40 protein-coding genes and 1 pseudogene (2 of these 41 cut by a window edge) are annotated in these 57,671 nt (G+C 66.3%); 23 read left to right on the top strand and 18 right to left on the bottom strand.

The window, feature by feature from the left end; all coding sequences use genetic code 11:
• From EO141_RS08400 to EO141_RS08380, 4 genes are all read left to right on the top strand, one after another.
• On the top strand, positions 1-120 hold the 3' portion of the coding sequence (locus EO141_RS08400) for a hypothetical protein (RefSeq protein WP_164739122.1). 378 nt of this gene lie to the left of the window's left edge; only the last 120 of its 498 coding nucleotides appear in the window; its start codon lies off the left edge, out of view; it ends in the stop codon at positions 118-120.
• A gap of 231 nt (positions 121-351) precedes the next feature.
• Entirely contained in the window at positions 352-636 is a 285-nt protein-coding gene (locus EO141_RS08390) for a YfhL family 4Fe-4S dicluster ferredoxin (protein WP_029220241.1), read from the top strand.
• On the top strand, positions 633-2,411 hold the full coding sequence (gene ggt / locus EO141_RS08385) for a gamma-glutamyltransferase (protein WP_127168955.1): 1,779 nt from the start codon (positions 633-635) through the stop codon (positions 2,409-2,411). The genes EO141_RS08390 and ggt overlap by 4 nt, the downstream gene beginning before the upstream one ends.
• A gap of 287 nt (positions 2,412-2,698) precedes the next feature.
• On the top strand, positions 2,699-4,459 hold the full coding sequence (locus tag EO141_RS08380) for a glycoside hydrolase family 9 protein (RefSeq protein ID WP_127168954.1): 1,761 nt from the start codon (positions 2,699-2,701) through the stop codon (positions 4,457-4,459).
• 235 nt (positions 4,460-4,694) lie between these two features.
• Here EO141_RS08380 and upp read toward each other — a convergent pair whose 3' ends face one another.
• Positions 4,695-5,327, bottom strand: coding sequence for a uracil phosphoribosyltransferase (upp, locus tag EO141_RS08375; RefSeq protein WP_024940024.1), 633 nt, complete (start codon positions 5,325-5,327; stop codon positions 4,695-4,697).
• Between the two features lie 151 nt (positions 5,328-5,478).
• Here upp and EO141_RS08370 point away from each other — a divergent pair, with 151 nt between their 5' ends.
• From EO141_RS08370 to EO141_RS08355, 4 genes are all read left to right on the top strand, one after another.
• Positions 5,479-8,040, top strand: coding sequence for a TonB-dependent receptor (locus tag EO141_RS08370; protein ID WP_164739121.1), 2,562 nt, complete (start codon positions 5,479-5,481; stop codon positions 8,038-8,040).
• Between the two features lie 44 nt (positions 8,041-8,084).
• Positions 8,085-9,173 carry a phytase gene (locus EO141_RS08365; RefSeq protein ID WP_127169207.1) on the top strand — a complete coding sequence of 363 codons (1,089 nt, stop codon included), beginning with the start codon at positions 8,085-8,087 and terminating at the stop codon, positions 9,171-9,173.
• Positions 9,170-10,549, top strand: a complete 1,380-nt coding sequence (locus EO141_RS08360; RefSeq protein ID WP_127168953.1) for a metallophosphoesterase family protein — start codon at positions 9,170-9,172, stop codon at positions 10,547-10,549. The genes EO141_RS08365 and EO141_RS08360 overlap by 4 nt, the downstream gene beginning before the upstream one ends.
• 245 nt (positions 10,550-10,794) lie before the next feature.
• Entirely contained in the window at positions 10,795-11,502 is a 708-nt protein-coding gene (locus EO141_RS08355) for a glycosyltransferase (RefSeq protein WP_104582108.1), read from the top strand.
• 256 nt (positions 11,503-11,758) lie between these two features.
• On the opposite strand, the gene EO141_RS08350 is transcribed toward EO141_RS08355, so the two are convergent.
• A complete protein-coding gene (locus EO141_RS08350; RefSeq protein WP_127168952.1) occupies positions 11,759-13,255 on the bottom strand; it encodes an aminotransferase class III-fold pyridoxal phosphate-dependent enzyme in 1,497 nt (498 codons plus the stop codon).
• Between the two features lie 122 nt (positions 13,256-13,377).
• Here EO141_RS08350 and EO141_RS08345 point away from each other — a divergent pair, with 122 nt between their 5' ends.
• From EO141_RS08345 to secF, 6 genes are all read left to right on the top strand, one after another.
• Positions 13,378-13,809: an Lrp/AsnC family transcriptional regulator gene (locus tag EO141_RS08345; protein WP_104582110.1), complete on the top strand. Its 432-nt coding sequence runs from the start codon at positions 13,378-13,380 to the stop codon at positions 13,807-13,809.
• 164 nt (positions 13,810-13,973) lie between these two features.
• Positions 13,974-15,044 (top strand): tRNA preQ1(34) S-adenosylmethionine ribosyltransferase-isomerase QueA, encoded by a 1,071-nt coding sequence (gene queA, locus EO141_RS08340; RefSeq protein WP_127168951.1) that lies wholly within the window; start codon positions 13,974-13,976, stop codon positions 15,042-15,044.
• A gap of 69 nt (positions 15,045-15,113) precedes the next feature.
• Positions 15,114-16,259 carry a tRNA guanosine(34) transglycosylase Tgt gene (gene tgt, locus EO141_RS08335; RefSeq protein ID WP_104647936.1) on the top strand — a complete coding sequence of 382 codons (1,146 nt, stop codon included), beginning with the start codon at positions 15,114-15,116 and terminating at the stop codon, positions 16,257-16,259.
• 131 nt (positions 16,260-16,390) lie between these two features.
• Positions 16,391-16,744: a preprotein translocase subunit YajC gene (yajC, locus tag EO141_RS08330; protein WP_104533651.1), complete on the top strand. Its 354-nt coding sequence runs from the start codon at positions 16,391-16,393 to the stop codon at positions 16,742-16,744.
• Positions 16,745-16,929: 185 nt separating this feature from the next.
• The gene (gene secD / locus EO141_RS08325) at positions 16,930-18,774 is read left to right on the top strand and encodes a protein translocase subunit SecD (protein WP_164739120.1); all 1,845 of its coding nucleotides are present in this window, start codon (positions 16,930-16,932) and stop codon (positions 18,772-18,774) included.
• Positions 18,775-18,833: 59 nt separating this feature from the next.
• Entirely contained in the window at positions 18,834-19,802 is a 969-nt protein-coding gene (gene secF, locus EO141_RS08320) for a protein translocase subunit SecF (protein WP_127168949.1), read from the top strand.
• 246 nt (positions 19,803-20,048) lie between these two features.
• On the opposite strand, the pseudogene EO141_RS21690 reads toward secF, so the two are convergent.
• Positions 20,049-20,276: pseudogene (locus EO141_RS21690) on the bottom strand (phage integrase N-terminal SAM-like domain-containing protein); the annotation flags it as partial.
• Positions 20,277-20,425: 149 nt separating this feature from the next.
• On the opposite strand from EO141_RS21690, the gene EO141_RS08310 reads away from it, so the two are divergent.
• The 5 genes from EO141_RS08310 (at position 20,426) to EO141_RS08280 (ending at position 23,867) form a co-directional block, all read left to right on the top strand.
• Positions 20,426-20,686: a hypothetical protein gene (locus EO141_RS08310; RefSeq protein ID WP_104647933.1), complete on the top strand. Its 261-nt coding sequence runs from the start codon at positions 20,426-20,428 to the stop codon at positions 20,684-20,686.
• 403 nt (positions 20,687-21,089) lie between these two features.
• Complete coding sequence (locus tag EO141_RS08295; RefSeq protein WP_119131387.1) at positions 21,090-21,545, top strand: hypothetical protein; 456 nt, start codon at positions 21,090-21,092, stop codon at positions 21,543-21,545.
• Between the two features lie 208 nt (positions 21,546-21,753).
• Positions 21,754-22,395, top strand: a complete 642-nt coding sequence (locus EO141_RS08290) for a hypothetical protein (RefSeq protein ID WP_127168948.1) — start codon at positions 21,754-21,756, stop codon at positions 22,393-22,395.
• A 303-nt stretch (positions 22,396-22,698) separates the two neighbouring features.
• Positions 22,699-23,433 carry a hypothetical protein gene (locus EO141_RS08285; protein WP_127168947.1) on the top strand — a complete coding sequence of 245 codons (735 nt, stop codon included), beginning with the start codon at positions 22,699-22,701 and terminating at the stop codon, positions 23,431-23,433.
• A 68-nt stretch (positions 23,434-23,501) separates the two neighbouring features.
• Positions 23,502-23,867 carry a VOC family protein gene (locus EO141_RS08280; RefSeq protein WP_256359918.1) on the top strand — a complete coding sequence of 122 codons (366 nt, stop codon included), beginning with the start codon at positions 23,502-23,504 and terminating at the stop codon, positions 23,865-23,867.
• 324 nt (positions 23,868-24,191) lie between these two features.
• On the opposite strand, the gene EO141_RS08275 is transcribed toward EO141_RS08280, so the two are convergent.
• From EO141_RS08275 to ptsP, 4 genes are all read right to left on the bottom strand, one after another.
• The gene (locus tag EO141_RS08275; RefSeq protein ID WP_016904598.1) at positions 24,192-25,469 is read right to left on the bottom strand and encodes a carbohydrate porin; all 1,278 of its coding nucleotides are present in this window, start codon (positions 25,467-25,469) and stop codon (positions 24,192-24,194) included.
• Between the two features lie 186 nt (positions 25,470-25,655).
• Complete coding sequence (locus EO141_RS08270) at positions 25,656-27,392, bottom strand: fructose-specific PTS transporter subunit EIIC (protein WP_127168946.1); 1,737 nt, start codon at positions 27,390-27,392, stop codon at positions 25,656-25,658.
• 113 nt (positions 27,393-27,505) lie between these two features.
• Positions 27,506-28,462, bottom strand: coding sequence for a 1-phosphofructokinase (pfkB, locus tag EO141_RS08265; RefSeq protein ID WP_127168945.1), 957 nt, complete (start codon positions 28,460-28,462; stop codon positions 27,506-27,508).
• Complete coding sequence (ptsP, locus tag EO141_RS08260; RefSeq protein ID WP_127168944.1) at positions 28,459-30,978, bottom strand: phosphoenolpyruvate--protein phosphotransferase; 2,520 nt, start codon at positions 30,976-30,978, stop codon at positions 28,459-28,461. The genes pfkB and ptsP overlap by 4 nt, the downstream gene beginning before the upstream one ends.
• 161 nt (positions 30,979-31,139) lie before the next feature.
• On the opposite strand from ptsP, the gene EO141_RS08255 reads away from it, so the two are divergent.
• On the top strand, positions 31,140-32,129 hold the full coding sequence (locus EO141_RS08255) for a LacI family DNA-binding transcriptional regulator (protein WP_127168943.1): 990 nt from the start codon (positions 31,140-31,142) through the stop codon (positions 32,127-32,129).
• Between the two features lie 277 nt (positions 32,130-32,406).
• On the opposite strand, the gene EO141_RS08250 is transcribed toward EO141_RS08255, so the two are convergent.
• The 3 genes from EO141_RS08250 to EO141_RS08240 are packed head-to-tail and all read right to left on the bottom strand — an operon-like array spanning position 32,407 to position 37,571.
• Entirely contained in the window at positions 32,407-35,577 is a 3,171-nt protein-coding gene (locus tag EO141_RS08250; RefSeq protein WP_104582122.1) for a multidrug efflux RND transporter permease subunit, read from the bottom strand.
• Positions 35,578-35,589: 12 nt separating this feature from the next.
• Positions 35,590-36,897 carry an efflux RND transporter periplasmic adaptor subunit gene (locus EO141_RS08245; protein ID WP_127168942.1) on the bottom strand — a complete coding sequence of 436 codons (1,308 nt, stop codon included), beginning with the start codon at positions 36,895-36,897 and terminating at the stop codon, positions 35,590-35,592.
• Between the two features lie 14 nt (positions 36,898-36,911).
• Entirely contained in the window at positions 36,912-37,571 is a 660-nt protein-coding gene (locus EO141_RS08240) for a TetR/AcrR family transcriptional regulator (RefSeq protein ID WP_104582124.1), read from the bottom strand.
• Between the two features lie 290 nt (positions 37,572-37,861).
• On the opposite strand from EO141_RS08240, the gene EO141_RS08235 reads away from it, so the two are divergent.
• Together EO141_RS08235 and EO141_RS08230 are read left to right on the top strand one after the other, a co-directional pair.
• A complete protein-coding gene (locus EO141_RS08235; protein WP_127168941.1) occupies positions 37,862-42,871 on the top strand; it encodes an NAD-glutamate dehydrogenase domain-containing protein in 5,010 nt (1,669 codons plus the stop codon).
• A 517-nt stretch (positions 42,872-43,388) separates the two neighbouring features.
• Positions 43,389-43,685: a hypothetical protein gene (locus EO141_RS08230; protein ID WP_127169206.1), complete on the top strand. Its 297-nt coding sequence runs from the start codon at positions 43,389-43,391 to the stop codon at positions 43,683-43,685.
• Positions 43,686-43,954: 269 nt separating this feature from the next.
• On the opposite strand, the gene EO141_RS08225 is transcribed toward EO141_RS08230, so the two are convergent.
• From EO141_RS08225 to EO141_RS08215, 3 genes are read right to left on the bottom strand one after another with little or no spacing between them, the layout of a single operon-like run.
• A complete protein-coding gene (locus tag EO141_RS08225; RefSeq protein WP_241236636.1) occupies positions 43,955-45,271 on the bottom strand; it encodes an NADP-dependent oxidoreductase in 1,317 nt (438 codons plus the stop codon).
• On the bottom strand, positions 45,184-45,972 hold the full coding sequence (locus EO141_RS08220; protein WP_127168940.1) for an SDR family oxidoreductase: 789 nt from the start codon (positions 45,970-45,972) through the stop codon (positions 45,184-45,186). The genes EO141_RS08225 and EO141_RS08220 overlap by 88 nt, the downstream gene beginning before the upstream one ends.
• 48 nt (positions 45,973-46,020) lie before the next feature.
• The gene (locus EO141_RS08215; RefSeq protein ID WP_127168939.1) at positions 46,021-47,103 is read right to left on the bottom strand and encodes an alkene reductase; all 1,083 of its coding nucleotides are present in this window, start codon (positions 47,101-47,103) and stop codon (positions 46,021-46,023) included.
• 130 nt (positions 47,104-47,233) lie between these two features.
• On the opposite strand from EO141_RS08215, the gene EO141_RS08210 reads away from it, so the two are divergent.
• On the top strand, positions 47,234-47,809 hold the full coding sequence (locus EO141_RS08210; RefSeq protein WP_104647918.1) for a TetR family transcriptional regulator: 576 nt from the start codon (positions 47,234-47,236) through the stop codon (positions 47,807-47,809).
• A 91-nt stretch (positions 47,810-47,900) separates the two neighbouring features.
• Here the strand turns inward: EO141_RS08210 and EO141_RS08205 are convergent, their stop codons facing one another.
• The 5 genes from EO141_RS08205 to EO141_RS08185 form a co-directional block, all read right to left on the bottom strand.
• Positions 47,901-49,337 carry a DHA2 family efflux MFS transporter permease subunit gene (locus EO141_RS08205; protein ID WP_127168938.1) on the bottom strand — a complete coding sequence of 479 codons (1,437 nt, stop codon included), beginning with the start codon at positions 49,335-49,337 and terminating at the stop codon, positions 47,901-47,903.
• A 540-nt stretch (positions 49,338-49,877) separates the two neighbouring features.
• Positions 49,878-50,870: an HD domain-containing phosphohydrolase gene (locus EO141_RS08200; RefSeq protein ID WP_127168937.1), complete on the bottom strand. Its 993-nt coding sequence runs from the start codon at positions 50,868-50,870 to the stop codon at positions 49,878-49,880.
• Between the two features lie 31 nt (positions 50,871-50,901).
• Positions 50,902-54,996: a CHASE domain-containing protein gene (locus tag EO141_RS08195; RefSeq protein WP_127168936.1), complete on the bottom strand. Its 4,095-nt coding sequence runs from the start codon at positions 54,994-54,996 to the stop codon at positions 50,902-50,904.
• 152 nt (positions 54,997-55,148) lie between these two features.
• Positions 55,149-56,453 carry a DUF445 family protein gene (locus EO141_RS08190; protein ID WP_104647914.1) on the bottom strand — a complete coding sequence of 435 codons (1,305 nt, stop codon included), beginning with the start codon at positions 56,451-56,453 and terminating at the stop codon, positions 55,149-55,151.
• Between the two features lie 495 nt (positions 56,454-56,948).
• Positions 56,949-57,671 carry the 3' portion of a plasmid replication/partition related protein gene (locus EO141_RS08185; protein ID WP_127168935.1) on the bottom strand. It continues 135 nt past the right edge of the window, so only the last 723 of its 858 coding nucleotides appear in the window; its start codon lies off the right edge, out of view; its stop codon occupies positions 56,949-56,951.

Genomic DNA, 57,671 nt, shown 5'->3' with positions numbered 1-57,671 from the left:
CAACCGGATTCGATGAAGGGCGTGCGCGTACTGTTCATCGGCGATGCCGCCGATAATGCCCGCGTGCAGGCCATCGTCCAGCCCAAGGGCGTGGAATACACCTTCGTTGAAGCCAAGTAATGCCGTACCGGGCCGGATGCGCGGGAGGGCGCGTCCGGCCGCCGTGCGCAATCGCGGCATGCCGCTGATTCCGCACCCCATCGGGGCCGGTCCACACGGACCGGTTGCCGACCACGTGCGTGGCGGTGTCCATGCCTGGCCCCGGGCCGGGCGCGTTGGCGTCCGGCAGCACGTTGCGTTCCAGCGCCTGGCGTTGCATCGCGCCGCGTCGCATCGCATGGTGGTGCCGCCATGTCGCTGAAGATCAACGAGCTCTGCGTCAACTGCGATGTCTGCGAGCCGGCGTGCCCGAACCAGGCCATCTCGATGGGCGAAACCATCTACGTGATCGACCCGGCACGTTGCACCGAGTGCGTGGGCCATTTCGACGAGGCGCAATGCGTGGTGGTGTGCCCGGTCGAATGCATCGACCCGGATCCGGACATCCCGGAAACCCACGATCAATTGCTCGCCAAGCTCATGCAGCTGCAGCGCGATCACCCCGAACTGTACGAACAGGAGCCTCCCGCCCCGTGAGCATCTTTTCCCGACGTTTTCCTTCGCGCGGCCTGTTGCTGCTGGCCTTCGTACTGGCAACGCCGGCCTGGTCGGCCGATGGCGCTAGGCCGGCGACAGCCGCGTCCTCGCCGGTGGCGGGGCATCCGCCCGGTGCGGCGATCGCCAGCGGGCACGCACTGGCCACCGACGCCGGCCTGCAGATCCTGCGCGAAGGCGGCAATGCGTTCGATGCGGCGATCGCGGTGTCGTCAACCCTGGCGGTGGTCGAGCCGATCAGCTCGGGCCTGGGCGGCGGCGGCTTCTTCCTGTTGCACGATGCCAAGACCGGCAAGGACGTGATGCTGGATGCGCGCGAGACCGCGCCCGAGTCGGCCAGCGAGGCGCAGTTCCTCGACAAGCAGGGCGCGCTGGACCGCGACCGCTCGGTCAACGGCCCCTGGTCGGCCGGGATTCCCGGCTTGCCTGCAGCGCTGGTGGAGCTGGCCACCCGGCACGGCCGGCTGCCGCTGAAGCAGTCGCTGGCACCGGCCATCCGCATCGCCACCGAAGGTTTTCCGGTGTACGCGCGCATGGCCAAGGGCTATGCCTCGCGGCGCGAAGTGATGGAGCGTTATCCCGGCACGCGCGAGGTCTATCTGCGCGGCGGCAAGCCCATCGCCGAAGGCGACATCTTCAAGCAGCCCGAATTGGCGCACACCTTGAAGCTGCTCGGCGACAAGGGCTTTGACGGCTTCTACAAGGGCGAAACCGCCAGCAAGCTGCTGGCCGGCGTCAAGCAGGCCGGCGGGCAGTGGAAGGCCGCCGAGCTGGCCGGGTACCGGGTCAAGCAGCGCACGCCGATCCAGTTCGATTACCGCGGCTGGAAGATCACCACCGCGCCGCCGCCGTCTTCCGGCGGTATCGCACTCGCCGCCATGCTGCAGATCCTGGAAGGCTGGGAGCTGGACACGCTCGACGATGCGCACCGCACCCATCTGGTGGTGGAAGCGATGCGCCGCGCCTACCGCGACCGCACCTTCTTCCTCGGCGACCCGGACTTTGTCGCGGTGCCGCAGCGCGTGCTGACCAGCAAGGATTACGCGCAAGGCCTGCGCGCCACGATCAACCCGGACAAGGCCACCCCCAGCGACCTGCTGTCGGGCAATCCGACCCCGCTGGAAGACGACGAGACCACGCACTTTTCCATCATCGATGGCGAAGGCAACCGCGTCGGCGCCACCCAGACCGTCAACCTGCTGTACGGCTCGGGGCTGATCCCCAAGGGCACCGGCGTGCTGCTCAACGACGAGATGGACGACTTCGCGCTCAAGCCGGGCACGCCCAATGCCTTTGGCGTGATGGGCTACGCGGCCAACGCCCCCAAGCCGGGCAAGCGCATGCTCAGCTCGATGACGCCGACCTTCATGGAATCGGCCGACAAGGTCGCGGTGATCGGCACCCCGGGCGGCAGCCGCATCATCACCATGGTGCTGCTCGGCATCCTGGGCTACGACGCCGGCCTGGACGCACAGCAGGTCAGCGCCTTGCCGCGCTATCACCACCAGTGGCTGCCGGACGTGATCGAGGCCGAGAGCAACGCGTTCTCGCCGCAGACCGCCAAGGCGCTGCAGGCGATGGGGCATGCGCTCAAGCTGCCTGGCGACACCGCCGAGGGCGGCCGCGGTTCCAGCCACGTCTGGGGCAATCTGCAGACGGTGGAGTGGGACAAGCGCAGCAACGTGCTCACCGGCGGTAGCGACCCGCGCAACCCGGTGGGCAAGGCGCAGGTCCAGCTGGCGACACCTGCACGGTGAGTGCCACGGCCTGCTCCGTGGGCGGGGCAGGCATTACACGGCCAACGATGAGAACCGGCGTGCACTGAGGCGCGGGCCTGGCCTGTCGGTTCGGCGCAGGCGGCACAGGTGCCGAACACGCGGCGCGGCGAACCGTGTCCTTACCTCGACAACTACGTGCAGCATGTCTGCGCCGGCCTGAGTGGGGGCCGGAAGGTCACTGGCTGCCTGCAGCAATACGGTTTGCTGCTGTGTCCTATGTCGGGATTGGACTTGTCGCTGTGCATCGATTTGGCGACCATCGTGGCATGACCATTTTGCAGACCCTGCTCACCGCCATGGTGATCGCATCGCCCATCGCCGCCTGCGCGGCCGATACGACCGGCACTGCCGGCAGCACGGCCGCTGCCGGCGCCGCGATCCACGTCAACCAACTCGGTTATCTGCCGGGCTCGGCCAAGCTGGCGGTGGTCGGCTTGCCGCCGTCCGCTGCGGCAGCGGCAGACCGCTTCACGGTCGAGGATGCCGACGGCCGCCGCGTGCTGGAGGGCCGCTTGTCGCCGGCGGCCACCTGGGCACCAGCGGGGCAACAGGCACGCGTGGCCGACTTTTCCGCGCTGCGCGCCCCAGGGACGTATCGGGTGAAGATCGCCGGTTTGCCGGCGTCGGATCCATTCCCGATTGCGGCCGGTGCCTACCAGCCCGTCGTGGATGCCTCGCTCAAGGCGTTCTACTTCAATCGCGCCAGCACCGCGCTGCCGGCGCAGTTCGCCGGGCACTATGCACGTGCGGCCGGGCATCCGGACACCGATGTGCGCATCCATCCTTCTGCTGCGTCTGCCACGCGCCCGGCCGACAGCGTGATCCGTGCACCCAAGGGCTGGTACGACGCCGGTGACTACAACAAGTACATCGTCAATTCCGGCATCAGCACCTACACCTTGCTGGCCGCCTACGAGCAGTATCCGGCGCTGTTCAAGGCGCAGCCGCTGACCATTCCCGACGACGCCCCCGGCGTGCCCGGCATCCTGCAGGAGACCTGGTGGAACCTGGAATGGATGCTGGCCATGCAGGACCCGGCCGATGGCGGCGTGTACCACAAGCTCACCGACAAGCAGTTCGATGGGCTGGTGATGCCGGACCAGGCCAGGCAGCAGCGCTACGTGGTAATGAAAGCCACTGCCGCCACGCTGGATTTTGCCGCGGTGATGGCCGCCGCCAGCCGCGTGTATGCGCCGTTCGACGCGCAGTATCCGGGCGCGTCGGCACGCATGTTGAAGGCCGCGCGCCGTGCCTGGGCGTGGGCGCAGCAGCATCCGGATGTGATCTACCGCCAGCCCGACGATGTGCGCACCGGCGGCTACGACGACGCGCAGGTGGACGACGAATTCGCCTGGGCCGCGGCCGAGCTGTATGTGAGCACGCGCGAGGATGGCTTCTATGACGCAATGATGGCGCGCAACGTGCCGGCCAGCGTGCCGGGCTGGAGCAACGTCGGCGGCCTGGCCTGGATGTCGCTGGCCGAACATCGCGACCGGCTCACCCCGCATGCCGATCGCGCTCGTATCGCGCATGAGATCACCGGTCTGGCACAGCGGCTTGCCGAACAGTGGCAGGCCTCGCCCTGGCGTCTGGCGATGACCGACACCGATTTTGTGTGGGGCAGTAATGCAGTCGTGCTCAACCGCGCGATGATGTTGATGCAGGGCTATCGGTTGACCGGGCAGCGGCCGTATCTGGACGCCGCGCAGTCGCAGCTGGATTACATCCTGGGGCGCAATCCGTTGGGGCTGTCGTTCGTCACCGGGGTCGGGCTGCGCAGCCCGCTGCATATCCACCATCGCCCTTCCGAAGCCGACGGCATCGACGCGCCGGTGCCGGGCTGGCTGGCTGGCGGCCCGCAACCGGGCCAGCAGGACGCCAAGGACTGCAAGGTGGCCTATCCCTCCAGGCTGCCGGCGCTGTCGTACCTGGACGACACCTGCAGTTATGCCAGCAACGAGGTGGCAATCAACTGGAACGCGCCGCTGGTGTATGTGAGCGCGGCGATCGAAGCGTCCACGCGCTGAGGCGGCGGGCTCCAGGCGGCAGCGCGATTTTCCCTTCTCCCATCGGGAGAAGGTGGCGCGCAGCGCCGGATGAGGGTGCGGCAGCGGCAGCAACACCGACACACCGTACCCTCACCCCAACCCTTCTCCCGTGGGGAGAGGGGCTTCAATCCGCCGATTACCTCACCCGCGCTGCTCCAGCGTGATCGGCAATCGTCCAGCGCGCATCAGCTTTTGATTTGGTCGCTTCAGACACTCACTCCACCCGCGTGCCGAAGATCCGGTCGCCGGCATCGCCCAGGCCGGGCAGGATGTAGCCCTTGTCGTTGAGGTGGTCGTCGATCGCGGCGGTGTAGACCTCCACATCCGGATGCACGGCTTCCAAGGCTTTCAAGCCTTCCGGTGCGGCCACTAAAAAGATGCCCTTGATCCGCCGCGCGCCGGCGCGCTTGAGCATGTCGATGGTGGCGATCAGCGTGCCGCCGGTGGCCAGCATCGGGTCCAGGATCAGCGCGTCGCGTTCTTCCAGGCGGCCGGTGAGGCGTTCGAAGTAGGGCACCGGCTGCAGGGTTTCTTCGTCGCGTTGCAGGCCGACCACGCTCACGCGCGCGGCCGGGATCAGCGCCAGCACGCCGGGCAGCATGCCCAGACCTGCACGCAGGATCGGTACCAGGGTGATTTTCGCGCCGGCAATCCGCTGCACGGTCACCGGGCCGGCCCAGCCGGGCTGCACGTGCGACTCGGTGTCCAGATTGGCGGTGGCCTCGTAGGCCAGCAGTGTGCCCAGCTCGGTGACCAGTTCGCGGAAGCCCTTGGTGCTCAAGGCGGCATCGCGCAGCAGGCCGATCTTGTGCTGGACGAGGGGGTGACGGACTTCGACGATTTTCATGGGCAGCGACAGGCGGGAGAGACCCACAGTGTGCCGCAGCCAGCGGCAGCGTCGCCACACATTGGGCGTGATCGTGCTTGCAGATGTCATGTCAGTGAAACGTCGTAGACATAGTGTGCCCACCCATTCTTAACCGATTGGGGAAGCACCCGTGTTGAACAAGACTCCGCTGTGCCTGGCGATCACGCTGACGTTGGCGGCGGCCACGTGGAGCCCGCTTGCGCAGGCGGCCGAGGGTGCGGCAGCGGCAACCGGCGCCTCCGGTGCGGCAGCCGTCGACCTGGAGCGGCTGGAAGTGCGCCCGCAGGTGGAATCGCAGGTGCGCGCGGTCGATCTCAAGCGGGGTTCCGATGCGATCCAGGATGCGGTCGCCTCCGATGCGCTGGGCCGGTATCCCGACAAGAATGTTGCAGAATCCTTGCAGCGCCTGCCCGGCGTCAGCGTCACCCGCGACCAGGGCGAAGGGCGCTTCGTGGTGATCCGTGGCCTGGATTCGGCGCTCAACAGCGTCACCATCGACGGCATGACCATGGGCACGCCGGAAGACGGCACGCGCTCGGCGCCGCTGGACGTGATTCCGTCCGACTCGACCGAGCGCCTGAAAGTGGTCAAGTCGCCGACCCCGGACATGCCGGGCGATTCCATCGGCGGTGCGATCCAGGTCGAGTCCACCTCTGCCTTCGATCGCGATGGCCGCACGCTGCGCGGCTCGGTGGAAGGCAGCCACCAGTCGCTGTCGGGCAAGACCAGCCCCAAGGGCGCGTTCAACTACAGCGACATCTTCGACGGCACCTTCGGTGTGGCGGTCGGCGTGAACTACCAGGATCGCGAATTCGAATCGGACAATACCGAAGTGGCCTACGACAGCTTCGACGGCGGTGCGGCCGACGATCTGTTCGCCGGTGAAGTGCAGCGCCGCAAGTACTTCATCGAGCGTACCCGCATGGGCGCCAACCTCAACCTGGACTGGCGCCCGGACGCCGACAACCGCTACTACCTGCGTACGCTCTACAGCCGCTTCGACGATGCCGAAACGCGCCAGCGCACCATCTTCGGCCTGGCCGATGGGCAGGTCAGCGCCAATGGCGATGGCACCTACGACGTGGCCGACCTGCCGGCCGATTCCATTTCCAAGCGCGTGCGCTACCGCACCAAGAAGGAAGACACCATGGCCTTGAGCGTGGGCGGTGAAAACCGTCTGAGCGCGGCCACGGTGGATTACAAGCTGGGCTACACCAAGACCACCGAGCGCGTGAACGATGAGATGGAAGCGCGCTTCAACTACGCCGGCGACGATCTGTCGGCCACGGTCGATCAGAACAGCGGCATTCCGCGCCTGGGGTTCTCCGACAATGGCTGGCAGCGCAACGACGATTTCGTGTTCGACCGCTTCGTGCTGGCGCCCAAGCGGGTGGACGACAGCGAGCGCAGCGCGCAGGTCAACGTGCGCTTCGATGGCGAGCATTCCAGCCTGAAGATGGGCGTGCTCGGCCGCTGGCGCGAGCGCGATGTCAACGTGGACGAAAACGAGCTGCGTCGTGGCCCGGCAATCGATCTGAGCGACTGGACCACCGCCGCACCGGAACATCGCGGCGGCACGCTGGGCGAAAGCATCGGCTCGGACGGCATGCGCCGTTACTGGAATACCTCCGGCACTCTGTACAGCGCACGTCCGCAGGACGTGGGCAGCAATCTGCAGGTCTCGCTGCAGGACGACTACAGGGCCACCGAAGATGTGTTTGCGACGTACGCGATGGGCACCTGGGACATCGGTGCACTGCGCATGATCGCCGGCGTGCGGGTGGAGAACACCCAGTTCGACGCCACCGGCAACCAGGTCGACGTGGCCGAGAACGGCCGCACCGCCACGGTGACGCCGCGCGAAGCCTCCAGCAGCTACACCAATGTGCTGCCGGGCCTGCATCTGCGTTACGACACCGGCAACGACTGGGTGCTGCGGTTCGCGGCCAACAAGACCTTGTCGCGGCCTGCGTTCGGCGATGTCTCCCCGCGCGTGAGCATCAATCGCGGCGACGAAGAGGTGAGCCTGGGCAATCCCGATCTCAATCCGTATCGCTCAAAGAATCTGGATCTGTCGTTCGAAAAGTACATCGGCAGCACCGGCCTGATCTCGCTGGGCGTGTTCAACAAGTCGATCGACGACTACATCGTGCAGACCATCAGCACCAACGATGCCGAGTTCCCCAACCTGCAGGTGACGCGCTCGATCAACGGCGACACCGCAAAGGTGCGCGGCGCCGAATTCAATTGGCAGCAGGCGCTGGACTTCCTGCCCGAGGGCTGGAATGGCCTGCTGGTCGGCGCCAGCGCCACCGTGCTGGACAGCGATTTCAATCCCGGCCTGAGCGATCGCGCCGGCGAGGACTTCACCTTGCCGCGCTCGTCCAAGCGCATCTACAGCGGGCACCTGGGCTACGAAAAATACGGTTTCAGTGCACGCGTTGCGGCGGTGTATCGCAGCGAGTACCTGGACACCATCGGCCAAAGCCGCGCGTACGATATCTACGTCGCTCCGCACACCCAGCTGGATTTCAGCATGAACTACCAATTCAACAGCCACGTCAGCCTGTATCTGGAGGCGCAGAACCTGCTGGACGAACCGCTGGAGCTGTACCAAGGCGTGCCCTCGCGCACGCTGCAGAACGAAGAATACGGCCGCACCTATGCGCTCGGCCTGAAGGTGGCACTGTGATCGCAACGCGCACGCGGCTCCACACCACGTTACTCCACACCACACTGCTCGCCACCACGCTGGCGCTGACCGCCTGCGCCAGCGCACCGGCCGACCGCGAAGCCGACGAGGCGCTGTTGAAGGACCCCTTGCTCAGCGAGGCCAGGGTGGCGCACGAAGTGGTGCCGGAAGCCTTCATCACCGCGCTGACGCCGGCGGACAACCTGGATTCGCCGGCCAGCTGGAGTGCGCCCGATGGCAGCCGCTGGTTGATCGCCACCGCCAAGGCCACGCATGCGCTGGTGGTGTTCGATGGCGATAGCGGCAAGCGCCTGCGCGTGGTCGGCGGCAAGGGCAAGGCCTTGGGCAAACTGGATCGGCCAAACGGGATTTCGGTCGTCGACGATCTGGTGTTCGTGGTCGAGCGCGACAACCGCCGCGTGCAGGTGTTCTCGCTGCCGGATTTCAAGCCGCTGACCAGCTTCGGCCAGGACGAATTGCGCGAGCCCTATGGGCTGTGGGTGCGCAAGCACGACGGCGGCTACGAGGTGGTGGTCAGTGACAACTACATGTCGCCGGCCAACAAGGATGAGCCGCCGCCGCTGGCCGAACTCGGTCAGCGTTTCCGTCGCTATCAGGTGGACAACGCAGGGCAGGGCTGGCAAGCGCACCTGACCCAGAGCTTCGGCGATACCACCGAGGCGGGCGCGATACGGATCGCCGAGTCGGTGTTCGGCGACGAAGCCCATGCGCGCCTGATGATTGCCGAAGAAGATGTCGCCGTGGGCACGCAGTTGCGCGAATACGGGATGGACGGACGCTATCGCGGGCGCAATGTCGGCAGCGGCCTGTTCAAGGCGCAGGCCGAAGGCATGACGCTGTTTGCATGCAAGGACGGCAGCGGTTACTGGATCGCCACCGATCAGTTCAAGGACCGCAGCGTGTTCCAGGTGTTCGACCGCCAGAGCCTGGCGCATGTCGGTGCCTTCGCCGGCCGGGTGACCGCCAATACCGACGGCGTGTGGCTGGATCAACGTGGCGATGCGCGCTTTCCGGGCGGGGTGTTCTACGCCTTGCACGACGACCAGGCGGTGGCGGCCTTCGACTGGCACGATATCGCGCGCACGCTGCGTTTGAAAGAATGCGCGCCATGACCGCCGCACGTGCGGCGCTGTCTTGCGCGCTGTTGCTGGTGGCGATGACGGGCACTGGATCGTTTGCCGCCGAGCGCGCGGCCGAACCCAACACCCAGGTGCCGGCCGGCTCCACCCACTATGTTGCCGACGGCTTTCCGGACCGCATCGTCGCCACGCCCGCGCAGGCGGCGGCGACCGGTTTCGCGGTGGCCTGGCGTACCGATGCCAGCGTCAACCAGCCGTGGCTGGAGCTGGTGGTTGCCGGCGACTCGCCCGATGTGGGCACGCCGCGCCGCATCCGCGCCAGCACCACCACGCTGACCAGCGAAAACGGCAGCTCGCATCACCACCGCGCCGATATCGACGGGCTGACGCCGGACACGCTGTACGCCTACCGCGTGCAGGGCAACCACACCTGGGGGGCGTGGAATCATTTCCGCACAGCCGCCACCGCGGATACGCCGCTGACGCTGCTGTATTTCGGCGACACCCAGAACAAGAACCTCAGCCTGGTCTCGCGGGTGATCCGCCAGGCCTGGCGCTCGGCACCGGATGCGCGGCTGGCGCTGTTCGCCGGTGACCTGGTCAGCGGCAAGGACGGCCAGGACGACAACGAATGGGCCGAGTGGTTCGACGCCGGGCGCTGGCTGCTGGAAGGCACCGCGGTGGCGCCGGCCCCGGGCAATCACGAGTATCACGAAGAGGGCGAGGACACCCCACAGGCCACGCGCACGCTTGGCACGCATTGGCCGGTGACCTTCGCGCTGCCGCGTAACGGGCCGTCGGCCACCGCACGCACCAGCTACTGGTTCGACTATCAGGGCGTGCGCATCGCCGTGCTCGATGGCACCTCCGTTCTGGATCTGGGCACCGGCCCGGCACAGGCGCAGTGGCTGGACAAGGTACTGGCCGACAATCCGCACCCGTGGTCGATCGTGCTGATCCACCAGCCGTTCTTTTCCCCGCGCGCCGATCGCCAGAACGAGAAACTGGTCGAGCAGGTGCTGCCGGTGATCCGCCGCCACAAGGTCGATCTGGTGCTGCAGGGCCACGACCACACCTACGGCCGGCGCGGCGATACGGCAGGGCAGGCCACGCCGGTGTTCGTGGTCTCGGTGGCCGGGCCCAAGCAGTACCGGCTCTCGGACATGGCGCGCAAGACCATGCGTCCGGTCGGCGAGGACACCCAGCTCTACCAGGTGCTTCGCATCGACAACCACACCTTGCGTTACGAGTCGCGCACCGCCACCGGGCGTCTCTACGATGCGTTCGAACTGGAGCGCGGCAGCGATGGCGGCAAGCGACTGGTGGAGAAAGAGGCCGGACGCATCGCACCACGCGATTGCCCGCGCAGTGCAACCCTGAAAGGACGCACCGACAGATGCTGGGAATGATGGAAACGCGGCACAGGCGAGCTGGTCTGGATGAGGCTGCCGTTCCGGATGACGACCCGGTGAGCAAACTTCGGTGCTGCATTGATTTTGCACATCGACGGTAAGCGTAACCATTTAAAATTGTGAATTACGTCACACTAATAATGGGACTACTGTTAGGGCCGACCGGGTCTCCACCCGGGTAGCCGGCTTCGACGCGGGTGCTTCGGTGGAGGTTCTGCCTCCCCCAGCCCCGAGAAGCCCCCATGATTCCCCACGTGTTCCATCTCACTGCGCCGACCAAGCACCTGCTTTGGGAAGAGCGCAAAATCCAGGCCCGTCTGCAGCGGCTGCTGCCGGGCTGGACCTGCCATGTCTGGGACGATGCCGACAACTCGGCGCTGATGCGTCGCGCCTTCCCGGAATTGGCCGACCGCTACGAAGCGATCCGCTTCGGTGTGATGAAGGCCGACATCGCCCGCTGCGCCTACATGCATACCTATGGCGGGTTCTATTTCGACACCGACTACAAGCTGCTGCGCACGCTTGGCGCGGACGTGCTGGCACAGCAATGCGTGCTGCCGATCGAAGAGGGCGCGCCCGGCAACGAGCAGTTCAAGATCGGCAATGCGGTGTTCGGCTCGGAGGCGGGACATCCGTTCTGGCGCGCCTTCATCGAGCACATCTTCACCATGCATGCGCCCGAGACGCTGGAAGACCATCGGCAGATTCCGATGATTTCCGGCCCGCGCGGGTTGACGCGTTTCTACAACGCGCACGCCGGCGAGTTTGCCGGCATCGTGTTTCCGGCGCGCGATGCGTTCCATCCCGACCGCACCTGGTTCGGGCTCGGCCACCGTGGCGGCACGGTCGCGGTGGGCTCGCATCTGTGCTGGGCGTCCTGGCGCGGCAAGTCGCCACGCCGGGCAGTGACCAATTACCTGCGTCGCAAGCTGAGCGCCGTGCCGATCTGACCGGGCCAGGCAGCACCCCCGCCGCGCGCAGCGCCGACGGCGCGTGGCGGTTGCCCGGGAGTGGCCGCGCCTGTTCCGCAGGCGCGCATGCACTGCCTGCGTCGCCTTGAAGTCGAGCGGTCTACACCACCATCGCTCTGGCCGCCCGGTGGGCGCGGGCCGGTGCTCCGCATCGGCGTGTACCGCTCGGTGACCGACGTTCCTGCGCACCGTCCGCTTCCCGCTGGCGACTGCTCGCCATGCGTATCGGTAGCGCTCAGGCCGCCTCGGCCTGGCTCTGGCGCGGGCCTTCCTTCAGCGCACGCCCGATCAATCCGACCAGCAGGTCCAGCTCGTCTTCGTCCATCGCAAAGTGCGGGGTGAAGCGCAGCGAATTCTCGCCGCCGTGGATCACGTTGACGCCGCGATGGCGCAGCCATTCCTCGGTGGAACCGGCGCCATAGCACTTGAATTGCGGCGCCAGCTCGCAGGAGAACAGCAGCCCGGTGCCCTGCACCTTGGTGATCAGGCCGCCCAGCTCGGACTGCAGTGCCTGCAGCTTGGCGATCGCCTGCGCGCCGCGGGTGCGGATGTTCTCGCGCACCTGCGGAGTGAACAACGCCAGCGTGGCGCAGGTGACATCCAGCGCACGCGGATTGGTGGTCATGGTGTTGCCGTAGGTGCCCTTGCGATACACCTGTGCAGCGTGTTCGGTCACCGCCAGCACCGACAACGGGTATTGCGCGGCGTTGAGCGCCTTGGAGTAGGTCTCCAGGTCCGGCGGGTCGAGCTGCTCGAAGCCGGGGTAATCCACCACCGACAGCACGCCGTGCGCGCGCAGGCCGGCCTGGATCGAATCCACCAGCAGCAGGCTGCCGTGCAGGCGGGTCAGTTCGCGCGCGGCGGCATAGAACGCGGCCGGCAATGCGCGGCCCGGGTCGCCTTCGCCCATCACCGGCTCCAGGAACACCGCCTCGATGAACCAGTGATTGCGCGCGGCCTCGTCGAAGGCGCGCTGCAGCGCCGCCACGTCGTACGGCGCGATCGCGATCACCGAGTCTTCGTCGCGGTAGCTGGCCAGGTACTTGGTGTAGGTCTTGCGGCTGGAATCGGAATACAGGCCGGGGCGGTCGGTGCGGCCATGGAAGCTGCCCTTGACCACCACGCGCTTGATGCTGGCACCGGCGTGGCGCGCGCCCGGGTCGGTGTGCAGCTTGGCGTTGGTATCGACGATGCGCGCGGCCAAGCCGACTGCTTCGGAACCGGAGTTGAGACACATGAAGCGTGCGAACGGACAGCCGCCGCGGGTATGCCCGATCTCGGCGCGCAGCGCACGGTCGAGCCGGCGCTGCGCCAGGCTCGGCGTCATCACGTTGGCCATCACCTGCGGACGCGCCATCGCCTCGAGCACCGGCGCGGGGGTGTGACCGAAGCCGAGCATGCCGTAGCCGCCGGCGTCGTACAGCACCGCGCCCTTGAGCGTGATCACCCAGGGGCCGCGCGCGGCCAGCGCCACGTACGGGGTCACCGCATCGTCGGCGTAGAAATTGATGAAGCCGTCCTGCACCACGCCGATCTGTGCGTCTTCGTCCAGGTCCAGCAGGTCGGCGGCCTCGGCGCGCACCAGCGCGTACTCGGCAGCGGCCGCTTCGATGGCGTGTGCGAGATCCGGGTGGCTGGCGGCCAGGCGCGCGATGCTGGCATCGTCCAGGCCATCGGTCAGGCGGCGGCCGGCATGGGCGCGCAACGGGGCGAGCGGGGCGAGGACGGACATGGCGCATCTCCTGCAAGGTGGCGTTCCCTTTCTATTATCGGCAGAAGATCGGCGTTTGGCAGCGTGAATCCGGGCAGGAAGTGGGGTATTTTCGTCGAATCGACGAACCATTTAGGCGAAAAGTGAAAATCACTCCCTCCGACGAACGCCTGCTGTCGCTGCTGCGCGAGGACGCGCGCGCCTCCACCGCGCAGATTGCGCGCCGGCTTGGGCTGTCGCGCACCACCGTGCAGAGCCGGATCGACAAACTCGAGCGCGACGGGGTGATCAGCGGCTACACCGTGCGCACCCACGATGCCTACGAACAGGGCCGCATCCGCGCGCACATCCTGATCACCGTGCTGCCCAAGAAGATGCCCGCGGTGGTCAAGGCGCTGCGCGACATCCCGCAGGTGCGCCTGCTGCATTCGGTCAGCGGCGCCTACGACCTGATCGCCCTGGGCGTGGTCGGCGGCGTCAACGAGATGGACGTGCTCACCGACGCCATCGGCGCGATCGACGGCGTGGAGCGCACGACGACGTCGATCATTTTGTCGACGAAGTTCGAGCGGTGAGGGGCGGGAATCGGGAGTGGGGAATGGGGAATCGTAAGAGCCAGATCCGAGGGCCGAAACTCATACGGCGCAGACTGGCCCGCTTTTACGATTCCCGATTCCCGAATCTCCATTCTCCGCCGCAGTTACAATAGCCGGCTCCTCAGCCAACACATCCTGCGGCCTTGAAGAAGTCCGATTTCAACTATTCGCTGCCCGACGAGCTGATCGCCCAGGCGCCATTGGCCGAGCGTGCGGCCAGCCGCTTGCTGGTGGTGCCGCCGTCGCCGCAGGCGCTGGTCGACCGGCAGGTGCGCGATCTGCCCGAGTTGCTGCAGCCGGGCGATCTGTTGATCTTCAACGATACCCGTGTGATCCCGGCGCGGCTGTTCGGGCAGAAGGCCAGCGGCGGGCGGGTGGAAATCCTGATCGAGCGCCTGCTGGGCGAGCGGCAGGCGCGCGTGCAGATCGGCGCCAGCAAGTCGCCCAAGGCCGGCAGCTGGATCGCGCTGGATGCCGGCGGCCAGGCCGAGGTGCTGGGCCGTGACGGCGAGTTCTACCTGCTGCGCTTCGAGATCCCCACGCCGCTGGAGCACTGGCTGCTGGAGGCCGGGCGCCTGCCGCTGCCGCCGTACATCCGCCGCGAGCCGGGGGTGGAAGACCGCGAGCGCTACCAGACCGTGTTCGCGCGCGAAGTGGGTGCGGTGGCCGCACCCACCGCCGGGCTGCATTTCGACGAGGCATTGCTGGCTCGCCTGCGCGAGCGCGGGGTGGAGTTCGGCCATGTCACCCTGCACGTGGGCGCCGGCACCTTCCAGCCGGTGCGCGTGGACGCGCTGGATCAGCACGTGATGCACACCGAATGGCTCAACGTCGGCGCCGCGCTGGTCGAGCAGGTGCGGCGCACGCGTGCGCGTGGCGGCCGCGTCATCGCGGTGGGAACCACGGTGGTGCGCTCGCTGGAAAGCGCCTGGCGCATCACCGATGCCGCGCCCGAGGGCGAGTTGCTGCCGTTTGCCGGCGAAACCCAGATCTTCATCCTCCCCGGCTACCGCATCCGCAGCGTCGACGCGATGGTCACCAACTTCCATCTGCCCGAAAGCACGTTGCTGATGATGGTCTCGGCCTTCGCCGGCCGCGAGCGCATCTTCGCCGCCTACCAACACGCCATCGAACAGCGCTATCGCTTCTTTTCGTATGGCGATGCGATGCTGTTGTGGAGCAGGGATTGGGGATTCGGGAGTGGGGATTCGTAACGGCCCTCCGCTCACCGCCTTCCCGCTCTTGCCAATCCCAAATCCCGAATCCCCAATCCCGGCCCCTCAATGTCCCGACTCCAGTTCCAGCTCCAAGCCACCGACGGCCATGCCCGCCGTGGGCGCCTGACCTTTCCGCGCGGCACCGTCGAGACGCCGGCGTTCATGCCGGTGGGCACCTATGGCTCGGTCAAGGGCATCCTGCCCGAGCAGATCCGCGCGCTGGGTGCGGAGATCATCCTGGGCAATACCTTCCACCTGTATCTGCGCCCGGGTCTGGAGGTGATCGGCGACCACGGCGGGCTGCACGGGTTCGCGCGCTGGGACGGGCCGATCCTCACCGATTCGGGCGGGTTCCAGGTGTTTTCGCTGGCCCATCGCCGCAAGATCACCGAGCAGGGCGTCACCTTCGCCTCGCCGACCGACGGCGCACGGGTGTTCCTGGGCCCGGAAGAGAGCATGCAGATCCAGAAGGTGCTCGATTCGGACATCGTTATGATCTTCGACGAGTGCACGCCGTACCCGGCCACCGAGGAGGTGGCGCGGCGCTCAATGGAGCTGAGCCTGCGCTGGGCGCAGCGCTCGCGGCAGGCGCATGACGGGTTGGGCAACGATGCGGCGCTGTTCGGCATCGTGCAGGGCGGGGTGCATCCGGACCTGCGCAGCCGCTCGCTGGACGGGCTGCAGGACATCGGGTTCGACGGTTACGCCATCGGCGGGCTGGCGGTGGGCGAGCCGGAGCACGAGCGCAATGCGATGCTGGAACACCTGCATCCGCGCCTGCCGGCCGAGCGCCCGCGCTACCTGATGGGCGTGGGCCGGCCCGAAGACCTGGTCGAAGGCGTGGCGCGTGGCGTGGACATGTTCGACTGCGTGATGCCCACCCGCAACGCGCGCAACGGGCATTACTTCACCTCCTTCGGCACCGTGCGCATCCGCAACGCCAGGTACGAGCGCGACCTGGACACCATCGAGCCGGGCTGCGGCTGCCATGCCTGCAGCAGCGGCTACACGCGTTCGTATCTGCGCCACCTGGACCGTTGCAACGAGATGCTGGCGCCGATGCTGGGCACCCTGCACAACCTCTGGTACTACGAGAAGCTGATGGCCGACCTGCGCGCGGCCATCGCGGCGGGAACCTTTGCGCAGTTCCGGCGGTCCTTCTATGCGGCACGCGGCGCCACCACGCCGCCGTTGCCGGGGGAAACCAGCTGAGACCGGCCGTCCGCGCCCCGCGCGGACGGTTTGGAACCTGCATGGCATAATTCCCGGCTGTTCCGCTCCGGCGGTACCTGAATAGCGAGCGGGCTGCTTGGCGCGCTGGCACCAAAACTAGGACGCACTGAATGAATCTGCTCGATTTCCTGATCCCCGTCGCCCAGGCGCAGGCCACTGGCGGTGCGCCGGCGCCCGGCCCGATGGGAAGCCTGTCCACCTTCGCGCTGCCGATCATCCTGATCGCGGTCATGTATTTCCTGATGATCCGCCCGCAGATGAAGCGCCAGAAGGAGCACAAGTCGTTGCTGGACAAGCTGGCGCGCGGCGATGAAGTCATCACCTCCGGCGGCGTGGCGGGCGTGATCACCGACATCGGCGACAACTTCATCACCGTGGAAGTGGCCGACAACGTGCGCATCCGCGTGCAGAAGAGTGCCGTGGGCCACGTGCTGCCCAAGGGCACGCTGAAGTCTGCCAACTAAGCGGCAGCCAACCTGCTGCGCCCGCTGTCAGGTGGGCGCAGTCGGTGCCGCGAACCGGCGCGCATCGCTCCGCTCCGCGCACCGCCGCATCCACCTGACGACCGCTGGCGACATTGTGTTGGCCGCTGGAAGTCGTTTTCACTGCTAGGCGCGTCGCCGGGATGGTGTCGCGCGGGACTGTCGCAATGCTCGAATTTCCTCGCTGGAAGTATTTCCTGATCCTGCTGGTGCTGGCGGTCAGTGCGTTGTACGCGCTGCCCAACATCTACCAGAAGGACCCGTCCGTGCAGATCACCGCCAGCCGCGGTGCCCAGCTCGACGACGCCTTGCGCAGCCGCATCGACGCCGACCTCAAGGCCGCCGGCATCACGCCGAAGGCCGTCACCAAGGAGGGCGACAGCCTGATGGTGCGCCTGCCCAGCCTGCAGGCACAGACCCGCGCCAACGACGTGCTGCGCCAGCAACTGGGCGAGAATTACACGGTGGCGCTGAATCTGGCCTCGACCGTGCCGGACTGGCTGGCCAAGCTGGGCGGCCGCCCGATGGTGCTGGGCCTGGACCTGGTCGGCGGCGTGCATTTCGCCATGCAGGTGGACCAGAAGGCCGCGCTGGAAAAGCGCCTGGACGGCTTTGCCGAAGACATCCGCACCACGCTGCGCGATGGCCGTATCGCCTATCGCTCGGTCGAGCGCCGCGGCGACAACAGCATCCAGGTCAGCCTGAGCGAAGGCGCCAGCGTCGACGCCGCGCGCACCGCGCTGGCCAAGTCGCAGCCGACGCTGACCTACGACGTCAGCGGCCAGAACATCTCGGTGAAGGTGCCCGAGGCCGAGCTCAAGCAGATCGCCAGCGGCGCGATCGAGCAGAACCTCACCACCTTGCGCAACCGTGTCAACGCGCTGGGCGTGTCCGAACCGACCATCCAGCGCCAGGGCGAAGACCGCATCGTGGTCGAACTGCCCGGCCTGCAGGACACCGCCGAGGCCAAGCGCCTGATCGGTGCCACCGCCTCGCTGGAATTTCGCGCGGTGGTCGAAGGCAATGCCGAGGACGCGGTGCGCAGCGGCAGCATCCCGCCGGAAGCCAAGGTCTACCGCGTGCGCGATACCGGCGCACCGGTGCTGCTGAACAAGCGCGCGCTGGTGACCGGCGACCAGATGGTCAGCGCCAGCGTCAGCACCGACCAGAACGGCATGCCGGCGGTGGCGGTGACGCTCAACAACGTCGCCGGCCAGCGCATGCTCGACTACACCAGCGCCAACGTCGGCAAGCTGATGTCGGTGGTCTACATCGAGCGCATCCCCACCGTGACCATGGTCGACGGCAAGGAAGTGCGCAGCGTGCGGGTCAAGGAAGAAGCCTTGTCGCCGACCCGCATTGCCGGCGTGTTCGGCAAGAACTTCCAGACCACCGGGCTGGAAAAGACCGAGGCCGAAAACCTGGCCAAACTGCTGAAATCCGGCTCGCTGGCCGCGCCGATGGATTTCGTCGAGGAATACGTGATCGGCCCGAGCCTGGGCGCGGAGAACGTGGAGCGCGGCGTCACTGCAGTGGTGTACTCGTTCCTGTTCACGCTGGTGTTCTTCACCATCTACTACCGCGTGTTCGGCGCGATCACCTCGGTGGCGCTGCTGTTCAACCTGCTGATCGTGGTGGCGGTGATGTCGCTGTTCGGCGCCACCATGACGCTGCCGGGCTTTGCCGGCCTGGCGCTGTCGGTGGGCCTGTCGGTGGACGCCAACGTGCTAATCAACGAGCGTATCCGCGAGGAGCTGCGCCTGGGCGTGCCGGCCAAATCGGCGATTGCCGCCGGTTACGAAAAGGCCGGTGGCACCATCCTGGACGCCAACCTCACCGGTTTGATCGTGGCGGTGGCCTTGTACGCGTTCGGCACCGGCCCGTTGAAGGGCTTCGCGCTGACCATGATGATCGGTATCTTCGCCTCGATGTTCACCGCGATCACCGTGTCGCGTGCGCTGGCGGTGCTGATCTATGGCCGTCGCAAGAAGCTGAAGACCGTCGCTATTTAATGCGAGTCCCTCGCAAGAGCCCGCACATCCATGTGCGGACTTTTTAGGAAGATCTTTCAATGAAAATTTTTCCGCTTCATCTGATCCCGAACGACACCAGGATCGACTTCATGCGCCTGCGCAAGCCGGTGCTGATCCTGATGCTGGTGATCGCGGTGGCCTCGGTCGGCGTCATCGTCGGCAAGGGCTTCAACTACGCGCTGGAATTCACCGGTGGCACGCTGGTGCAGACCTCGTTCCAGAAAACCGTGGACGTGGACCAGGTGCGCGAGCAGCTGGCCAAGGCCGGCTTCGAGAACGCCCAGGTGCAGAACGCACGTGGCGGCAACGAAGTGATGATCCGCCTGCAGGCGCGCGAGCAGCACAACAACCGCGACGATGCCGCCAGCAGCGTGGCCGAAGAAGTGCGCAAGGCCGTCAGCACCGAGCAGAACCCCGCCACCGTGCAGCCGGGCGAATTCGTCGGCCCGCAGGTCGGCAAGGACCTTGCCTTGAACGGCGTGTACGCCACGGTGTTCATGCTGGTGGGCTTTCTGATCTACATCGCCTTCCGCTTCGAGTGGAAGTTCGCGGTGGTCGCCAGCCTGACCGCCTTGTTCGACCTGCTGGTCACGGTGGCCTTCGTGTCGCTGACCGGCCGCGAGTTCGACCTGACCGTGCTGGCCGGCCTGTTGTCGGTGATGGGCTTTGCCATCAACGACATCATCGTGGTGTTCGACCGCGTGCGCGAGAATTTCCGCGCGCTGCGGGTGGAGCCGCTGGAAGTGCTGAACCGCTCGATCAACCAGACGCTGTCGCGCACGGTGATCACCGCGGTGATGTTCTTCCTGTCGGCGCTGGCGCTGTACATCTACGGCGGCGAGTCGATGGAAGGCCTGGCCGAAACGCACATGATCGGCGCGGTGATCGTGGTGATCTCCTCGGTGATCGTGGCAGTGCCGATGCTGAGCATCGGGCCGTTTGCGGTGACCAAGCAGGATCTGCTGCCCAAGGCCAAGGACGTGGAGGCGCTGGCGCGTCGTCCTTGATCGGTTGGCAAAAGGTGTGACGAAAAGACCGCGCATTGCGCGGTTTTTTCGTTTCTGGCGGTGGGCGTCGTGACTGCAAGGTTGTGCAGTGTGACGCCACGACTCAAGATCGTGAAAACTAGGAATTTCGTCGGGCACGTGATGCTCATCGATACGCAGTGCGTGCAGTAGAGAAACAACAGCGCCGCCAAACGCCTGATTCTGTGTGCCCGCAGTCACCTGCGCATCGGTCGCCAAGCGGGTGAGGAACGCCTCGACCTCCGCCTGGCCCATCTGCGCCGGATGGCGCTTGCCGCTGGTCAGGATGAAGCGCGGTATCCGGCTCGGATAAGCCTGCTCGCTGCGCAGGCTGTAGTGCCGAATCCGCAGGCGGTCGCGCAGCCGATTGAGTAGCCAGAGCGGTGGAAGTGCTGTTACGCGAATGTTTTTGGGGTGTATCTCATACGCCTGCCTCCTTGCTGGATAACACCGCAAGCATCCGCATGGTCGCGGCCGCTTGCCATCGTGTGATCCCGTGACCCGGCTAGGATTCCCCAATTCACAAAGCGCCAGCGATCGAAGATACTCAGCGCAACACCGCATTTCGGCGGTCCAAATAGTAGTTAGGCCTCAAGGGTGGCGACATGAGTGACGAAGAAGAGCTAATCATCACACCAGTCCCGGCATTAGTAGCTGTTCTCCTTCGCCTGGAGCAGGAAAAGGGCTCCGCACTCACAAAAGCTGAGGTGATTGAGGCACGTGATAACTCGACCTGCATCGCTCTTCCTAAATCAGCTTATGAGGCAATGGTCAAAGCACGCGGCTACGACGACATAGACGCGGATCTAGCGTGGGAAGAATGGCTTTGTATCAGGGACTCACTTCACTTGTCGGATGAGGCCTAACAGTTCGTTCAAGCCGACCGCTGCTTCGCAGCGTCGGCTTAACTCTGGCGTTAGGCGGTGGTGGAGCAGATCAATCGATGAGTCCGGCTTCGGTCAGTCCGCAGGCATGCACACCGTCGGCTCCGGGCAGCAGTCATCACGGTTTCTGGTAGCGGTAGGTTCGGCGCTTTGCCCTGGCGCGTCATTCCCGCGCTGCGCCCGTTGCATTTGGCTTCGGGGACATCACGCGCCGGGGCACCGCTGGTCAAGCTCCATCCCGCAAGCTGTGGCACATTCGGCCCAGGCGGCAGTGCTGGGGAGCAGGGTTGCACCATCCAACCTTCGCGGCCACTCACTGCCTAACAACTCATTCAAGCCGAAGTTGCTTCGCAACTCGGCTTAATTCAAGCGTTAGGGCTCACTCATGCAAGCCGAGGTCATCGCGTCCATCATCGCTGCTACAACCGCCTTGGTCGCGGTGGTGGCTTCTCCATTTCTTGCTGCTCGTACGAGCAAGAACCAGATGATCGGGCCAATGCGCCAAGCTTGGATAAACGATCTGCGCGATACCCTGAGCAACTACAGCGCCCACTTAAGCATCAATAGGTGGTACGGCGCACCATCAGCACAGGACCCCGAGCCGGACAAAGAGCGCAAAGAGCTGGAGGATCTCGCTCGGGTCAAAGAAGCAATTCGTCTCAGAGAAAAGCTCTTCCTATTGCTCAATCCGCGAGAAGACCTACATATGGCTCTCGCCGGCCTCATCCAATCTGCATTTGATGCTTACATGGCGATCGATGATACGAGCGCAATTTTGGTCACACTCCGCAAGAACGCCCAAGTTGTCCTTAAGACAGAGTGGGACGTCGTGCGCGGGTGAGCCCTAACAATTCATTCAAGCCGCTGCCGCTTCGCGGCTCGGCTTAATTCAGGCGTTAGGCATCTGGAAGCCCCCCATGCGAGTCTTCGCATCCTGCATTTCATGCCAGCAAGAACTCGGATATCCCAGTTTCGAGCCAATCTTTGCGCCCTACTACGAGGACAGGCTAGCGCCCATCAGATGCTCGCGTGGGCACGATTCCATGCTGATGCTTCAGAGCCTCAAGTTTGAGGTGTTGCTTGAGTCTGGTGCTGCCGCGCTGGCGGCAGGTTTCACGCTGGAAGCAGCCGCGAGCTTCTCTGCAGCTCTAGAGCGATTCTTTGAGTTCTGCACGCGGACGATGCTTATCCATCAAGGGCTGCCAGCATCAGACATAGAAGCGGTATTTTCAGAGATGTCTCGCCAGTCCGAACGTCAGCTGGGTGCCTTTCTCACGATGCATCGCCTTGTCCTTGGCACAGCCTACGCGCCGAGCAAGAAGATAGTTGAGTTTCGCAATGCCGTGATTCACAAAGGCCAGATTCCTACGCCCACCGAAGTAGACGACTTCTGTACCAAGGTCTACGCAGAGGTACTACGCACTACAAAAGCGCTAAAGGATCGCTGCGGCGCCGCAATTCAATCTGTTGTTTCAGAAGACATGAGAGCGCGGACGTCTAAGCTTCCGCCTGGCACGAAGGTAGCCACGATGGCTGGTGGCTCCTTCTTCTCGCTAGTCTCAGATACTCATCCACCCGACTTCAAGTCTGCGTTTGAAGCCCACAAGAAGTGGGCTGAGCTCCTTGCGCAGGCGCTACCGCACATGGAGCTACTCAACAAGTCGCTCCCGCCGCGCCCCGCAGATGCCTAACCCCTCCATCGAGAGGACCCGCCCCAGCAAGCCGGAGCGAGCTTCTCATGTCAAACGTTAGGCGTGTGGCTTCTTCTTCGGCATGGCGCCGCCGCTTGCACTAACCAATCCGCCAGCTGACACTTGGCAGGTCACCTCATCGGACGGTCAACGTGGCAAGCTCTGCATCGGACGCAGCACAAGACAATCAGCCTGCTGGCTCGCAAGCCCTGCCGGCTATCTTCGTTGGGCCGTCTCGGCCTAACCAGTCAATCAAGCCGACATGCCTGCGGCACGCGGCTTATTTCCAGCGTTAGCCAGCACATGACAGACGACTCTTCCAGTCCTTCCGAAATCAAGAACAAAGCAATCGACTACGTAGCAGCTGGCGCAAAGTCGATTCTTGGCGCAGTCCCATTTGCTGGATCGCTGCTGGTTGAACTAGCCGGCACAGTCATTCCTAATCAAAGAATTGAAAGAATCTCAAAATTTGCCGCCGCGTTGGATAGGCGAATCAACCAGTTGGAAGAGAATTTTATTCATCGTCGTTTCTCTGACGAAAAATTTGCAGAACTCACAGAAGAAGCAATGCGACAGGCGGCACGCTCGACAAGCGATGAGCGAAGAGAGTACCTAGCCTCTCTAGTTGCACACAGCCTTACGGAAGAGGAAGAAAGCCAAAACGACTCTCGTCATCTTCTTCGAATTCTCGGTGAGATTAACGACGTTGAAATAATCTGGCTTCGTTCATTCATTGGGTCATATATCGGCGCTCCAGATGATTTCTGGAAGACCCACGAATCAGTCTTGCAGCCGGCTAGGGCCTACATCGGCGCACCCCAAGTCGAACAAGACCGGCACACTCTCCAAGAGAGCTACAAATCACACCTGGAAAGCCTTGGATTGCTTCAACGAAATCTTAGGCTAGATCGCAATAAGCAGCCCGAGATCGACGCATTCACTAAAAATTTCGCGTACCACTCGCCCAGCACAACTCCACTTGGGAGAATGCTTTTGAACGTCATTGGCTTGGGTCCAAATGAAGAGAGTGCTGGCTAACAATTCGTTCAAGCCGATGCCGCTTCGCGGCACGGCTTAACTCAGGCGTTAGGCAGCAAGGAGAGATCATCGTGACTCAGACAGTGACCCCCGTCCTTCGGGTAACCAGCGCTTCCGCCAGTTTCCCGTTCTACGTTCAGGGCCTTGGATTCACTGTCGATTGGGAGCATCGGCACGAGCCAGATTTTCCGGTCTTTGCACAGCTTACTCGCGGGGACCAATCGATTTTCCTAACAGAGCACGCAGACGACTGTCAGGTCGGTGGCGCCGTCTACTTTGCTGTTCCAGATGTAGACGAGTGCCATCAGACGTTCCAAGCAGCGGGACTTGTTCAATCTGGCTCGCCGCGCAACACCGCATGGAAAACTCGCGAAATCTTAGTAGCTGATCCAGACGGCAACAGGCTCACCTTCTTCACTGAGCTCACCACCTAACAACGCATTCAAGCCGACGCCGCTTCACGGCACGGCTTAATTCAGGCGTTAGGCAGTGGTGGGTCATTACAGCTTCGGCGTCCGCCGTCGCGTGACCTTGCGTGTCCAGCGACTGGCTTGCGCGCGACAGGGCGGCCGACAAAGCCTCATCGAGTGTGGGCGCGCTCCTGCGCGGTTCATCGAACTCCGTCGGCTACAGGCAAATGCCCAGGCCAACCGAGTCGACGCAATGCGTTGCACTGCAGTGAGATGCAACGCACCCGCCACTCACTTCAGACAGTGGTGCCCGCCAAGCATGCGCGCAACGCGCGCAGCCTCTATGAGTCACAGATTCCAGTCGATCCGCATGCCGGCGATCAACGCGTTCTTCAGATCGTTGGTGCGGGTGGGTTCGTTGAACTGGTCGGGGTTGATCACGTAGTGCAGGTTCGGGGCGATGCGCAGGCGCTTGGTGACCTGGATGCCGTAGCTGAGCTCCATCATGATCTGGTTGTCGGCCGGGGTGCCGGTGCCGCCGGCAGAGGCGCGGGCCAGGCGCAGGTTTTCGATGGCCTCGTCGCTGTATTTCTGCTGGGTGATGACAAAGGCGATGTTGTCCTGCGGGCGGCTGGCGAAGGTGCCTTTCTGCACCAGGCCCAGTTGCACGAAGTGGTCCTCGATCGCCTGGCCGCCGGTGCTCTTGAGGATGGCGCCGAACACGGTCAGGCCGCGGGCGCCGGACGGATCCGGGTTGGTGACCTGTTGTTCGAAGCGGGCGAACATGCCCGAGCGGCCCTGCTTGTTCTCGTAGCCCAGGCCGCTGAGCACGGCCGGGTTGCCGTTGCGGTCGCGCAGCGGGTCGGTGTAGTCGGAGTTGTCCTGCCAGCCGCCGAGTTCGTACATCGCGGCCATGCTGCCGTCGCCGCCCTTGTTCTTGTAGCCGACCGCGTACGGCACCACCACGCCGGTGGTGTCGTCGGTGCTCCACTTCAGGCCGTGCTGGCCATCCTGGGCCTGCACCGGGTTCACCTCGTAGGCGCCCACATGCACGTAGACCTTGGGCGTGACCCAGGCGGTGGCATGCGCGGCCCAGCTGGAGACCGGCCAGTAGGTGAAGTTGCTGGTGCGGAACACGAAGGTGGGGTTGCCGCAGGCGGAGTTGCCCTGGAAGTACTGGCACAGGTCCGAGCCGAGGAAGTGGATGTTGGCCACGCTGCGGCCGGCTTCCAGTTCCAGGCGGTCGTCGAACAGTTTCTGCAGCAGGGTGAAGTTGGCCAGGCGCGTGCCCTGGCCGCCGTAGATTTCCTGCACCGAGGTGCTGTTGCCGATGCTGCTATTGGCCAGGTTGGTGCCGTGGCGGTTGGTGACGTACAGCTTGACCGTGGCGCCGCCCCAGCCGAACAGGCGGTCCATGTCGACGTCGGTGCCCACCATCAGCTGGCCGGCATAGGCGTCGCCGTTCTTGCGGCCGCCATCGATCATCGACGCCGCTTCGCCGGTGTAACCCAGCTTGAGCTTGAAGGCATCGGCGGCATCCTGCGCGTGGGCGAGCGGGGTCAGCGCCAGTGCCAGCGACAGGCACAGCAGGCGGGGACGGGCATGGCGGGGGGCGAGGACGGTCATGGCAGGACTCCGAACGAAGGAAGGCGTGGCCGAGGTGGCGAACGCGACAGCTAGGGGATGGGCAAGCCGCCGGCCGCGCACGAAGGTGCGCAGCGCAGCGGTGAAACCAGTCAGGGATGGAGTGGGGCGGCGATCAGGCGTGGCGCATGCGCGGACGGCAAGCGGCAATGGCGAGGTGGCCGACCGTCAGGCGACCACGTCGGCCACCGGCTTCTTGAGCAGGCGCAGCGCCACCGCGGTGACCACCACGCCGACCACCAGGGCCAGCACGTAATTGAGCAGGTGGGTCACCGCGTTGGGGATCAGCAGCACGAAGATGCCGCCATGCGGTGCCTTCAACTCGGCACCGGCGGTCATCGAGATCGCGCCGGCCACGGCCGAGCCGATCACCAGCGCCGGGATGGTGCGCAGCGGGTCGCGCGCGGCATACGGGATGGCGCCTTCGGTGACGAAGGCCAGCCCGAGCACGCCGGCGGCGGTGGCCGAGCCGCGCTCCTCCACGGTGAAACGGTTGCGGAACACCCAGGTGGCCAGCGCGATGCCCAGCGGAGGGGTCATGCCGGCGACCATGGCGGCGGCCATCGGGGTATAGACCTGGCTGGCGATCAGACCAGTCGAAAAAGCGTAGGCGGCCTTGTTGACCGGCCCGCCCATGTCGAAGGCCATCATCCCGCCGAGCAACAGGCCCAGCAGCAGCGCGCTGCTGCCCTGCATGCCGCGCAGCCAGGCGGTGAGCCAGGCCAGCAGGTCGGCCACCGGTTGGCCGAACACGTACATCATCGCCAGGCCGACCAGCAGCGTGCCCAGCACCGGCAGGATCAGCACCGGCTTGAGTCCTTCCAGGTTGCGCGGCAGGCGGATGTAGCGGTTGAGCGCGGCCACGCCGTAGCCGGCGATGAAGCCCGCGATGATGCCGCCGAGGAAGCCGGCATTGAGGTTGGCCGCGACCAGGCCGCCGATCATGCCCGGCGCGATGCCCGGGCGGTCGGCGATGGAGTAGGCGATATAGCCGGCCAGCGCGGGCACCATCAGGGTGAAGCCGGCCTTGGCGCCGATCTGGAACAGCGACCAAGCCAGCGTGCCCTGGTGCGCATCGTCGCCGGCATAGATGCCGCCGAGCGCGAATGCCAAGGCGATCAGCAGGCCGCCGGCGGTGACGAAGGGCAGCATGAACGACACGCCGGTCATCAGGTGCTTGTAGGCGCCGGTGCGGCCGTTGCCCGTGTTTTCAGCCCTGGCGGCGCCTGCGACCGGCGCCGCGCCGCCGTGCACGCCGGCTTCGGCCAGCGCTTTCTGGATCAAGGCCGGGCCATCGTTGATCGCCGGCTTGGTGCCGCTCTTGAACAGGCGCTTGCCGCCGAAGCGGGCCAGGTCGACCTCGCGATCGGCGGCGATCAGCACCAGGTCGGCATTGCGGATTTCATCGTCGGTCAGTGCGTCCTGCGCGCCCACCGAGCCCTGTGTTTCCACGCGGATCTGGTAGCCGAGCTTCTTGGCTGCCTGCTGCAGGCCCTCGGCGGCCATGAAGGTGTGCGCGATGCCGGTGGGGCAGGAGGTGATCGCGACGATGCGCTTGCTGCCGGCGCCTGCGCTTGCTGCGGCAGCCGATGCATTCGCGGCGGCCGGTGCGGCGAGCTGGTGCACTGCGGCGGTCGGGTCGTCGAGTACCGCGCCCAGGCTCAGGCGCAGCAGCTGCGCATCGCCGAAGCGGGCGGTGTCGGCATCGGCGTCGCCGATCACCAGCACCTGGGTGGCGCCGCTGGCCAGGTCGCCCGGCAATGCGCCGAGCACACCCTGGTCGCTGCGGATCTCGATCGTCACGCTGCGCCCGGCGGCGGTGGCCGCGCGGCGCAGCGCTTCGGCCGCCAGGACGGCTTCGGTGCTGCGGTCGCCAGCGGCGATGACCACGATGGAAGAGGACATGCAAATCTCCTGCGTTGTTCGGTCGCCGGCGAGCGCCGGCGGGATACGTGGTGTCTTGCGCAAGACCCGGGCGCATTGCGGTGGTGTTCCCACCGGGCGCGCCGCCGGCCTTGCTAGGAGAGCTGGTCGATGACGACCTCGCCGGTGAGCTTGCGTACCTGCTGCGGGTTCAGCCGGCGCGCATCGCCGCTTTCCAGCCGGCTGACCGAGAACGCCGTCGCCAGACGGGCGCACTGTTCCAGATCGGTGGAGTCGTCGAGCAGCGCGGCGGCCAGGCCGGCCACCATCGCGTCACCGGCGCCCACGCTGCTGCCCTGCGCCAGGCGCGGCGGACGCGCGATCAGGCGCTGGTCGCGCTGCACGAACAGGGCGCCCTCGGTGCCCATCGAAATGACCACCAGCTGGATGCCGCGGGCGATCAGTTCGTGCGCGGCGGCGCTGAGGGCGGCGCGGTCGGCCAGCGGGCGGCCGGTCCAGGCTTCCAGTTCGTGCCGGTTCGGCTTGACTGCGTAGGGCAGCGCCTGGCGTGCGGCGCCGAGCGCGGCCACCAGCGGCGCGCCACTGGTGTCCAGCAGCACGCGCGCACCGGCGGCGCCGGCCTGGGCCTGGAGCTGCGCCCAGCTGTCGTCCGGCAGGCCGGCCGGCAGGCTGCCCGACAGCACCACCGGCAGGCCGGGCCGCAGCAGCGGGGCGAGGTGGTCGGCCACGCCCTGCAGATGCGGCTGGCCCAGGCGCAGGCCGGGCAGGTTGATGTCGGTGGTGTCGTTGCTGCGCGCCTCGACCAGCTTGAGGTTGGTACGGGTCTCGCCGGCCACGCGCTGGCAGTGATCGGTGATGCCGCGCTCGCGGAACAGCGCCTCGAACACGCCGGCATTGCCGACCCCGAGCACGCCGAGTGCGGCGACCTGGCTGCCCCAGTCGGCCAGGCACGCGGCCACGTTGATGCCCTTGCCGCCGGCATCGTTGCGCACGCTGCTGGCGCGATGCACCGCGCCCGGTTGCAGGCTGTCGAGCTGGATGGTCTGGTCAATCGCCGGGTTCAGCGTGACGGTGATGGCGTGCAGGTTCATGCCTGGCCCTCGCGCTGCGCTTCCAGTGCGCGCACCTGCTCTGCGGTTTCGCAGTTCAATGCCTGCTCGGCCAGCTGCTGCAGCGCGCTCAATGCGGTGCCGCGCAGGCGGGCCTTGACCGCCGGGATGTCGTTGGGCGTCATCGACAACTCCTGCACGCCCAGGCCGGCCAGCAGGCTGGCGCCGAACGGATCGCCGGCCAGGCCGCCGCACACGCCGACCCAGCGGTCGTGTTTGCGCGCACCTTCGATGGTGCTGCGGATCATGCGCAGCACCGCCGGGTGCAGGCTGTCGGCTTCGGCGGCCAGCTCCGGGTTCTGGCGGTCGATCGCCAGCACGTACTGGGTCAGGTCGTTGGTGCCGATCGAGAAGAAGTCCGCATGCCGCGCCAGCACGTCGGCCTGCGCGGCGGCGGCGGGCACTTCGATCATGATGCCGATCGGCACCTCGGGCGCGTCGAGTTCGGCACGGAGGCGCGCACAGATCGCGCGCAGGCTGATCAGCTCCGGCACCGAGGTGATCATCGGGAACATGATCGACAGCCGTGCCCCGTCCTTGGCGGCGCGGTACAGCGCCCGCAGCTGTGGTTCGAGCAGGTCCGGGCGGCGCAGCAGCAGGCGCGCGCCGCGCACGCCCAGGAACGGGTTTTCCTCGTGCGGCAGCTCCAGATGCGCCACCTGCTTGTCGCCGCCGATGTCCAGCGCACGCACGATCAGCGGGCGGCCATCCAGCGCCTGCGCCATCGCCAGGTAGGTCTGGTACTGCTCGTCTTCGCTGGGCGTGGTGCCGCTTTCCAGGAACAGGAATTCGGTGCGCATCAGGCCGACGCCTTCGGCGCCCTGGGTCAGCGCCATCGCGACTTGGTCGGGCAGGTTGACGTTGGCACCGATGTCGATGTGGTGGCCGTCGGTGGTTTCGGCGGGCAATGCGCGCTGCGCGGCCTCGCGCTCGCGGATGGCCTGTTGCTCGGCGATATGCGTGCGCGCCGCATCCAGGTCGAGTGCGGACGGGTTGATGTACAGCCGCCCGCTGCTGCCGTCGATGATGGCGGTGACGCCGTCTTCGATATCCAGCAACTGGCCGCCGGCCGCGACCAGCGCCGGCAGGCCCAGCGTGCGCGACAGGATCGCGGTATGCGAGGTCGGCCCGCCTTGCGCGGTGGCCAGGCCGAGCACGCGTGCGGTGTCCAGATTGGCGGTGTCCGACGGCGACAGATCGCCGGCGAGCAGGATGCAAGGCTGCTCCGGCAGGTCGGTCAGGCCGGCGCCGGCGGCGGCCGGGTCGAGCTGGGCCAGCACGCGGCGGCCGACATCGCGCAGGTCGGCCGCGCGGCCGGCCAGCACCGGGTTGCCCAGCGCGGCCAGGCCCGAGGCGATCTGTTCCACCGCCTGATGCCACGACCACGCCACGCCGTGGCCTTCGACCATCAGCTGGCAGGTGCGGGTGATCAGGTCGGTGTCGTTGAGCAGCTCGGCCTGGGCCTTGAAGATCGCCGCGTCCGAGGCGCCGAGCCGGCGCTGGGTGTCGTCCTGGATCGCCGCCAGCTGCTGGCGGGTGCGGGTCAGCGCGTCGTGCAGCAGCGCGCCGCCATCGCCCAGGCCGACCGGTTGATCGGCCACTTCGGTCTGCGCCGCACGCAGCCGGTGCACGATGCCGATCGCCACGCCCGGGCTGGCGCCGATGCCGACGATGGCCGGCTGTGCCTGCGGCGGCGTCCAGCCGACCACCGGGGCGGCGCGGCGTTGCGCGGCGCGTTCGGCATCGGCCTTTTCCTGCGCGGTCAGGCTGTCCATCACCGCGCGCAGGCGCTTGAGCAGCGCGGCGGCATCGGGGCCTTCGGCCGAGACGGTGATGCTGTCGCCGGCACGCAGGCCGAGCTGCAGCAGCCCGACCAGGCTCTTGGCATCGGCGGCCTGGTCGCCGGCGCGTACCTGGGCGCGCGCCGAGAAGCCGCGTGCGGTCTCGGCCCAGCGGGTGGCCGGGCGCGCGTGCAGGCCGCTGGGGTAGGCGATGGTCCAGTCAAATTTTTCGGCCAGGTCGGTGGCCGGTGCGGCGCTGGTGTCGGGCGCACGGTCGCCGGTCAGGGCGGCCACGATCACGCCGGGGTCGTCGGTGGTGAACAGTGCTTCCAGCTGGGCCGGGTCCTGGATCAGGCGGGTCAGCCGGCGCAGCAAGGTGATGTGGGTATCGGACTGGGCGGCGATGCCGACCACCAGCCGGGTGGTCTGGCCCGGGTTCCACTCCACGCCCTCGGGCAACTGCAGCACCGCGATGCCGTCGCGGCGCACCAGGTGGCGGTCTTCGCCAACGCCGTGCGGGATCGCCAGGCCATGGCCCAGGAAGGTGTTCGCCAGGCCTTCGCGGCGTCGCATGCTGGCGTCGTAGCCCGGCGCCACGCAGCCGGCGGCGACCAGCAACTGGGCAGCCTGTGCGATGGCATCGTCCTTGTCGCGGGCATGCGCACGCAGACGCACGAGTTCGGGGGTGACGGGGGCGGCTGGCGACGGAGAGGACAAGACGGACTCCGGGATGGGAACGGGCTGGGCAGTATAGTGGGAACGTTCCCACGTTACAGGTCAATGTGCGCTGCACAAAAACGGCGTAGTGCTTTCGGGTTAGCATCGGATCAGGCACCGCACCTGGCTGCAGGTGCGCAAATGGAGCGGGAACGGTCCCAGTGAGTATCAGCATCAACGACGTGGCCCGCGTGGCCGGGGTTTCCAAATCGACGGTCTCGCGCGCGCTAGGCACCGGTCCGGTCAGCGAGGAGGTACGGGCCAAGGTCGAGGCGGCGGTGCGCCAGACCGGCTATCGGCCCAATCTGATGGCGCGACGCCTGCGCTCCCAGCAGTCCGGCATCCTGGGGGTGATCGTCGCCGACATCCGCAACCCGTACTTCACCGCGCTGATCCGCGCGGTGGAGGAGGTGGCCTACCGTGCCGGCATGCGCGTGACCCTGTGTAACACCGACGAAGACCCCGAGCGCGAGGCGCTGTACCTGCAATTGATGCAGGAAGAACGCATCACCGGGCTGATCTTCGCGCCAACCCGCAGCACGGTCGGGCGCATGCACGAGCTGGTGCTGGACTACCCGACCGTGCTGGTGGACCGTGCCAGCCCCGGCAGCCGCTACGACAGTGTGGTGCTGGACAACGCTGCGGCCATGGGCGAGCTGGTTGCGCACCTGCAGGCGCAGGGGTATCGGCGCATCGGCGGGCTGTTCGGCACCAGTACCACCGCCACCGAGCGCCGCAACGGCTATCTGGCCGCGATGCGCGCGCCGGGGCTGACGCCGGCCTACCGCGAAGTGGCGCCCACCGCCGAAGCGGCGATCGCCGAAGTCGGCCAATGGCTGGCCGGTGCAGACCGGCCCGAGGCCATTGTCACCAGTAACAGCCTGCTGTTGATGGGCGCGCTCAAGGCCGCCCGCACCGCGGGTCTGCGCCTGCCCGACGACCTGGCCCTGGCCGGCTTCGACAACGAGCGCTGGACCGACCTGGTCGAGCCCGGCATTACCGTGGTCGAGCAGCCGGTCGAGGACATGGGCCGCGCAGCGATGTCGCTGCTGCTGGAACGCCTGGGCAACCCGCAGCTGCCGATCCGCCGCATGGTGATGACCGGCCGCTGCGTGGTGCGCGGCTCCACCGGCCCCCGCACCCCACCGTAGGAGCGCACCCGGGCGCGACTGGCGTTACCGGTAGAGCCATCGCGCCCAGGGGCGCTCCTACAAGTGCCTGGCGAGTGTTGCGGATCGCGTAGTGCAGGTCTTGCCCGAGCACGTATGTCACCAATCCCCGTCACCCGTAGGAGCGCACCCGGGCGCGACGGGCATGACCGGTAACGCCCGTCGCGCCCGGGTGCGCTCCTACGAGGCATCACGGTTGCGCAACCCAAAAAAAAGCCCCGGCAGTGCCGGGGCTTTTCGTTCTACGCCATGTCCCAGATCAACGATCCGGACGATGGCTTCCGGCGTCGCCCTGTGCCGCGAGGTAGTCCTTGGACTGTTCGTCCAGCTTGTCGCCCAGCATGCGGCGCACCACCACGAAGAACAGCGGGATGAAGATCACGCCGAGCACGGTGGCGAACACCATGCCGCCGATCACGCCGGTACCGATGGAGTGACGCGAGTTGGCGCCGGCACCGGTGGAGATGGCCAGCGGCAGCACGCCCAGGATGAAGGCGAACGAGGTCATCAGGATCGGGCGGAAGCGCAGGTGTGCCGCTTCCAGCGTCGCCTCGCGCAGCGTCTTGCCTGCCGCACGCTGTTCCACCGCGAACTCCACGATCAGGATCGCGTTCTTCGCCGCCAGGCCGATCACCGTGATCATGCCGATCTTGAAGTACAGATCGTTCGGCAGCCCACGCAGCATCGAGAAGGTGATCGCACCCAGCACACCGATCGGCACCACCATCAGCACCGCCACCGGAATCGACCAGCTCTCGTAGAGGGCGGCCAGGCACAGGAACACCACCACCACCGACAACGCCAGCAACAGCGTGGCCGCATTACCGGCGATGATTTCCTGGTACGACATGCCGCTCCAGTCGAAGCCGAAGCCCGGCGGCAGATCGTTGTTGACGATCTCTTCCATCGCCGTCATCGCCTGGCCGGAGCTACCACCCGGCGCCGGGTTGCCGACGATGTTCACCGCCGAATAGCCGTTGTAGCGGTTCAACGCCGGCGAGGCGAAGGTCCAATCGGCCTTGACCACATTGCTCAGCGGAATCATTCCCGGCTGCCCATCGGCACCGACTGCTGTCGCACTGGGGCTGAAGAAGCTGCGCAGCGACTCGGGGCCGGTGCGGAACTGGTCGTCGGCACGGATGTTGACGCGCTTGATGCGGCCTTCGGAGAAGTAGTCGTTGATGTACACAGGCGCCAGCATCAGCTGGATCGAGCTGTAGATATCGCTGACGTCCAGGCCCATCGACTGCGCCTGCACACGGTCCACGGACAGCTGCAGCTGTGGTGCGTCTTCCAGGCCGTTCGGGCGCACGCCCACCATGGTGTCCTGCCTTTCCGCCGCCTTGCCCAGCACGATGTTGCGCGCCTGGGTCAAGGCTTGCTGGCCGGCGCCGGAGCGGTCCTGCAGCCACATGTCGAAGCCGCCGAACTGGCCCAGGCCCTGCACGGTGGGCAGGTTGACCACGAAGATCTGCGCGCCCTTGATGCCGTAGAAGGCACCGTTGAGCTGCTGGATCAACTGTTCGGCAGTGACGTCACGCTCTTCCCACGGCTTGAGCCGGATGAAGCCCATGCCGACGTTTTCGCCCGAGCCCAGGAAGCTGAAACCGGCGATCTGCAGCATGCCTTCCACGGCCGGCTGCTTCTCCAGCACCGCACGCATCTGCGCGAACGCCTCGTTGGTGCGGATCTTGGTCGCGCCCGGCGGCAGCTGCACGATGGCCACTGCAAAGCCCTGGTCTTCTTCCGGCAGGAAGCTGCCCGGCATGCGGGTGAACAGGAAGCCGCACAGCACCACCAGCACCACGAACACGATCATCCACGGCGGCGAGCGCTTGAGGGTGTGGCCGACCACGCCGACATAGCGATGCGCCAGCTTGTCGTAGTACTTGTCGAAGGTGCGGTAGATCCAGTTCTTCTTGGTCGAGTGGGTGGACTTGAGGAACGCGCCGCACAGCGCCGGGGTGAAGCTCAACGCCAGGAACGCGGAGAACCCCATCGACATGGCGATGGTCAGCGCGAACTGCTTGTAGATCGCGCCCGAGGCGCCGGGTTGCAGCGAGGAGGGGATGAACACCGCCGCCAGCACCACGGTGATGGCCACCACTGCACCGGTGATCTGGGTCATCGCCTTCTGCGTGGCCGCCTTCGGCTCCAGGTGCTCCTCGCTCATGATGCGTTCGACGTTCTCGATCACCACGATCGCGTCGTCGACCACGATGCCGATCGCCAGCACCATCGCAAACAGCGTCAGCTGGTTGATGGTGAAGCCGATCATGTACATGCCGAAGAACGTGCCCAGCAGCGCGACCGGAATCACCAGCGTGGGAATCACGGTGGCGCGGAAGTTCTGCAGGAACAGCAGCATCACCAGGAACACCAGCACGATGGCTTCCACCAGCGTGTGGATCACTTCCTCGATGGAGATGCGCACGAAGGTGGTCGATTCGTACGGCGCAAACCAGGTCACGCCCTGCGGGAAGGTCGGCTGCAGCTCGTCGAGTTTGGCACCGACCGCCTCGGACACGTTCAGGGCGTTGGCGCCCGGCAGCAGCTGGATGCCGAAGGCGCCGGTGGGCTTGCCGTTGTACTGGGTGTCGAAGCCGTAGTTGCTCGGCCCCACGGTGACCCGCGCGACATCCTTCAAGCGCACCGTGGCACCGTTGTTGTCGGTGCGCAGGATGATGTTCTCGAACTGTTCCGGCGAGCTGAAGCGGCCCTCGGCCGACACGGTGGCGGTGAAGCTGATGCCTTCCGGAGTCGGGTCGGCGCCCACCGAACCGGCAGCGAACTGCACGTTCTGGTTACGCACCGCGGTCAGCACCTGGGTCGCCGACAGGTTGTAGCCCTGCAGCTTCTCCGGGTTCAGCCAGATGTTCATCGCGTACTCGGCGCCGAACTGGTTGGTGCTGCCCACGCCGGGCACGCGCGAGATCTGCTCGAGCACGCGCGAGCCGACGATGTCGTTGAGCGCGTCGCGGTTGATCGACGGGTTGTCCGAGCGCAACGCGGCCACCATCAGGAAGCCGGCGTTGGCCTTGGCCACCACCACACCCTGCTGGGTGACTTCCGAGGGCAGACGCGGCGTGGCCAGCGACACCTTGTTCTGCACCTGCACCTGGGCGATATCCGCGTCGGTGCCGGTTTCGAAGGTCAGCGTGATGGTCACGCGGCCGTTGGCGGCCGAGGACGAGTTGAAGTACAGCAGGTGATCGATACCGGTGAGCTGCTGCTCGATGACCTGGGTCACCGCTTTTTCGGCGGTATCGGCGCTGGCGCCGGGGAAGTTGGCGGTGACGGTGACCTGCGGCGGGGCGATCGTGGGGTACGACTCGATACCCAGATTCAGGATCGAGATCACGCCCGCAAGCGAGATCAGGATCGCCACCACCCAGGCAAAGACAGGGTGTTCGATAAAAAACTTAGGCATGTCCGGGTTCCGTTACTGCTGCTTGGACTGGGAGTCGGCCGGCTGCGCCGCAGCGTCTGGCTTGGACTGTTCCTGCGCGGCCGGTGCCGCCGCGTCGGCCTTGTCGGCTGCCGGTGCGGCCTGTGTGTTGCCACCCTGGGCGGCGGCGGGAGCCGCGCCCGGTGCACCCGGCTGGCCGCCCTGCGCCGGCTTGTTCGGATCCCACGGCACGCCCTTGGCCGGCTGGCCTTCCTTGGCCTTCTGCACGCCATCGACGATCACCTGATCGCCCGGGGTCACGCCACCGGTGACGATCCACTGACCCTTCTGCTGGCCGTCGACGGTGAGATTCTTGCGCACCACCTTGCCGTCCTTGCCCAGCACCAGCGCGTAGGCGCCGGTGGCATCGCGCTGCACGGCCTGCTGCGGCATCAGGTAGGCGTTGTTGCGCTGGCCCAGGCTGGCCTTGAAGGTCACGAACGCGCCCGGCAGCAGTGCCTGTTCCGGGTTGGGCAGGGTCGCGCGCAGCGACACCGCACCGGTGCTCGGGTCCACCGTCACCGCCGACACGTCCAGCGTACCGGGGTGCGGGTACTGCGTGCCGTTGCCCAGTTCCACGTTGATGGTGGACTTGCCATCGCCGCTGAGCTGCACGTTGCCGCTGCTCTGGGCCTGGCGCAAGGCGGCGAGCTCTTCGCTGCTCATCGCAAAGTTCACATACAGCGGGTCGATCTGGTCGACCGTGGTCAGCAGGGTGGCCTCACCCGAGCCGACCAGCGCACCTTCGGTCACGCGCTGGATGCCGGCGCGGCCGGTGATCGGCGAGGTGACGCTGGCAAAGCCGAGCTGGATGCGGGCGGACTCGACCTGGCCGCGTGCCTGCTGCACGTTGGCGCGGGAGGAGCGCTCGGTGGCTTCGGCGTTGTCGATGTCGGCACGCGACACGTACTGCTGCGGGGCCAGGCTGCGCGCGCGCTTGGCGGCGACCTGGGCATTGGCGTAGGTCGCCTCGGCGGCGGCCAGCTGGCCCTGTGCCTGCAGCAGCGTGGCCTTCAGCGGTGCCGGGTCGATCTCGAACAGCGGCTGGCCTTCCTTGACGTCGGTGCCCTCGGTGTACAGGCGCTTGAGCACCACGCCGTCCACGCGTGCGCGCACGTCGGCCGAGCGGAATGCCGACAGGCGGCCGACCAGGTCGCGTTCCAGCGGCAGGGTCTGCGGCTTCATTTCCAGCACCGACACTTCCGGCGGCGGCGGCGCCTGCTGTTGTTCGGGCTTGCTGCAGGCAGCCAGCGCCAGGGTGATGGCACAGGCCAGGCCGAATGTGCGGAGCGGGGCGATCATCAGGAGGAACTCCGTTAGGGTCTTGAAGTGAGAAAGGAAAGCGGGGACAGCGAAGGCGTGGCAGCGACCGCGGCAAAGGCGCGCAGGAACGTGTCGACAGCGAACTGCGCCCACTGCTGCCTGGCGGGGAGGCCGGCGCGGTGGGGTACCTGAAAGCGTTGCCGGTCGAAATCCAGACCGACGATCATGCTCAACAGCAGTTCGGCCATACAGTGCGGATCGTCATGGCGCAGCTGGCCGGCCTGCATCGCCTGTTCGAAGCGCTGCGCCAGGCGCTGCTGCATGCCGACGACCCCGTCCTGGAAGATCTGCTGCGACTGGTCGGGAAACCGGTGCGATTCGGCCTCCACCAATCGGCAGGTCTGTAGCACATCGGGCCGGTTCAGGCGGTCAAGATGGGCCAGCGCAAAGGCCAGCAGATCCTCGCGCAACTCGCCGGAGGCGGTGCCCAGCGGCACCGTGGCCAGATGCACGTGGTCCTGAAGGACATCGCGCAGCAGGTTTTCTTTACAACCGTAGTAACTATAGAGCGTCTGCTTGGAACAACCGGCACGCTCGGCCACGGCATCCATGCTCAGCCGCATGCCACGCTCGGCAAGCAGCGTATGCACAGCCGCATGGATGCGGCGATCGCAATCCGAGCGCCGGGAAGCACGGTGGGAACGGGGGGTCATGGCGGTAGACTATACCGTCCAGTTTAGTTTTTAAACAGGCTTGACGGTCGCAATTCTGTCTGTACAGCGCCTTGTGCGCCAAGCGCCGGGCCCGACTTTGCCGGTTGTGGCGGTCCGGCAGGCCGATGCGCGGCCGCCAATCGGCCGCCGTCCGAGGAATTACAGTCGGGTAGCGCTTGGATGCCGCGTCCGGGGCCGGCGCCGGCCCCGGGAATTTGCGCTATGCAGCAAGGCGCCTTCATCCGGCGCCGGTACAATTCAGGTTTTCCACCGAGCATCCCAGCGCTCTCATGACAGCCAAGAAAGCTGCTTCGAAATCGTCCACGACGTCGGTCACACCGGTCGCCGAACATGCCGTCCCCGTGCTTGCCACCGCGCCGCAGGCGGTCACCCTGGAGCCGGTCTTTGCCGCGTTGCGCAAGCGCTACCCGGCTGCCCGCCAGTCCGAGGTGCAGCTGTTTGCAGCCGACTTCTACCGGCGCATGGAAGAGGACGAGTTCCCCAACCACCCACCCGAACAGTGGGCGGCCCTGGCGGCCGACATGCTGGAGTTTGCGCGCACGCGCAAGGCCGGCACGGTCAATGTGCGGGTGTTCAACCCGACCCTGAAGAGTCACGGCTACGAGTCGCCGCACACGCTGCTGCAGATCGTCAACGACGACATGCCGTTCCTGGTGGACTCGGTGAGCATGACGCTGTCGGACCTGGGCATCGGCGTGCACGTGCTCGGCCACCCGGTGCTGCGCATTGCGCGCGACAAGGCCGGCAAGCTGACCGCGGTGGGCGAGGGCAAGAGCGAGTCGCTGATGGTGCTGGAGATCGACCGCCAGCCTGCCGACGACATGCCCAAGGTGGAAGCGGCCGTGCGCAAGGTGCTGGCCGAGGTGCGCGCGATCGTGCACGACTGGGCGTCGATGCGCGAAAAGATGGTGATGCTGGCCGATGACCTGGCCACCCGCCGCCTGCCGATGGACGACATCAGCCGCCACGAGGCGCAGGAATTCCTGCGCTGGGCGGCCGCCGACCACTTCACCTTCTTCGGCTACCGCGAGTACCGCGTGGAGAAGCAGGACGGCCAGGACGTGCTGGCGCCGGTGGAAGAAACCGGCCTGGGCCTGATGCGCGGCCGCGACACCTCGCCGGCGCGCCCGGTGACCACGCTGGCGGCGCATGGCCTGAACACCTCGGCCAAGCTCAAGGACGCGCTGATCCTGACCAAGACCAATGCGCGCTCGCGCGTGCATCGGGTCGGCTACATGGATTACATCGGCATCCTGGAATTCGATGCCAAGGGCCGCATCGTCGGCGAGCAGCGCTTCCTGGGCCTGTTCACCTCCAGCGCCTACAACCGCCGCCCGTGGGAAATTCCGCTGGTGCGGCAGCGCCACGAATACGTGATGAGCAAGTCCGGGCTGACCCCGAGCAGCCACAGCGGCAAGGCACTGCGGCACATTCTGGAGACATTGCCGCGCGAGGAGCTGTTCCAGTCCAACGAGGAAGAGCTGTACCGCACCGCGATCGGCATCCTCGGCCTGCAGGAGCGCGTGCGCAGCCGCATGTTCCTGCGCCGCGACAAGTACAGCCGCTTCATTTCCGCGCTGGTGTACATCCCGCGCGAGCGCTTCAATACCGATGTGCGGCTGCGCATCGAAGCCTTGCTGAAGGAGGCGCTGCACGGCGAATACATCGATTCCAGCGTGGTGCTGGGCGAATCGCCGCTGGCGCAGCTGCACCTGATCGTGCGGCCCAAGAGTGGCGAGGCGCTGGAATTCAACACCACCGAGCTCGAATCGCGGCTGGCGCATCTGCTGCGCAACTGGCGCGATGCCCTGCGCGAGGCGCTGGTGGCGCGGCATGGCGAGGTCAATGGCCTGCGCATGGCGGCCAACTTCGGGCGTGCGTTGCCGGCCGGCTATATCGAAGACTCGTCGATCGAATCGGCGGTGTCCGACGTCGAGCATCTGGCGGCACTGGAAGGCCCGGATGACCTGCATCTGAGCCTGCAGGAGATCCGTCGCGACGACGGCGTGCGGCTGGACGCCGGCGAAGGCCTGCGCCTGAAGCTGTATCGCCAGCTCGACGACATCCCGTTGTCCGATGCGATGCCGATGATGGAGAACCTGGGCCTGCGCGTGATCTCCGAGCGGCCGTACCGGCTGCAGGTCGGCGAGACGCCGGTCTACATCCAGGATTTCGAGGTCGAATCGACCTCCGGCAGGATCAATGCGGCCAACGCCGACGCCGGTTTCGGCGAAGCCTTCGAGCGGATCTGGAGCGGCGATGCCGAGAACGACGGCTTCAACCGCCTGATCCTGGCGGCCGGCCTGCACTGGCGCCAGGTCGCGCTGCTGCGCGGCTATTGCAAGTATCTGCTGCAGACCGCGGTGCCGTTCTCGCAGGCCTATGTCGAGGCGACGTTCACCCGCTATCCGCTGCTGGCACGCCTGCTGGTGGAACTGTTCGAGGCGCGCTTCGATCCGTCCACCGGCAGCGAGACCAAGGCGCAGATCGTTGCCGGGCAGGAACGCCTGCGCGAGGAACTGTCGGTGCTGGCAGCTGGCGACGAGGCCACGCTCAAGGCGCTGGAGCCGGTGCTGCAGGCGCGCGGCAGCGACCGCGATGCGCAGCAGGAGGCTGCGCGCGCCACGCTGCTGAAGCTGATGGACCGCGTTTCCAGCCTGGACGAGGACCGCATCCTGCGCAGCTTCATCGGCGTGATCGACGCGACGCTGCGCACCAACTACTACCAGACCGACAAGAGCGGCAAGCACGGGCACTGCATCAGCTTCAAGCTGGATTCTTCGATCGTGCCGGATCTGCCCAAGCCGCGTCCGTACCGCGAGATCTTCGTCTACAGCCCACGGGTGGAAGGCGTGCACCTGCGCTTTGGCGCGGTGGCGCGTGGCGGCCTGCGCTGGTCGGACCGGCGCGAGGATTTCCGCACCGAGGTGCTGGGCCTTGTCAAGGCGCAGATGGTCAAGAACACCGTCATCGTGCCGGTCGGCGCCAAGGGCGGTTTCTACGTCAAGCGCTCCCCGGTGGGCGGCGACCGTGACGCGATCCAGGCCGAAGGCATCGCCTGCTACAAGCTGTTCATCCAGAGCCTGCTCGACATCACCGACAACATCGTCGGCGGCAAGATCGTGCCGCCGCCGCAGGTGGTACGCCATGACCTGGACGACCCGTACCTGGTGGTCGCGGCCGACAAGGGCACCGCCACGTTCTCCGACATCGCCAACGGGCTGGCGCTGGACCACGGCTTCTGGCTGGGCGATGCATTCGCTTCCGGCGGGTCGGTCGGCTACGACCACAAGGGCATGGGCATCACCGCGCGTGGTGCGTGGGAGTCGGTCAAGCGCCACTTCCGCGCGATGGGGCGCGATTGCCAGAGCCAGGATTTCAGCGTGGTCGGCATCGGCGACATGTCCGGCGACGTGTTCGGCAACGGCATGCTGCTCTCAAGGCATATCCGCCTGCTGGCCGCGTTCGATCACCGGCATATCTTCCTGGACCCCAATCCGGATGCCGCCGCTTCGTTCGCCGAGCGCGAGCGCCTGTTCAAGCTGCCGCGTTCCAGCTGGGCCGACTACGAGGCCAAGCTGATCAGCGCCGGTGGCGGCATCTATCCGCGCACGCTCAAATCCATCGACATCAGCGCGCCGGTACGCGAGGTGCTGGGCTTGGAATCCAGCATCAAGCAGCTCTCGCCCAACGAGCTGATGAACGCCATCCTCAAGGCGCCGGTGGATTTGTTCTGGAATGGCGGCATCGGCACCTACGTCAAGGCGTCCAGCGAGTCGCACGCCGATGTGGGCGACCGCGCCAACAACGGCCTGCGCGTCAATGGCGGCGAATTGCGCTGCAAGGTGGTGGGCGAGGGCGGTAACCTCGGCCTGACCCAGCTCGGTCGCATCGAGGCCGCGCAGGCCGGGGTGCTGCTCAACACCGACTTCATCGACAACTCGGCCGGCGTGGACACCTCCGACCACGAGGTGAACATCAAGATCCTGCTCAACGACATGGTGCAGGCCAAGAAGCTCACCTACGACGCGCGCAACACATTGCTCGCGTCGATGACCGACGAAGTGGCCGACCTGGTGTTGTGGGACAACTACCGCCAGAACCAGGCGATCAGCCTGATGGAGCGGATGAGCGTCAAGCGCCTGGGCTCCAAGCAGCACTTCATCCGCACGCTGGAACTGCAGGGCCTGCTCGATCGCCAGATCGAGTTCCTGCCCTCCGATGCCGAACTGTCCGCACGCAAGGCGCGCGGGCAGGGCCTGTCGCGTCCGGAGCTGTCGGTGCTGTTGTCGTACTCCAAGCTGGTGGCGTTCCAGCAGCTGCTGGAATCGGATATCCCCGAAGACCCGTATCTGTCCAAGGAACTGCAGCGCTACTTCCCGCAGCCGCTGCAGAAGAAGTACGCCGATGCGATGGAGCGTCACCGCCTCAAGCGCGAGATCATCGCCACCGCGGTGACCAACACCACCATCAACCGCATGGGCGCCACCTTCTTGATGCGCATGCAGGAAGACACCGGCCGCAGCATCGCCGAGGTCGCCAAGGCCTATACCATCAGCCGCGAGACGCTGGATGCACGCGCGCTGTGGACGCAGATCGACGCGCTGGACGGCAAGGTGCCCGAGTCGGTGCAGATCGATGCACTGGAAGTGATCTGGCGCCTGCAACGCTCGTTCGTGCGTTGGCTGCTGCTGCGTCCGGGCCAGATGCCGGGCATCACCGCGGCGGTGGAGCGTTACCACGGCCCGTTCAACGACATCCGGGTCGCTTCCGGTGTGCTGTCGGATGCGCAGCGCCCGCAGTACGAGGCCAGCGTGCAGGAATGGCAGGACAAGGGCCTGCCGCCGCAACTGGCGCAACAGCTGTGCGAGTTGCGTTACCTGGAACCGGCCTTCGACATCATCGAAACCGCGCGCACCCGCAAGCTCAAGCCGGTGGACGTGTCCAAGGTGCATTTCCGCCTGGGCGAAGCGCTGCGCCTGCCATGGCTGTTCGAGCAGATCGACGCGCTGGAGGTCAACGGCCGCTGGCATGCAGTGGCACGTGGTGTGCTGCGCGACGAACTGGCCGCGCATCAGCGCGCACTGGTGGCGCAGGTGCTGACCCTGCCCGGCAGTAGTGCCGAGGACAAGGTGGCCAACTGGCTGGCGCGCGACGATTCCAGCCTGCGCTTCACCCTGGCGATGCTGGCCGATGTGGCCGAGCAGAAGACGCTGGACTACCCGACCGTGTCGGTGGCGGTGCAGCGGTTGGGCCAGTTGGCGTCGCACGGGATGTAACGACGTGCAGCGAGGTGATGGCGGAGCAGGTGCTTCGTCATCACCTAGGCTGAGCTGACGCAGTTATGGAGTTGTCTGCCCATGCACAAGGCGGCCCAAGGGTCCCCTTGTTTACGTGCGGAATTGCTCCGTACGATCGCGAGCCCGATGCGTCGTCCGGGTGTCGGCCAATCGCGTGGTCCACATCCGGTCAGCTACGACACGCGCGCTGCCTTTCTGTGAGCATGTCTGCATTCCAGAGGCATGTCAGACAACGCACGCGAGTAGGTGAACAATCCCAGGCTTCTTGACACTCTCGAATAGTCCGATGAGTATCGCCTAGCTGCAGTAGATCCTGCAGACGGGTGTGGAAGCCCGAAATCCAAGGCGCACGAGCGCCGGTCAACGATGGCGGTGCTCTCCACTATCCAAGGAGATCCTCATGCCGCGTACCAATCCTGCCCATTCGGCCACTACTGCAACCGCCTCGCAGCCGACCGCCCATACCGTGGCCGATCATGGTGATGCGCGTGAGGACGTGTTCTTCCGTCGCCTGTCCGAGTCACGTGGTGCGGAAGCCACCAACGGCCTGCATTGGTCCGATCTGCCGATGCAATTTGGCCTGGCTCTCAAATGCGCGCATATCGATCACTGCTTGCTCGGGCTGCAGGGCGTGTTGGAGATGCTGCACGCCGGTGAGGCGGCCCGCGAGGCGGGTCAACCTGGCCTGGGTGGCGAGCTCACTGATCGCCTGCTCTACGCGTCGCGTGCGCTGGCTGCGTCGGGAAAAGATTCGCTGCATGCGTTGCAGGAACGTCTTGCAGCTGCACCGTAAGGTGCAGTGCGAACGTCGGTCATCGAACGGCGTCGGACTTCCTGCATCCTGGCTGCGAGCAGCGTTGTTGGCGGGAGACCCGGATGCGCTGGACCGAATTGCGCTCAAGGTTTAGCGATTGAGTGATACAGCGCAGGTGGCGCTCATCGATGGCGACCTGCGCACGAATACCGCGATAGTGTGGTCATCAGTGACTGAATGGCATTCGCCGTCGGGGCGACCTTTCGCGTGCGTGGGTCTGCACCGATTGCCGTGACCAGTTCACTGCCTTATCTGATCTTGACGACCACCTTGCCCTTGGCGCGGCCCTGGGCTAGATATTCCAGCGCCTGCTTTGCCTGGTCGAAGCCAAACACCTTGTCGATGACCGGGCGGATGCGTCCGGCTTCGAGCAGTTCGCCGATCTTCGCCAGTTGCGCGCCATCGGGACGCACGAACAGGAAGCCGTAGGCGACGTTGCGCTTGTTCGCCAGGCGGATGATCTTGCGGCTCATCATGGCGAAAACGACTCTCAGCACCACGTTGAGCCGGCGCGCACGCGCGAAGGCCGCGTCCAGCGGCCCGACCAGCGATACGATCCTGCCGCCGGGCTTGAGGATGGCGAGCGATTTTTCGATCGTATCGCCCCGCATCGTGCCCAGCGCGACGTCGTAGCCACGCAGCACGGTCTCGAAGTCCTGTTGCCTGTAGTCGACCACCTCGTCTGCGCCAAGGCTGTTCACCAGCGCGACATTGCCGGTGCTGGTGGTGGTGCCGACAGTGGCGCCGAGGTGCTTTGCCAACTGGATCGCGATGGTGCCGATGCCGCCGGAACCGGCAGGAATGAACACCTTCTGGCCGGGCTGCAGTCCGGCACGTTCCTTCAGGGCCTGCCAGGACGTGAGTGCGACCATCGGCAGCGATGCCGCCTGCACGAACTCCAGGTTGGCCGGCTTCAACGCTGCGGCGCCTTCCGGTACCGCGACATACTCGGCGATGGTGCCGCGGCCAAGATCGAACACGCTGGCGAAAATCGCATCGCCCGGCTTGAAGCGGGTGACGCGGTTGCCGACCTCGATGACGATACCGGCCACGTCGCTGCCCAGCGTGGCGGGCAGCTCGAATTTCACCACGGGTTTGAAGATGCCGGTGGGAATCATGTTGTCGATCGGGTTCACGCCAGCGGCATGCACCTCGACCAGTAGTTCGTCGGGCTGCAGCGTCGGGCGGGCCAGCTCGCTGAAGCCGATGCCGGGAGCCTTGCCGTAGCGTTTGAAGGTGAGTGCTTTCATCTGGTTCCAGTCCAATGCCGTGGTTGTAGGGATGGGTGGCCGGGTACGACGCGGGCCCCGGCCGCCTTCACCCCTGCGCTGGCAGAGCGATGCCTGCCGCCTGATCGCCACATGCGCCCATGTGAATCCATCGAACCCGTGCACGCGTGCGGCTGCGTGCCGTCTCCATGCAGGTCCGCAGCGCTCACCGTGGCGAGCGCTGCGGGGCAGCAGCGTCGTTCGGCCGGTCAGGCTGCCGGCTGATAACGCTCGGCGGCGTTTGCCTGCCGGATGTCCGACAGCAAGCCCTGGCGCGCACCATCCAGTGCGTCCCAACGTTCGGCCACGTGCAACGGCGGAATGGTGACCAGCTCGCGGCGATCGAAGCCGACCAGCGCGGCGTCGACCAGTTCGCCCACGTCCATCAGGTCGCTGAGCGTGTTGACGTCGATACCGGCGCGTCCCCAGATCTCGGTGCGCGTGCCGGCCGGCAGCACGGCCTGCACATAGACGCCCTTGGCGCCCAGCTCCAGGTGCAGCCCCTGCGACAGGAACAGCACGAAGGCCTTGGTGGCGCCATAGACGCTCATGCCGAATTCCGGAGCGAAACCCACCACCGAGCCGAGGTTGACGATCGCGCCGCTGCCGGACTGTGCAAAGCGCGGCCCAACGGCGGCGGACAGGCGCGTCAACGCGGTGACATTGAGCGCGATCAGGCGGTCGACCGCCGCGGCGTCCTGCTGCAGGATGCCGCCGGACTGCGCCATGCCGGCGTTGTTGATCAGGATGCCGATCTGCGCATCCTCGCGCAGGCGGGTTTCCACCGCGGCCAGATCGGCGGCCTGGGTCAGGTCGGCCTGCAGCACATCGACGCTGACGCCATGTGCATCGCGCAGGCGCGCAGCCAGCGCATCCAGGCGGGCCTTGTCGCGTGCGACCAGTACCAGGTCATGGCCGCGTTGCGCGAAGCGCTCGGCGTAGACGGCGCCGATGCCGGTGGAGGCGCCGGTGATGAGGACAGCGGGAAGCGTGGACATGCAGGATTCCTTGATGAGAGTGGATGAAGGGCGCCAGGCGAGACAGCCTCAGCCGGCGAGGGACGGGTAGTCGATATAGCCTTCGGCGCCACCGCCGTAGAGGGTGGCCGGATTCAACGGCGCCAGTGCTGCGCCGGTTCGCAGGCGCTGGACCAGGTCCGGGTTGCTGATGAACGGGCGGCCGAAGGCCACCAGGTCGATGTTGCCTGCGCGCACCTGGGCGTTGGCCAGGTCCAGGTCGTAGCCGTTGTTGGCCAGGTAGGTGCGGGTGAACTTGCTGCGCAGCGCGGCATAGTCGAACGGGGCCGCATCGCGCGGGCCGCCGGTCGCACCTTCGACCACATGCAGATACACGATGCCCAGCGCGTCGAGTTGCTCGGCGATGTAGTCGTATTGCGGCTGCGGATCGCTGCCGGAAATGCCGCTTGCCGGCGATACCGGCGAGATGCGCACGCCGGTGCGATCGGCGCCGATCTGCTCGCTTACTGCGGCGACCACCTCCAGCAACAGGCGCGCGCGGTTTTCGATCGAGCCGCCATAGGCATCGGTGCGCTGGTTGGCGCCGTCCTTGATGAACTGCTCCAGCAGATAGCCATTGGCGCCGTGGATTTCGACGCCGTCGAAGCCGGCGGCAATCGCATTGGCCGCGGCCTGGCGGAAGTCGTCGACGATGCCCGGCAGTTCGTGCAGCTCCAGCGCGCGTGGTTCGGAGACATCGGCAAAGCCGTTGTTGACGAACACCTTGGTCGCCGCGCGGATCGCCGACGGCGCAACCGGTGCCGCGCCGCCCGGCTGCAGGTCGACATGCGACACCCGGCCGACGTGCCACAGCTGCACGAAGATGCGCCCGCCGTTGGCATGCACGGCGTCGGTGACCGCGCGCCAGGCGGCAATCTGCCCGGGCGTGTACAGGCCGGGGGTGTCCTGGTAGCCCTGGGCCTGGGGCGAGACCTGGGTGGCCTCGGTAATCAGCAGGCCGGCCGAGGCGCGCTGGGCGTAATAGGTGGCTGCCAGTGCGCTCGGCACCAGGCCGGCGCCCGCACGGTTACGGGTCAGCGGCGCCATCACGATGCGGTTGGCCAGGGTCAGCGTGCCCAGTGCATAGGGTTCGAACAGCGAAGGGTGGGTCATCGACGGGGCTCGGACAGCAGGAAGTGGCAAAGATTACGATCAAAATCTAAGATGTCAACACTTTGATGTCGGTCAACATCAATGTACGCTCTCGCTTTCCCATGTCGCATCACCACGGAGTGTCCCAACGATGAAAGTGACCAAGGCACAGGCACAGGCGAACCGGGCGCACGTCGTCGAGACGGCCTCGGTGCTGTTTCGCGAGCGCGGTTATGAAGGGATCGGCATCGCCGATCTGATGGCTGCTGCAGGTTTCACCCACGGTGGCTTCTACAAGCAGTTCCGCTCCAAGGCGGACCTGATGGCCGAGTCGGCGGCCTGCGGCCTGGCCAATACCGCCGCGCAGACCGAGCAGGTGGACAAGGCAGATTTCGTGACGTCCTATCTGTCGCGCGAACATCGCGACAGCCCTGCCACCGGCTGCACGATGGCTGCGCTGGGTGCCGATGCCGCGCGCCAGCCGGAGGAAGTGCGCGACGCGTTTGCTGCCGGGGTCGAGAACCTGTTGGCAACGCTCGACCGCAGCGGGGCTGCGCCCGGCACTGCGCAGGCTGCGGCCGAGCGCGCCAGCAACCTGGGCATGATGGCGCATGCCATCGGCGCCATCGTGCTGTCGCGGGCGTGCCCGAACGCCTCGCCACTGGCCGACGAAATCATTGCGGTGTGTCGCGACCAGATCCTGTCGTCGCTGCAGCCGTCCAATTGACCGGGGTGGGCTGTCCACCGGCGTTTTGCTGCTGACGCGTGCCGATTCCAGGTCACGCTCGCGCAGGCCCGCCGGCTGCGCGGTGGTGGTGTCAGCCGCTGGACGCCCGGTGCCCGCTCAGTTCCTGCCCGGCGTCCTTGTCAAAACGCAGGTGCCACCAGGTGGCGCTGAGCGAGATCAGGCTCACCACGCAGAACGCCAGCGAGAAATCGCGTTGCGCCGGTTGGGTGTGATCGCCGGCCAGCATCGCCAGCTTGAGGATCATCGCGCCGGCGCAGACGCCGACCGAGAGCATCAGTTGCTGCAAGGTGGTGTACAGGCTGCTGGCGCGGCTCATGCGCGATGCGGGCACATTTTCGTAGGCGATGGTGTTGTAGGCGGCGAACTGGAACGACATGAAGGCGCCGCAGCACAGCAGCAGGCCGAACATCAGCGCCGGCGGCCAGTCGGGCCGGAACAACGCACACACCATGTAGCCCAGGCTGGCGAGCACGCCGTTGCCGATCAGGCTGTTGCGATAGCCGAAGCGGCGCAGCAACTGCGGAGTGATGCTGCGCATCAGCAGTGCGCCGAGTGCGGTGGCCAGGATCAGGCGGCCGCTGTGCGCGGCGCTCATGCCGAAGCCGATCTGGAACAGCAGCGGCAGCAGGAATGGATGCGCGCCCTGGGTGATGCGCATCAGCGCACCGCCGATCACCGATAAGCGGAACGAGTCGATCCGCAGCAGGCTCAGGTCCAGCAGCGGAGCGGGGTGGTGGCGGGCATGCCACAAATACCCCAGCGCTGCGCTGGCGCCGATGGCCAGCAGCCAGCTCGCGGTGCCGATGCCGTCCTGCTGGCTGACCATTTCCAGGCCGAACAACAGGCAACCCAACGCGGTACCGCACAGCACGAAACCGCGCAGATCGAAGCGGGCCGGGGCCGACTCGGTGGGGATTTCCGGAATGAAACGGCGCACCAGCAGGAAACCGGCCACGCCGATCGGCACGTTGATGTAGAAGATCCAGCGCCAATCCAGGTACGAGACGAACAATCCGCCCAGCGGCGGGCCGAGCATCGGGCCGATGAAGGCCGGCACCAGCGTCCAGGCCATGGCCGACACCAGATGGCGGCGTTCGACAGTGCGCAGCAGGATCAGCCGGCCGAGCGGGGCCATCATCGCGCCGCCGGCGCCTTGCAGCACGCGCGCGGCGACCATGGTTGGCAGGCTGTCGGCCAGCGAACACAGGATCGAGCCGCCGACGAACACCCAGATCGACGCGCCGAACACGCGGCGCAGGCCAAAGCGGTCGGCGATCGCGCCGCTGGCCGGAATCAGTACCGCCAGCGCCAGCAGGTAGCTGGTCATGGCGATGCTCATTGCCGGCGCGGCAACGCCGAAGTCGCGTGCCAGGGTCGGCAACGCGGTTGCCAGCACGGTGGCATCCATCTGCTCCATGAAGATGGCGCAGGCCAGGATCAGCGAGATGATGCGGTAATCGGGATAACGCGGCGGCGTGACGCCGGCCTCGGACACGCTGGAGGACATCGGACTCTCGGTTGCGGGGCCGCAGCGGTGGCGCACAGATGGCGATCGGGCCGGCCCGCGTCGCACGGTGTTGTGCGGCGCAACATGGGTATTGTCCGCCGCTGCGCAGCGGGGTTCAAGCGTGCGGGGGTAACAGTGCGTGTGTCTGGAGATGGGTGCGCCGGGGCTGTCTTGGGATGCTGTGGGAGCTGCGCTGGCGTCCGGATCGCCGTCAGCGTTGTTCCGGGCGGCGCGGGTGGCTGATTGGTGTGGCGAGTCGGGATGACTGGTCGGTCGCCAGGCTGGGCGTCCCTCATCCGGCGCTACGCGCCACCTTCTCCCGGGGGGAGAAGGGAAGCACCGGCGCGCATCTTTCTTCCGACCGGCACCTTTCTCCCGGCCGGAGAAGGGAAGCACCGGCACCCATCCTTCTCCCGACCGGCACCTTTCTCCCGGCCGGAGAAGGGATGCATTGGCGCTCGTCTTTCTCCCCCGACCGGAGAAGAACAGCTCCCTGTTGGTGCGAGACGCCGCGAGCGGCCGCAGCACGCATCGTGTGGATCAACGCTGTGCGGCCGGATCGTCCCAGGCGTCCATGATCTGCAGGATCTGCGGCAACGCTTCGCGAAAATGCTGCACCAGGCACGGCTCCAGTTGCTTGCCGGCCATGCTGTCGAGCTTGCGCATGGCGTCTTCCACCGTCCATGGCGCCTTGTAGGCGCGCCGTCCGCACAGCGCATCGAACACATCGGCCACCGCCACGATGCGCGCCGATTCGGGAATGGCATCGCCGACCAGGCCCGTGGGATAGCCGCTGCCGTCCCAGCATTCGTGGTGATGCAGCGCGATCTCCGCAGCCAGCTGAAACACCGGCCCGCGACCGTGCCGCAGCAGGGCGTGGCCGACCTGCGGATGCTGGCGCACCACCGAGCGTTCGTGTTCGTCCAGCGTATCGGACGGGTGCAGCATGCCGCCGGGTGCCGCAATCTTGCCGGCATCGTGCAGGGGCGCGGCATCCTGCAGCAACTGCGCCCGTTGCGCCGGCCAGCCGATCTTTTCGGCCAGCACCCGCGCATAGGCGGCCATGCGCCAGATATGGGCGCCGGTGTCGGCATCCTGGCCCTGCCCGGCGGTGCCGAGCAGATGGATCGCATCGCGGTATTGCTGGGCCAGCCGCGCGTTTTCGGCCAGCTTCAACTGGGTGGCGATGCGGACCTTGAGCAGGGCGGGCGAGTAGGGCTTGCTGACGTAGTCGGCCGCGCCCGCTTCCAGGCCTGTGCGCTCGTCGTGCTCGCTGTTGCGCGAGGTCACGAACAGGATCGGGATGGCCGCGCTGGCCGGTTGCTGCTTGAGCGTGCGCGCCACCGCATAGCCGTCCATGTCCGGCAGCTCGACATCCAGCAGGATCAACGACGGCGTGTGGCGAAGCACCGCCTCCAGCGCTTCGCGGCCGGACTTGGCGAACACCAGCGGGAAATCGTCGCGCAGCAACTGCCGCAGGGTGGCCAGGTTGCTGGATTCGTCGTCGACACACAGCAGGGGACGATGCGCCATGAAGACTCCTTGCGACCTGCGTGGCGACCGGTCAGTGCAGGTGAGTGGCTTGCCAGTCGCGCAGCGTGGCCTCGGCGCGACGGAAGTCGAAATCATCCACCGCACGCTGCAGTCCTTCCTGCAGGGTGCGCGGCAGGCGTGGCGCGCAGATCAGCAGCGCGTGGTCGATCCTGTCGGCATCGTCGCTGCCCAGGGCCGCTTCCAGGATCTGCACGCTGTCTGCGTCCAGCGCGACCGCATCGTCACTTGCCGCCTCGTCGCTGCTGGCGTGTTGCAGGAAGGCATGGATCGCGGCGGTGGTGCGCTGCATGGTGTCCTTGAGCGCGATCAGCGCCGAGGTGATGTCGTGGCCTTCCTCGATGCGGGTCTCCAGATCGCTGGCGGCACCGGCCAGGGCCGGCAAGGCCAGCGACCCGGCTGCGCCACGCAGCTTGTGCGCCAGCGCGCCGATCGCCGGCAACTCATTGCGGCGCAGATGCTCGGCTGCGGTCTCGGCCGGGTCGGGGTTGTCGCGCAGCAGTTTGAGCAGATAGCGCTCGTACGGCTCGCGCTCGCGCCACAGGCTGCGCGCACGTGCTGCATCCAGCACCTCCGGGTCGGCATGTTCCCATTCGGGGCCGGCATGGACGTCGGCTTCGTGCGGCAGCGAGGGGATGCGCCGCACGCCGGGCTGCAGGAAATGGCGGATGGCGGTGACCAGTTCCTCCACATTGAAGGGCTTGGCGATGAAACCGTTCATGCCGGCTTCCAGCGCCTTCTCCTGTTGCGGGCGAAAGGCGCCGGCGGTCAGCGCGATCACCGGCAGGCTGGCCAGCGCCGGGATCTGCCGCAGCCGCCGCGTGGCTTCGTAGCCATCGACCACCGGCATCTGCACGTCCATCAACACCAGCTGGAACAGCTCCGGGGCGCGCTTGAGCGTGTTGACGGCCTGCTCGCCATCGTGGGCGACCGTGACCATGGCGCCTTCGCCCTCGAGAATGCGCTGGGCCACTTCGCAGTTGATCTCGCTGTCGTCCACCAGCAGCAGATGCGCACCTTCGAGGCGGCGCGCCACGAAGGTGGGCGTCACCGGCCGCGCGCCGGGGCGTGCGTCGACCAGTTGCTCCATCAGCCGGTGCAGCGCTGCACTGGTGACCGGCTTGGTCATGACCGCATCCAGATCCTGTTGCTCCGGGTGCTGTTCAAGCAGGCGGCGCTCGTACGCGGTGACCATGACGATCACCGGATGCGGGCCGGGCACGGCGCGCGCGCGGATCTGCCGCGCGATCGCCACCCCGTCGATATCGGGCATGCGCCAGTCGAGCAGGAAGATGTCGTAGGGCTCGCTGGCCTGTTCGATCGCCTGCAAGGCGGCCTGGCCGCTGGCGACCGCATCCACGCGCCAGCCGAGTTCGGTGGCGATGCGCACCAGGTTGTTGAGCGCGGCATCGTGGTCGTCGGCGATCAAGACGCGCGGCATCGCTTCGGGCGGCAGCGCGGGCAGCTCGCGCTGGGCCGGCGGCGGGGCCGCTTTCTCCAGCGTGATCACGAAATAGAACTCGCTGCCGCGGCCGGGCACGCTTTCCACTTCCAGCTCGCCGCCCATCAACTCGATCAGGCGCCGGCTGATGGTCAGGCCCAGGCCGCTGCCACCGTAACGCCGGCTGGTGGAGGTGTCGGCCTGCAGGAACGGCGAGAAGATCAGGCTCTGCTTTTCCTTGGAGATGCCGATGCCGGTGTCGCGCACCGAGAACAACAGCTTGAACTTGTTCGGATCGCCGCTGGGGAACCGCCGTACCGACAGCACCACTTCGCCCTGCTCGGTGAACTTGATCGCGTTGCCGACCAGGTTGACCAGCACCTGGTTGATGCGCAGCGCATCGCCGAGCAACCAGCGGCAGTCGCGCGGCAGCGGTTCGACGATCATTTCCACCGGTTTGGTGCTGAGCGAGGAACGCATCAGGTCGGCGATGTTGTCGAACAGTTGATTGAGGTCGAACGGTGCGCGTTCCAGGTCGATGCGCCCGGCCTCGATCTTGGAGAAGTCCAGGATGTCGTTGATGATTTCCAGCAACGAGCGCGCGGAGCGATCGATCTTGGTCACCATGTCCTGCGCCGCAGCGGGCAGCTCGCTGCGCTGCAGCAGGTACAGCATGCCCAGGATCGCGTTCATCGGCGTGCGGATCTCATGGCTCATGTTGGCCAGGAAATCTGACTTGGACTGGTTGGCGCTCTTGGCCGCGTCCATCGCCAGGCGCAGTTGTTTCTCGTGCAGTTTCTGCTCGGTCAGATCCACCGCCATGCCCAGGTAGCCGATCACCTGGTCGTTGTCGTCGCGTAGCGTGCTCAGGGTCAGCAGCACCGGCAGGCGGCGGCCTTCGTGGCTGACGTAGGTCCATTCGCTGGTGTCGCTGCGGCCCAGGCTGGTCAGCGCGGCGATCGCCTCCAGGGTGTGCGCCACCGGCGCGCCGGCCTGCTCGGAGAGCATGTGCGCGCGCTGCTGCAATTCCTCGGGCTCGATGAACTGGCCGGCCTTGCGGCGGCCGATCACCTCGTCGGCGTTGTAGCCCAGCAGTTTTTCCGCGGCCCGATTGAACAGCGTGACAAAGCCAGCGGAGTCGGTGGCGATGATGGCAAAGCCGGCATGCGCCAGAATCGCCCGATGCAGCGCGGAGAACTTCATCAGTTCGCTGGTGCGTTCGGCGACCTGATGTTCGAGCGATGCGTTGAGCGCGACGATGCGCTGGTGCGACCGCACCCGCTCGGAGATGTCGCGGAAGAAATGCGAATGCCCACTCAGGGTGTCGTTACGTTCGATGATCGGGGCCTTGCTGGCCAGTACATGCACCAGATGCCCGTCGCGATGGCGCATGCTTTGCGCCGCGGAGGCATCGACCGACTGGTGTTCGTCGGCGTGCGCGATGTCGGCAATCGCATACGGCTGCGGCGACAGCAGCATCGTCAGGTTCTGGCCGATCGCCTCGTCCGCGCTGTAGCCGAACATCGCTTCGGCAGCGGGATTCCAGTGGGTGATGTCTCCGTCCGGGGTTTCGGCGACGATGGCTTCGCTGGAATGGCTGACCAGCGCCGCCAGCTCCATCTGCTTGCGCAGCACTTCCTCGCGCCGCAGTCCATTGCTGAAATACAGCACCAGCAATGCCGCAAGCAGCACCGACACGCCCAGCACCAGGCCGCCCATCAGCCATGGCGAGGTCTGGTTGAGCGAAGCCAGGAAGCTGGCGGTGGGGTGGGCGGTGATGATCCAGGTGCGGCCGTAGATCTGCAGCTGCTGGATCACCGGCGGGCGACTTGCGCTGTCGCTGGACGGCGTGCCGCTGCGGTAGAAATTGTGGGTGGGCTCGTTCCTGTCGGACAGGTCCAGTGCCAGGTCGTCGCGCTCGCCCAGGGTGCTTTGCACCATCTGCTCGACGCTGAAGGGCGCATACACCCAGCCGCTGGTGGCGGCCATGCGCTGCTGCGGCGTCTGCAGCGGCATGCCTTCGCGATACACGGCCAGCAGCACCAGGAATCCGCTCTCGCTGGGAATGCGATAACCGGACAGCGAGATCGGCGAGGTCATGATCGGCAGGCCGCTGCGCGCGGCCTGCAGTGCGGCGGCGCGGCGACGTGGCTCGGAGGCGATGTCCAGGCCGATTGGACGATTGCCCGAGGACTCCGGCTCGAAATACAGCACGATGTAGCGCTCGCCGTCCCAGGGCTCCAGCGGCCGCCGCTTGATGTCCGGTGCGCCGTCGGCACGGGCGGCCTGCAGGAAGGCCTCTTCGTCGGCGGGCGCGACGCGATGGATGTAGCCGTAGCCCAGCACGCCGGGAAACTCGCGCGTGTAATCGCGCGAGCGGCTGTACAGGGTGAAGCGGTCGCGACTGATGATCTCCTTGCCGGCGCCGATCACCGCGCCGCGCGCGCCGCGCAGCCCGTGTTCGAAGGTATACATGCGCTCGCTGATATTGCGGGTCAGCGTGCGCACGACGTAGTTGAAACGCTGCTCGCGCTCGAGGTCGTTATGTCGCTGCAGCGACAGGCCGGCGAAAATGGCGGCAATCAAACCTGCGGCGAGAATCAGCAGGGCCCCGATCGACGCACGGCGCCCGTATTTCCTGCGCAGATCCCAGCGGCCATTCGGCATTTGTGTCCCTTTGCCTTGCCTGTTGCGTGCCCGGTGTGCTGACCGACAGTGAGGTCGGCTTCGTGGTGGCGCCTGACGATCATCAGAATGCGTGCGGTCTTCCCCGTGTCTGCACGTGCTTCCGGTGGGCGATCAACGTCATTGCCAATGCATCAGAACGCCAGCCAGATCGATAATGCGTGAAGGGCAAGACCGATCAGTCCGCCCACCAGCGTTCCATTGAACCGAATGTATTGCAGATCGCGTCCGACACCCAATTCCAATTGTTCGACGAGGTGACGTTCGTCCCAACTTTTCACCGTCGACGCAATATGCTCGGTCACCGATGCGCGCAAGCGTGTGGTGAGCTTGTCGGCTGCCTGCAACATGTGCTGGTTGAGGGCTTCACGCAGCGAGGGATCCTGCGACAATGCCTGGCCGAGCGATTGCATGGAACGCTCCATGTGCGCGGCCATCGATGATTCCTCACGCGCCAGGTCGTTGCGCAGCGCATCGCGGATCTCGCCCCACAGCCCTTGCACGTAGTCCTGCAGGGCCGGATGTTCGATCGCGCGCTGCTTGAGTTCTTCCACGCGCTCGGCCATTGCCGGCTCGTCGCGCAGGCGCGCGATGTAGCGTTGCAGCCAGGCTTCATAGTCGAGCCTGATTGGATGCTCGGGCGTCTTGAGGATGTCCTGCAACTCCTCGATCGCCGCACGCGCCATGCGGTCGGCCAGGCTGTCGCCGATCTCTTCGATCGGCTTGACCCAGTTCACCGTGCCGACCAGCTTGGGCCACTCGCGCCGCGCGTAGCGCACGATCAACGCCGAGGCGCGCGTCTTGACCTGCTCCTGGTCCAGCCACTCGCCCAGGCGCAGCAGCACCTCGTCCAGCAATTTCTGGTGCCGGCCATCGGTGGTGAGCAGGGCCATGATATCGCCGACGGTGGCGGCGGCATTCCACTTGCGCAGACGGTCGACCACGAAGCGCTGGATCGCGCGGCGCACCGCAGCCTCGTCCAGCAGCTCCAACGCCTGCAGCATCCAGCTGCGCGCCATCTGCGCGAGCATGCGCGCCTGCTCGGGTTTGGCCAGCCATTCGCCGAGGCGGCTGGCCGGGTCGAACACGCGCAGTTTGTCCATCAACGCATCCGGGGCGAGGAACTGGTCGCGCACGAACACCGCCAGGCCATCGGCCAGACGGTCCTTGCCGCGCGGCAGGATGGCGGTATGCGGGATCGGCAGGCCCATCGGGCGGCGAAACAAGGCCACCACCGCGAACCAGTCGGCCAATGCGCCGACCGTGGCCGCTTCGCAGAAGGCCGAGACCCAGGCCCAGACGCCTTGCTCGCCCATCAGGTGGCTGACGACGAAGCCGGCGAACATGGCCAGCAGCAGGGCCACCGCCAACAGCTTCATGCGCTGCAGCTGGGCACGACGGGGATCGACGGGACGAGGAGTGCTGAGACTGGGTTCCATGTCCGAAGTGTACCCAGTCGCCGGAGCAGGGCATGTCCACGGCCGGGCGTCATCGGTTCGGTAGGAGCGCGCTTGCGCGCGATGGGGTTACCGGGAAAGCCGTGTCGCGCCCGGGTGCGCTCCTACGGGTGGTTGCAGCGATCGTGGTCGCCATTCGCGCAGCGGTCGATCGTTTTGTAGGAGCGCGCCCGAGCGCGACGGCGTTACCAGGACAGCCCGGTCGCGCCCGGGTGCGCTCCTACGGGTGGTTGCAGCGATCGTGGTCGCCATTCGCGCAGCGGCCGATCGGTTTTGTAGGAGCGCGCCCGAGCGCGACGGCGTTACCAGGACAGCCCGGTCGCGCCCGGGTGCGCTCCTACGGGTGGTTGCAGCGATCGCGGTCGCCATTCGTGCAGCGGCCGATCGTTTTGTAGGAGCGCGCCTGAGCGCGATGGCGTTACCGGGACAGCCGCGTCGCGCCCGGGTGCGCTCCTACGGTGATGCACTGTCGGGTATTCAGCCGCGCAGGCGCTCCAGCTGTGATTGCAGCGCGGTCACCTTGGCCTGCAGCGCGGCGTTTTCGTTTTCCAGTTCGGTCACGCGGCGTTGCAGGGCTTTCACATCGCGGCGTTCGGCTTCGCCGCCTTCGGCCTCGTCGGGCCTGGGTTTGCGCTTGGCGTCGCGCACGCGCTTGGCCGCCTGTTTGAGCTCGGCCTTGCCGGCCTGCGCGGCGGCGCGTTGCTCGTCCTCAGACAGGGTGGCCACGGCAGCGGCGGCGCTGATGGAAATCTCGCCGGCCTTGACCGCCTGCACCACTTCCGGGGCGGCCTGTTTGTGGATGCGCTCGATCATCACCACCTGGTTGTTGCTCAGGCGGGCCTCGCGCGCCAGCTCGGCGCGGCTGACCGGTGTGGAGGTCTCTTCCCACGGCGGGCTGTCGCTGTCGGCGGCGGCCTGCACGGTGCCGTGGTCGATGCCGGCGGCGGGCTGGTCATCGTCGGTGACCACCGGCGCTTCCGCCGCGGCGTCGGCATCGCGCTGGCTGCGCTGGCGCGCGGCCAGGATCTCGCGCTTGCGCAGCGCCAGCACGCCACGCTGGAAGTCCGACACGCTGCGCCGGCCCAGGTGCTGCTCGATCATCCACAGCTGCACGTCCTGCATCGACTGGAAGCGCGGGTTCTGCACGGTCTGGAACGGCAGGCCGTGCTTCTGGCAGATGCCGTAGCGGTTGTGGCCATC

It is taken from the genome of Xanthomonas sp. BRIP62415 (genome assembly GCF_003993515.1).
Taxonomy (GTDB): domain Bacteria; phylum Pseudomonadota; class Gammaproteobacteria; order Xanthomonadales; family Xanthomonadaceae; genus Xanthomonas; species Xanthomonas euroxanthea.
Note: the sequence above shows the minus strand (reverse complement) of the source record. Positions and strands in the feature narration are given on the sequence as shown.

Coding starts and splice junctions, on each gene's coding strand:
- EO141_RS08360 (WP_127168953.1), top strand. CDS start 9,170: ATGACCGCCGCACGTGCGGCGCTGTCTTGCGCGCTGTTGCTGGTGGCG.
- EO141_RS08245 (WP_127168942.1), bottom strand. CDS start 36,897: ATGATCGCCCCGCTCCGCACATTCGGCCTGGCCTGTGCCATCACCCTG.
- EO141_RS08210 (WP_104647918.1), top strand. CDS start 47,234: ATGAAAGTGACCAAGGCACAGGCACAGGCGAACCGGGCGCACGTCGTC.
- secD (WP_164739120.1), top strand. CDS start 16,930: ATGCTCGAATTTCCTCGCTGGAAGTATTTCCTGATCCTGCTGGTGCTG.
- EO141_RS08285 (WP_127168947.1), top strand. CDS start 22,699: ATGACAGACGACTCTTCCAGTCCTTCCGAAATCAAGAACAAAGCAATC.
- EO141_RS08200 (WP_127168937.1), bottom strand. CDS start 50,870: ATGGCGCATCGTCCCCTGCTGTGTGTCGACGACGAATCCAGCAACCTG.
- EO141_RS08250 (WP_104582122.1), bottom strand. CDS start 35,577: ATGCCTAAGTTTTTTATCGAACACCCTGTCTTTGCCTGGGTGGTGGCG.
- EO141_RS08195 (WP_127168936.1), bottom strand. CDS start 54,996: ATGCCGAATGGCCGCTGGGATCTGCGCAGGAAATACGGGCGCCGTGCG.
- upp (WP_024940024.1), bottom strand. CDS start 5,327: ATGAAAATCGTCGAAGTCCGTCACCCCCTCGTCCAGCACAAGATCGGC.
- EO141_RS08290 (WP_127168948.1), top strand. CDS start 21,754: ATGCTTCAGAGCCTCAAGTTTGAGGTGTTGCTTGAGTCTGGTGCTGCC.
- EO141_RS08295 (WP_119131387.1), top strand. CDS start 21,090: ATGCAAGCCGAGGTCATCGCGTCCATCATCGCTGCTACAACCGCCTTG.
- EO141_RS08190 (WP_104647914.1), bottom strand. CDS start 56,453: ATGGAACCCAGTCTCAGCACTCCTCGTCCCGTCGATCCCCGTCGTGCC.
- EO141_RS08235 (WP_127168941.1), top strand. CDS start 37,862: ATGACAGCCAAGAAAGCTGCTTCGAAATCGTCCACGACGTCGGTCACA.
- yajC (WP_104533651.1), top strand. CDS start 16,391: ATGAATCTGCTCGATTTCCTGATCCCCGTCGCCCAGGCGCAGGCCACT.
- EO141_RS08350 (WP_127168952.1), bottom strand. CDS start 13,255: ATGTCCGTCCTCGCCCCGCTCGCCCCGTTGCGCGCCCATGCCGGCCGC.
- EO141_RS08310 (WP_104647933.1), top strand. CDS start 20,426: ATGAGTGACGAAGAAGAGCTAATCATCACACCAGTCCCGGCATTAGTA.
- EO141_RS08270 (WP_127168946.1), bottom strand. CDS start 27,392: ATGTCCTCTTCCATCGTGGTCATCGCCGCTGGCGACCGCAGCACCGAA.
- EO141_RS08220 (WP_127168940.1), bottom strand. CDS start 45,972: ATGTCCACGCTTCCCGCTGTCCTCATCACCGGCGCCTCCACCGGCATC.
- EO141_RS08355 (WP_104582108.1), top strand. CDS start 10,795: ATGATTCCCCACGTGTTCCATCTCACTGCGCCGACCAAGCACCTGCTT.
- EO141_RS08380 (WP_127168954.1), top strand. CDS start 2,699: ATGACCATTTTGCAGACCCTGCTCACCGCCATGGTGATCGCATCGCCC.
- EO141_RS08390 (WP_029220241.1), top strand. CDS start 352: ATGTCGCTGAAGATCAACGAGCTCTGCGTCAACTGCGATGTCTGCGAG.
- secF (WP_127168949.1), top strand. CDS start 18,834: ATGAAAATTTTTCCGCTTCATCTGATCCCGAACGACACCAGGATCGAC.
- tgt (WP_104647936.1), top strand. CDS start 15,114: ATGTCCCGACTCCAGTTCCAGCTCCAAGCCACCGACGGCCATGCCCGC.
- pfkB (WP_127168945.1), bottom strand. CDS start 28,462: ATGAACCTGCACGCCATCACCGTCACGCTGAACCCGGCGATTGACCAG.
- EO141_RS08240 (WP_104582124.1), bottom strand. CDS start 37,571: ATGACCCCCCGTTCCCACCGTGCTTCCCGGCGCTCGGATTGCGATCGC.
- EO141_RS08205 (WP_127168938.1), bottom strand. CDS start 49,337: ATGTCCTCCAGCGTGTCCGAGGCCGGCGTCACGCCGCCGCGTTATCCC.
- EO141_RS08275 (WP_016904598.1), bottom strand. CDS start 25,469: ATGACCGTCCTCGCCCCCCGCCATGCCCGTCCCCGCCTGCTGTGCCTG.
- EO141_RS08215 (WP_127168939.1), bottom strand. CDS start 47,103: ATGACCCACCCTTCGCTGTTCGAACCCTATGCACTGGGCACGCTGACC.